The 57,671-nt window shown below is 31.7% G+C and carries 56 protein-coding genes (2 of these 56 running past the window's edge); 26 read left to right on the top strand and 30 right to left on the bottom strand.

Translation table 11 applies throughout. From position 1 onward, the window contains the following. Both BTO06_RS14315 and metG read right to left on the bottom strand, forming a co-directional pair. On the bottom strand, positions 1–102 hold the 5' end (the start) of the coding sequence (locus tag BTO06_RS14315) for a hypothetical protein (RefSeq protein ID WP_157811871.1). Its footprint begins 1,311 nt before the window's first position; only the first 102 of its 1,413 coding nucleotides appear in the window; the start codon lies at positions 100–102; the stop codon falls past the left edge of the window. Between the two features lie 14 nt (positions 103–116). Next, a complete protein-coding gene (gene metG, locus BTO06_RS14310) occupies positions 117–2,171 on the bottom strand; it encodes a methionine--tRNA ligase (protein ID WP_100926803.1) in 2,055 nt (684 codons plus the stop codon). 160 nt (positions 2,172–2,331) lie between these two features. Here metG and BTO06_RS14305 point away from each other — a divergent pair, with 160 nt between their 5' ends. Genes BTO06_RS14305 through BTO06_RS14285 form a run of 5 tightly spaced genes read left to right on the top strand, consistent with a single transcriptional unit; the run spans position 2,332 to position 7,930 of the window. Next, positions 2,332–3,825 carry an ankyrin repeat domain-containing protein gene (locus BTO06_RS14305; protein WP_100925961.1) on the top strand — a complete coding sequence of 498 codons (1,494 nt, stop codon included), beginning with the start codon at positions 2,332–2,334 and terminating at the stop codon, positions 3,823–3,825. 9 nt (positions 3,826–3,834) lie between these two features. Next, complete coding sequence (locus tag BTO06_RS14300; RefSeq protein ID WP_100925960.1) at positions 3,835–4,320, top strand: DUF2271 domain-containing protein; 486 nt, start codon at positions 3,835–3,837, stop codon at positions 4,318–4,320. Positions 4,321–4,345: 25 nt separating this feature from the next. Continuing rightward, positions 4,346–6,514, top strand: coding sequence for a PepSY domain-containing protein (locus BTO06_RS14295; RefSeq protein WP_100925959.1), 2,169 nt, complete (start codon positions 4,346–4,348; stop codon positions 6,512–6,514). 35 nt (positions 6,515–6,549) lie between these two features. Further along, entirely contained in the window at positions 6,550–7,527 is a 978-nt protein-coding gene (locus BTO06_RS14290; RefSeq protein WP_443081480.1) for a S66 peptidase family protein, read from the top strand. A gap of 10 nt (positions 7,528–7,537) precedes the next feature. Continuing rightward, on the top strand, positions 7,538–7,930 hold the full coding sequence (locus tag BTO06_RS14285) for a hypothetical protein (protein ID WP_100925958.1): 393 nt from the start codon (positions 7,538–7,540) through the stop codon (positions 7,928–7,930). A 14-nt stretch (positions 7,931–7,944) separates the two neighbouring features. Here BTO06_RS14285 and BTO06_RS14280 read toward each other — a convergent pair whose 3' ends face one another. After that, positions 7,945–8,301, bottom strand: a complete 357-nt coding sequence (locus BTO06_RS14280) for a hypothetical protein (RefSeq protein ID WP_100925957.1) — start codon at positions 8,299–8,301, stop codon at positions 7,945–7,947. Positions 8,302–8,337: 36 nt separating this feature from the next. Here BTO06_RS14280 and BTO06_RS14275 point away from each other — a divergent pair, with 36 nt between their 5' ends. Next, positions 8,338–8,694, top strand: coding sequence for a YraN family protein (locus BTO06_RS14275; protein ID WP_100925956.1), 357 nt, complete (start codon positions 8,338–8,340; stop codon positions 8,692–8,694). 580 nt (positions 8,695–9,274) lie between these two features. Here BTO06_RS14275 and BTO06_RS14270 read toward each other — a convergent pair. After that, the gene (locus BTO06_RS14270) at positions 9,275–10,663 is read right to left on the bottom strand and encodes a TlpA family protein disulfide reductase (RefSeq protein WP_100925955.1); all 1,389 of its coding nucleotides are present in this window, start codon (positions 10,661–10,663) and stop codon (positions 9,275–9,277) included. 119 nt (positions 10,664–10,782) lie between these two features. Between BTO06_RS14270 and BTO06_RS14265 the strand changes: the two genes are divergently transcribed. Continuing rightward, on the top strand, positions 10,783–11,577 hold the full coding sequence (locus BTO06_RS14265) for an SDR family oxidoreductase (protein ID WP_100925954.1): 795 nt from the start codon (positions 10,783–10,785) through the stop codon (positions 11,575–11,577). On the opposite strand, the gene BTO06_RS14260 is transcribed toward BTO06_RS14265, so the two are convergent. After that, a complete protein-coding gene (locus BTO06_RS14260) occupies positions 11,574–11,930 on the bottom strand; it encodes a hypothetical protein (protein WP_100925953.1) in 357 nt (118 codons plus the stop codon). The two genes, BTO06_RS14265 and BTO06_RS14260, sit on opposite strands and share 4 nt — an antisense overlap. A 63-nt stretch (positions 11,931–11,993) precedes the next feature. On the opposite strand from BTO06_RS14260, the gene BTO06_RS14255 reads away from it, so the two are divergent. Beyond that, positions 11,994–12,527: a CvpA family protein gene (locus tag BTO06_RS14255; RefSeq protein WP_100925952.1), complete on the top strand. Its 534-nt coding sequence runs from the start codon at positions 11,994–11,996 to the stop codon at positions 12,525–12,527. Between the two features lie 50 nt (positions 12,528–12,577). On the opposite strand, the gene BTO06_RS14250 is transcribed toward BTO06_RS14255, so the two are convergent. The 13 genes from BTO06_RS14250 to BTO06_RS14190 all read right to left on the bottom strand — a co-directional run bounded on the left by BTO06_RS14250 (position 12,578) and on the right by BTO06_RS14190 (position 25,474). Beyond that, positions 12,578–13,207, bottom strand: coding sequence for a carbonic anhydrase family protein (locus BTO06_RS14250; protein ID WP_100925951.1), 630 nt, complete (start codon positions 13,205–13,207; stop codon positions 12,578–12,580). A 103-nt stretch (positions 13,208–13,310) separates the two neighbouring features. Beyond that, positions 13,311–14,921, bottom strand: a complete 1,611-nt coding sequence (locus tag BTO06_RS14245) for a SulP family inorganic anion transporter (RefSeq protein WP_100925950.1) — start codon at positions 14,919–14,921, stop codon at positions 13,311–13,313. 83 nt (positions 14,922–15,004) lie between these two features. Further along, entirely contained in the window at positions 15,005–15,301 is a 297-nt protein-coding gene (locus BTO06_RS14240) for a hypothetical protein (RefSeq protein ID WP_100925949.1), read from the bottom strand. Positions 15,302–15,352: 51 nt separating this feature from the next. After that, the gene (locus BTO06_RS14235; RefSeq protein ID WP_100925948.1) at positions 15,353–16,114 is read right to left on the bottom strand and encodes an SH3 domain-containing protein; all 762 of its coding nucleotides are present in this window, start codon (positions 16,112–16,114) and stop codon (positions 15,353–15,355) included. Next, positions 16,114–17,874: a BatD family protein gene (locus BTO06_RS14230; protein WP_100925947.1), complete on the bottom strand. Its 1,761-nt coding sequence runs from the start codon at positions 17,872–17,874 to the stop codon at positions 16,114–16,116. The genes BTO06_RS14235 and BTO06_RS14230 overlap by 1 nt, the downstream gene beginning before the upstream one ends. Before the next feature lie 89 nt (positions 17,875–17,963). Beyond that, positions 17,964–18,773, bottom strand: coding sequence for a tetratricopeptide repeat protein (locus BTO06_RS14225; protein WP_100926801.1), 810 nt, complete (start codon positions 18,771–18,773; stop codon positions 17,964–17,966). A gap of 1 nt (position 18,774) precedes the next feature. Next, complete coding sequence (locus BTO06_RS14220; protein WP_100925946.1) at positions 18,775–19,818, bottom strand: VWA domain-containing protein; 1,044 nt, start codon at positions 19,816–19,818, stop codon at positions 18,775–18,777. Between the two features lie 3 nt (positions 19,819–19,821). Further along, a complete protein-coding gene (locus tag BTO06_RS14215; protein ID WP_100925945.1) occupies positions 19,822–20,826 on the bottom strand; it encodes a vWA domain-containing protein in 1,005 nt (334 codons plus the stop codon). Next, positions 20,816–21,892 carry a hypothetical protein gene (locus BTO06_RS14210; RefSeq protein ID WP_198517087.1) on the bottom strand — a complete coding sequence of 359 codons (1,077 nt, stop codon included), beginning with the start codon at positions 21,890–21,892 and terminating at the stop codon, positions 20,816–20,818. Before BTO06_RS14210 ends, BTO06_RS14215 begins: the two co-directional genes overlap by 11 nt. A gap of 1 nt (position 21,893) precedes the next feature. Then, a complete protein-coding gene (locus BTO06_RS14205) occupies positions 21,894–22,760 on the bottom strand; it encodes a DUF58 domain-containing protein (RefSeq protein ID WP_100925944.1) in 867 nt (288 codons plus the stop codon). A gap of 3 nt (positions 22,761–22,763) precedes the next feature. Next, positions 22,764–23,093, bottom strand: coding sequence for a hypothetical protein (locus BTO06_RS14200; RefSeq protein WP_100925943.1), 330 nt, complete (start codon positions 23,091–23,093; stop codon positions 22,764–22,766). Positions 23,094–23,173: 80 nt separating this feature from the next. Next, positions 23,174–24,163 carry an AAA family ATPase gene (locus BTO06_RS14195; RefSeq protein ID WP_100925942.1) on the bottom strand — a complete coding sequence of 330 codons (990 nt, stop codon included), beginning with the start codon at positions 24,161–24,163 and terminating at the stop codon, positions 23,174–23,176. Between the two features lie 546 nt (positions 24,164–24,709). After that, positions 24,710–25,474, bottom strand: coding sequence for a UDP-2,3-diacylglucosamine diphosphatase (locus BTO06_RS14190; protein WP_198517086.1), 765 nt, complete (start codon positions 25,472–25,474; stop codon positions 24,710–24,712). Positions 25,475–25,537: 63 nt separating this feature from the next. Here BTO06_RS14190 and BTO06_RS14185 point away from each other — a divergent pair, with 63 nt between their 5' ends. Then, a complete protein-coding gene (locus tag BTO06_RS14185; RefSeq protein ID WP_100925941.1) occupies positions 25,538–26,095 on the top strand; it encodes an MOSC domain-containing protein in 558 nt (185 codons plus the stop codon). Further along, positions 26,095–26,541, top strand: a complete 447-nt coding sequence (locus tag BTO06_RS14180; RefSeq protein ID WP_100925940.1) for a nucleoside deaminase — start codon at positions 26,095–26,097, stop codon at positions 26,539–26,541. Before BTO06_RS14185 ends, BTO06_RS14180 begins: the two co-directional genes overlap by 1 nt. On the opposite strand, the gene BTO06_RS14175 is transcribed toward BTO06_RS14180, so the two are convergent. Together BTO06_RS14175 and BTO06_RS14170 are read right to left on the bottom strand one after the other, a co-directional pair. Then, positions 26,538–27,023, bottom strand: coding sequence for a methylated-DNA--[protein]-cysteine S-methyltransferase (locus BTO06_RS14175; RefSeq protein WP_443081479.1), 486 nt, complete (start codon positions 27,021–27,023; stop codon positions 26,538–26,540). The genes BTO06_RS14180 and BTO06_RS14175 overlap by 4 nt on opposite strands. Further along, a complete protein-coding gene (locus tag BTO06_RS14170) occupies positions 27,016–27,780 on the bottom strand; it encodes a TatD family hydrolase (protein WP_100925939.1) in 765 nt (254 codons plus the stop codon). The genes BTO06_RS14175 and BTO06_RS14170 overlap by 8 nt, the downstream gene beginning before the upstream one ends. 40 nt (positions 27,781–27,820) lie before the next feature. Between BTO06_RS14170 and BTO06_RS14165 the strand changes: the two genes are divergently transcribed. Then, positions 27,821–28,300 (top strand): retropepsin-like aspartic protease, encoded by a 480-nt coding sequence (locus tag BTO06_RS14165; protein WP_100925938.1) that lies wholly within the window; start codon positions 27,821–27,823, stop codon positions 28,298–28,300. A 24-nt stretch (positions 28,301–28,324) separates the two neighbouring features. Here BTO06_RS14165 and BTO06_RS14160 read toward each other — a convergent pair whose 3' ends face one another. Beyond that, positions 28,325–29,512, bottom strand: a complete 1,188-nt coding sequence (locus BTO06_RS14160) for a pyridoxal phosphate-dependent aminotransferase (RefSeq protein WP_198517085.1) — start codon at positions 29,510–29,512, stop codon at positions 28,325–28,327. An 11-nt stretch (positions 29,513–29,523) separates the two neighbouring features. Continuing rightward, positions 29,524–30,615: a fatty acid desaturase family protein gene (locus BTO06_RS14155; protein ID WP_100925937.1), complete on the bottom strand. Its 1,092-nt coding sequence runs from the start codon at positions 30,613–30,615 to the stop codon at positions 29,524–29,526. Positions 30,616–30,756: 141 nt separating this feature from the next. Here BTO06_RS14155 and rsmG point away from each other — a divergent pair, with 141 nt between their 5' ends. Next, positions 30,757–31,392 carry a 16S rRNA (guanine(527)-N(7))-methyltransferase RsmG gene (rsmG, locus tag BTO06_RS14150; protein WP_100925936.1) on the top strand — a complete coding sequence of 212 codons (636 nt, stop codon included), beginning with the start codon at positions 30,757–30,759 and terminating at the stop codon, positions 31,390–31,392. A gap of 481 nt (positions 31,393–31,873) precedes the next feature. Here rsmG and pruA read toward each other — a convergent pair whose 3' ends face one another. Beyond that, the gene (gene pruA, locus BTO06_RS14145; RefSeq protein ID WP_100925935.1) at positions 31,874–33,499 is read right to left on the bottom strand and encodes an L-glutamate gamma-semialdehyde dehydrogenase; all 1,626 of its coding nucleotides are present in this window, start codon (positions 33,497–33,499) and stop codon (positions 31,874–31,876) included. 132 nt (positions 33,500–33,631) lie between these two features. On the opposite strand from pruA, the gene BTO06_RS14140 reads away from it, so the two are divergent. Further along, complete coding sequence (locus tag BTO06_RS14140) at positions 33,632–34,393, top strand: NRDE family protein (RefSeq protein ID WP_100925934.1); 762 nt, start codon at positions 33,632–33,634, stop codon at positions 34,391–34,393. Here the strand turns inward: BTO06_RS14140 and BTO06_RS14135 are convergent. Genes BTO06_RS14135 through BTO06_RS14125 form a run of 3 tightly spaced genes read right to left on the bottom strand, consistent with a single transcriptional unit; the run spans position 34,330 to position 37,067 of the window. Next, on the bottom strand, positions 34,330–35,418 hold the full coding sequence (locus tag BTO06_RS14135; RefSeq protein ID WP_100925933.1) for a DUF3667 domain-containing protein: 1,089 nt from the start codon (positions 35,416–35,418) through the stop codon (positions 34,330–34,332). The genes BTO06_RS14140 and BTO06_RS14135 overlap by 64 nt on opposite strands. Then, entirely contained in the window at positions 35,419–35,805 is a 387-nt protein-coding gene (gene apaG / locus BTO06_RS14130) for a Co2+/Mg2+ efflux protein ApaG (protein WP_100925932.1), read from the bottom strand. A 44-nt stretch (positions 35,806–35,849) separates the two neighbouring features. Further along, positions 35,850–37,067, bottom strand: coding sequence for a type IX secretion system plug protein (locus BTO06_RS14125; RefSeq protein ID WP_100925931.1), 1,218 nt, complete (start codon positions 37,065–37,067; stop codon positions 35,850–35,852). Between the two features lie 162 nt (positions 37,068–37,229). On the opposite strand from BTO06_RS14125, the gene BTO06_RS14120 reads away from it, so the two are divergent. From BTO06_RS14120 to dnaG, 9 genes are all read left to right on the top strand, one after another. Continuing rightward, positions 37,230–38,576: a Na(+)-translocating NADH-quinone reductase subunit A gene (locus tag BTO06_RS14120; protein ID WP_100925930.1), complete on the top strand. Its 1,347-nt coding sequence runs from the start codon at positions 37,230–37,232 to the stop codon at positions 38,574–38,576. A 3-nt stretch (positions 38,577–38,579) separates the two neighbouring features. Further along, entirely contained in the window at positions 38,580–39,788 is a 1,209-nt protein-coding gene (locus BTO06_RS14115; RefSeq protein ID WP_100925929.1) for an NADH:ubiquinone reductase (Na(+)-transporting) subunit B, read from the top strand. Between the two features lie 5 nt (positions 39,789–39,793). Further along, positions 39,794–40,534: a Na(+)-translocating NADH-quinone reductase subunit C gene (locus tag BTO06_RS14110; protein ID WP_100925928.1), complete on the top strand. Its 741-nt coding sequence runs from the start codon at positions 39,794–39,796 to the stop codon at positions 40,532–40,534. A gap of 2 nt (positions 40,535–40,536) precedes the next feature. Further along, on the top strand, positions 40,537–41,181 hold the full coding sequence (locus BTO06_RS14105) for an NADH:ubiquinone reductase (Na(+)-transporting) subunit D (RefSeq protein ID WP_100925927.1): 645 nt from the start codon (positions 40,537–40,539) through the stop codon (positions 41,179–41,181). Positions 41,182–41,209: 28 nt separating this feature from the next. Beyond that, complete coding sequence (gene nqrE, locus BTO06_RS14100) at positions 41,210–41,944, top strand: NADH:ubiquinone reductase (Na(+)-transporting) subunit E (RefSeq protein WP_100925926.1); 735 nt, start codon at positions 41,210–41,212, stop codon at positions 41,942–41,944. Positions 41,945–41,946: 2 nt separating this feature from the next. Beyond that, positions 41,947–43,260 carry an NADH:ubiquinone reductase (Na(+)-transporting) subunit F gene (nqrF, locus tag BTO06_RS14095; protein WP_100926797.1) on the top strand — a complete coding sequence of 438 codons (1,314 nt, stop codon included), beginning with the start codon at positions 41,947–41,949 and terminating at the stop codon, positions 43,258–43,260. Between the two features lie 1,638 nt (positions 43,261–44,898). Next, positions 44,899–45,573, top strand: a complete 675-nt coding sequence (clpP, locus tag BTO06_RS14085) for an ATP-dependent Clp endopeptidase proteolytic subunit ClpP (protein WP_100925924.1) — start codon at positions 44,899–44,901, stop codon at positions 45,571–45,573. 51 nt (positions 45,574–45,624) lie between these two features. Beyond that, positions 45,625–46,863: an ATP-dependent Clp protease ATP-binding subunit ClpX gene (gene clpX, locus BTO06_RS14080; RefSeq protein ID WP_100925923.1), complete on the top strand. Its 1,239-nt coding sequence runs from the start codon at positions 45,625–45,627 to the stop codon at positions 46,861–46,863. Between the two features lie 64 nt (positions 46,864–46,927). Then, positions 46,928–48,907 carry a DNA primase gene (dnaG, locus tag BTO06_RS14075; protein WP_100925922.1) on the top strand — a complete coding sequence of 660 codons (1,980 nt, stop codon included), beginning with the start codon at positions 46,928–46,930 and terminating at the stop codon, positions 48,905–48,907. Between the two features lie 367 nt (positions 48,908–49,274). On the opposite strand, the gene nadE is transcribed toward dnaG, so the two are convergent. Continuing rightward, positions 49,275–50,063: an NAD(+) synthase gene (nadE, locus tag BTO06_RS14070; protein WP_100925921.1), complete on the bottom strand. Its 789-nt coding sequence runs from the start codon at positions 50,061–50,063 to the stop codon at positions 49,275–49,277. A gap of 58 nt (positions 50,064–50,121) precedes the next feature. Here nadE and gldB point away from each other — a divergent pair, with 58 nt between their 5' ends. The 3 genes from gldB to BTO06_RS14055 all read left to right on the top strand — a co-directional run bounded on the left by gldB (position 50,122) and on the right by BTO06_RS14055 (position 51,900). Then, entirely contained in the window at positions 50,122–51,078 is a 957-nt protein-coding gene (gene gldB, locus BTO06_RS14065; RefSeq protein WP_100925920.1) for a gliding motility lipoprotein GldB, read from the top strand. Next, positions 51,078–51,416: a gliding motility protein GldC gene (gene gldC, locus BTO06_RS14060; protein WP_100925919.1), complete on the top strand. Its 339-nt coding sequence runs from the start codon at positions 51,078–51,080 to the stop codon at positions 51,414–51,416. Before gldB ends, gldC begins: the two co-directional genes overlap by 1 nt. A 166-nt stretch (positions 51,417–51,582) precedes the next feature. Beyond that, complete coding sequence (locus BTO06_RS14055) at positions 51,583–51,900, top strand: hypothetical protein (protein WP_157811870.1); 318 nt, start codon at positions 51,583–51,585, stop codon at positions 51,898–51,900. Between the two features lie 15 nt (positions 51,901–51,915). On the opposite strand, the gene folK is transcribed toward BTO06_RS14055, so the two are convergent. The 3 genes from folK to rpsO form a co-directional block, all read right to left on the bottom strand. Next, entirely contained in the window at positions 51,916–53,043 is a 1,128-nt protein-coding gene (gene folK, locus BTO06_RS14050) for a 2-amino-4-hydroxy-6-hydroxymethyldihydropteridine diphosphokinase (protein ID WP_100925917.1), read from the bottom strand. 1,184 nt (positions 53,044–54,227) lie between these two features. Further along, on the bottom strand, positions 54,228–56,408 hold the full coding sequence (locus BTO06_RS14045; protein WP_100925916.1) for a polyribonucleotide nucleotidyltransferase: 2,181 nt from the start codon (positions 56,406–56,408) through the stop codon (positions 54,228–54,230). Positions 56,409–56,555: 147 nt separating this feature from the next. Next, on the bottom strand, positions 56,556–56,825 hold the full coding sequence (rpsO, locus tag BTO06_RS14040) for a 30S ribosomal protein S15 (RefSeq protein WP_100925915.1): 270 nt from the start codon (positions 56,823–56,825) through the stop codon (positions 56,556–56,558). Between the two features lie 182 nt (positions 56,826–57,007). Here rpsO and BTO06_RS14035 point away from each other — a divergent pair, with 182 nt between their 5' ends. Next, positions 57,008–57,671, top strand: partial view of a hypothetical protein gene (locus tag BTO06_RS14035; RefSeq protein WP_100925914.1) — the 5' portion only. 179 nt of this gene lie beyond the right edge of the window; only the first 664 of its 843 coding nucleotides appear in the window; its start codon is at positions 57,008–57,010; its stop codon lies beyond the right edge, outside the window.

The following is a 57,671-nucleotide window of genomic DNA, read 5'->3' as shown; positions in this document are numbered from 1 at the left end:
AGTTTTTAAGTCATTTTTAAAAGAAGAAAGTGTTTCTTGTGTATTAGCTATTTGGGATGATATAAAGGCAATCATCCCAAATAGTATTCTTAATCTTAGCATATTTAATTAATTTATTAGCAGATCTGTCCGCCGTTTTGTACTTTTTGTTGTGGCTCTACAAACGCTAAAGATCCATCTTCAGCATCTGTCATTAAAATCATACCTTGACTTTCCACACCACGTATTTTTCTAGGAGCTAAATTACATAAAACAGTAACCTGTTGTCCAACTATATCTTCTGGTTTAAAACTCTCTGCGATTCCAGAAACAATGGTTCTAACATCAATTCCAACATCAACTTTCAGTTTCAATAATTTTTTAGTTTTCGCTACTTTTTCTGCTTCTAAAATAGTTCCAATTCGTATATCCATTTTAGTGAAATCATCGAATTCAATTGTGTCTTTTTGAGGTTCTACTTCTTTGTTGGCAGCTTCATTTGCCTTTTTAGTATCCTCTAATTTCTGAATTTGAGCTTGGATGGTTTTGTCTTCTATTTTTGAGAATAACAATTCCGCTTTACCAATTTGATGTTCTTCTGGTAATAAAGCTTCTTTTTCAGTTACATCATTCCAGCTTAGGTTTTCATCAACTTTTAAAATTGATTTTAATTTTGATGAAGTGAATGGCAAGAATGGTTCAGAAACTATAGAAAGTGCAGCAGCAATTTGTAAAGCAACATACATGATAGTTTTTACACGTTCTTCATCTTCCTTGATTACTTTCCAAGGCTCTTCATCTGCTAAATATTTGTTACCCAAACGTGCTAAGTTCATCAATTCTTGAGAAGCTTCTCTGAATCGATAACGTTCAATAGATTTTGCAATAACATCAGGAAATTGTTTTAATTGCTCTAAAACATCTTCATCTACTTCTGAATAATCTCCTGACACAGGAATTATTCCATTATAATATTTGTTTGTAAGTACGACAACACGGTTGATAAAATTTCCAAAAATGGCAACTAATTCGTTATTATTTTTCGCCTGGAAATCTTTCCAAGTAAAATCGTTGTCTTTATTTTCCGGAGCGTTTGCAGTTAATGTATAACGCAATATATCTTGCTGTCCTGGAAATTCCTCTAAATATTCATGTAACCAAACAGCCCAGTTTTTAGAAGTAGATAATTTATTTCCTTCTAAATTCAAAAACTCATTTGCCGGAACGTTTTCTGGTAAAATATAACCACCATGTGCTTTTAACATTGAAGGGAAAATAATACAGTGAAATACAATATTATCTTTTCCAATAAAGTGAACTAATTTGGTGTTTTCATCTTTCCAATAGTCTTCCCAGTTCTTACCTTCTCGAGCAGCCCATTCTTTCGTTGAAGAAATATAACCGATTGGTGCATCAAACCAAACGTATAATACTTTCCCATCAGCTCCTTCAACAGGTACAGGAATACCCCAATCTAAATCACGAGTTACCGCACGAGGACGTAAACCATCATCAATCCAAGATTTTACTTGTCCTAATACATTAGATTTCCAATCACTTTTATGACCTTCTAAAATCCATTCACGTAAGAATGCTTCATGCTTATCTAAAGGTAAAAACCAGTGTTTTGTTTGTTTTAAAACAGGAACATTACCTGTAATTGCCGATTTAGGATTAATTAAATCCGTAGCATTATGACTTGTACCACAGTTTTCACATTGGTCACCATAACTTTCTTCAAACCCACATTTAGGGCACGTACCAATAACAAAACGATCTGCTAAAAACTGATCCGCTTCAGCATCATATAATTGTTCAGAAACTTCCTCAACAAACTCACCATCTTCATACATTTTTTTGAAAAACTCAGAAGCAGTTTTATGATGAATGTCAGCAGAAGTACGTGAATAGTTATCAAATGAAATTCCAAAATCTTCAAAAGATTGCTTAATAATTCCGTGATATTTATCGATAATTTGTTGAGGTGTAACACCTTCTTTTTTCGCACGCATAGGAATAGCAACACCATGCTCATCTGATCCACAGATGTAAACCACATCATTTCCTTTTAAACGTAAAAAACGTGCATAAATATCACCAGGCACATAAACTCCAGCTAAATGACCAATATGGATAGGACCATTTGTATAGGGTAATGCAGCTGTAATTGTATATCTTTTTGAAGAACTCATTGTTAGTGTAAAATCTAAAATATTTTGGGTTACAAATGTAGTTAATAATTTGTTTGAGCGTCTTGTTTTTACGGTCATAATGTTAAATCATGCTAAACAACCTAGATTAATTTAGATTAATTATAAATAATATTATATTTGCACTTCTAAATTCAGTATTATGAGAGTAAAATCGCTACTATTTTTTGTGTTTGCTTCGATGCTACTTCAGGCGCAAAAAAGTAAAAATATATTCCTTGAAAGATCTTTTTGGAAATCAAAACCATCCTTAGCGTTAGTAAAGCAAAAAATTGAAGAAGGAAACGATCCAACAGCGTTAAACAAACATAGTTTCGATGCAATTGCTAATGGTTTATTGGAAAAGTCGGATGTTGTTGGTGATGAAGTAATAAAGTATTTACTAACCATTAAGGGTAATGGAGTAAATAAAATTACCCATGATGGAAGAACTTATATTTTCTGGGCAGCCTATACGAATCGTGTTGAATTAATGAAATATTTAGTTTCAAAAGGAGCTAAAACCGATATCATTGATAGTCATGGATATTCATTATTAAACTTTGCCGCAACTACTGGTCAACAAAATACTAAACTCTATGATTATCTTATTTCAATAGGAGCTGACATCAACAATGAAAAGAACAGAAATGGTGCCAATTCTTTGTTATTATTAATTCCATCATTAAAGGATTTAACTTTAGTTGACTATTTTGTTTCGAAAGGATTGAATTTACTCGATACAGATGATCATGGTAATGGTGCCGTTAACTATGCAGCAAAAAAAGGAAATAAAAAAATTATAAGAGAATTAATTGAAAAAGGGCTGCCATATAAAAATATAAATAAGAACGGTGGAAATGCTATGATAATGGCCACACAAGGCGGAAGAAGAGGATATAACTCATTAGAGTTTTTTAAATATTTAGAAGGATTAGGAGTTCAGGTAAATATTGCAAATAAGCAGGGTTTAACTCCGTTGCATAATTTGGCTTATTCAAATAAAGATATTGAGACTATTCAATATTTTATTCAAAATGGAATAAATGTGAATTCCAAAAACGAAGAGGGTAATACAGCTTTAATAAACGCAAGCACTAGAAACTCTTTAGCTGTAATTAAATTACTTAGAAAGCATACTGATGATATTAACGAGGTAAATGCTAAAGGACAATCTGCACTTACAAGAGCAATGAGAAACACACCAGAAGTTGTAAAATACTTGTTAGAGCAAAACGCAAATGTTTCTGTAAAGGATAAAAAAGGAAACAATTTGGGATACTATTTAGCACAAACGTATTCTTCAAAAAAGGAGAAAGAATTTACCTCAAAAATTCAATTACTTAAGGAAAAAGGTTTTGATATTACTACACCTCAAAAAGATGGAAATACATTATTACATCTTGCAGCTGATAAAGGTGATGTATCGTTATTACAATTTTTGAAAACATTTAATATTGATGTAAATGCCAAAAATAATGATGGTGTAACTGCCTTACAAATGGCAGTTATGGTAGCTAAAAATCCAAAAATAATTGAGTATTTATTAATTCAAGGAGCAGATAAATCGGTAACAACAAGTTTTGATGAAACCGTTTTAGATTTAGCTAAAGAAAATGAGCAATTATCAAAGTTTGATTTAAGTTTTTTAAAATAATTTGAATACATGGGAGTACTTAAAAAAATTACAGGAATACTATTATTATGCGCAATTACTTTTGCTTTCACAACTATTGAACGTAGTAAATACAAATGCATGATTCAGTTAAAGAATTATGATGGTGAAGGAGCATATGTTGTGGTTTCGCTTTTAGATAAAGAAGGCAAATATTTAGAAACACTTCAGGTATTAGGTGATGATGAGGAATGGTATCATGAAATTTATCAATGGTGGGATTTTTACGGAAAGAAACGCAACGATATTGATGCTGTTACAGGAGCAACAATTAGTGGAGGTCAACGTGCTATAAAAGTTTTAGAAATTGACGCTGATAAAATTGATGCAGGTTATAAAATTCGTTTTGAAACTGCAGTGGAGGATCAAGAATATTATGCGGATGATGTAGAGTTTGAATTAACATCAGAAAATGTGAAGAATAAGTTCGAAGGAAAAGGCTTTATTCGTTATGTAAGAATGATACCACAGAATTAATCAAAATAACTTTTTCGTTGTAAATATGTCAATGTCCATTTGGAGGTATAGTCATTTAACATTGGCTATATCTTCTTTTTTGTTTATCACATTAGCTTCAATTACAGGAATAATATTGGCCTTTGAACCGATTACCAATCAATTGAAGCCTTATGCTATTTCAGATTTATCAGATATTTCTGTGAGTGAAATGGTTATGGTATTACAAATGGAATATGAAGAAGTAATTGCTGTTGAACGAAACAATGAAAATTTTATTATTGCCTCTGTAATTACGAAAGAAGGAGAAAGTCAAACATTTTATATTCATCCTAAAACAGGAAATAAAATTGGAGAAGTCATTGAAAAAGAAGCGGTTTTTAAGTTTGCAACAAGTTTACATAGATCATTATTTTTAAAAAGTACGGGACGTTTTATTGTTGGTTTAGTTTCTTTTTTACTGTTTCTAATTACAATTTCAGGGTTGTTTTTAATTCTTAAAAGGCAAGGCGGATTTAAAAAGTTCTTTTCCAAAATTTCTAAAGAGAATTTTTATCAATTTTCACATGTCGCGTTCGGAAGAATATTTCTAATCCCTTTACTCATTATTACGTTTACTGGAGTATATCTTTCCTTAGAAAAGTTCAATCTATTACCTAAACATAAAACCAAACAGGTTATAGATTTCGATGGAGTAAACTCAGCTCCTAAAAAAACAATTACTGAATTTGAAATATTCAACAACACGAAACTGTCAGAATTCAAAAAAATTGAATTCCCATTTTCTTCTGATGTTGAGGATTATTTTCTTTTAGAATTAAAAAACAAAGAGATAACAGTAAACCAAATTACTGGAGAAATATTGAGTGAAATACATTACCCTTTTTCAAAACTAATCTTGCATTATAGCTTATTACTTCATACGGGTCAAGGTTCTATTTTTTGGTCTGTAGTTTTATTATTAGCAAGTATAGTTACGCTGTATTTCATTTACTCTGGATTCGCAATGACTTTTGAAAGAATAAAAGGAAAAATAAAGAACCGATACAATAAGGATGAGAGCGAGATTATACTATTAGTTGGATCAGAGAATGGAAGTACTCGAAGTTATGGTAAAATGCTTTATAAAGCTCTTTATAATGAAGGTAAAAGAGTTTTTATTACTGATTTAAATAAGTATACATCTTACGAGAAAATGAAATATTTAATTGTCCTGACTGCTACTTATGGTGAAGGTGATTCACCAGCAAATGGTTCTAATTTTTTAGAATTAATCAAGGAGAAAAATGATCGTCAATTTCAATTTTCAGTCGTTGCGTTTGGATCATTGTCCTATCCAAAATTTTGTCAGTTTGGAATTGATGTTCAATCTGCGTTGGAACAAAAAGAAAATGCAGCAGAATTACTTCCGTTATATAAGATCAATAATAAATCGTTTGAAGCTTTTTCGGAGTGGACTAAGGAATTAAATAATAGAATCTCTGTTAACTTAAAGTTAGATAAAAGAATTGTGAGTAAGCAACAAAAATCATTTAAACTTAAGTTGTCTTCTAAGTTCAAAATCACTAACGATGATACGTTCTTATTAACATTTGATGATTGTCATAAAAATTTCACCTCAGGAGATTTATTAGGGGTTTATGCAAACAAACAAACACACGAGCGATTATATTCAATTGCCAAAATAGATAATTCACTTTTATTAAGTGTACGAAAGCATGAATTAGGATTATGCTCTAACTATCTATATAATCTTCAACAAGGTGAATCTATAAAAGCTTTCATTAAAAGAAATTCATCTTTTCATTTTCCTAAGAAAGCCTCAAAAGTAATTATGATTGCTACGGGAACTGGAATTGCTCCTTTCTTAGGAATGATTTCTGAACAAAGAACTACATCTATTGACTTGTATTTTGGATTAAGAACAAAGAAATCTTTAGAATTGTATAAAGACATTCTAAGAGAAGATTTACTTGATAGTTTGTACTTGGTATATTCCAGAGAGAAAAATGAGAAAAGGTATGTACAAGATGTTATTAAAACACAAATAGATGCTATTATTTCTGATTTAGAAAACGACGCAGTAATTATGATTTGTGGATCAATTACCATGCAAAATGAGGTTTTTTCAATTTTAGAAGAAGCACTGTCAAAAAGAAATCAAGCACTAAGTTTTTATGAAAAAAGAAAGCAAATCTTGGTAGATTGCTACTAATTTTAGTAATTTTCATTCAAAACGTATTTTTACGAATGAAGAGATTTGGAATTCTTTTGTTATCGATGGTTCTGTTATCGATGAATGCTCAAACAAACATGAAATTAACAACACCTGCTTATTTACAAAAAGGAGATAAGATTGCTATCGTAGCTCCTGCCGGAATTTTGAAGAATAGAATACATGTAATCGATAAGGCTAAGCAATTAGCTGAAAGTTGGGGATTAAAAGTTGCTATAGGAAAGCATGTTTTTACACAGGCGAATCATTTTGCAGGAACTGACGAGCAACGTTGTCAAGATTTTCAAGAAGCTCTTGATAATCCTCAAATAAAAGCTATTTGGAGCGCTCGTGGCGGATATGGTTCCGTTAGAATTTTAGATCAATTAGACTTTTCGAAATTTAAGGAAAATCCAAAATGGATTATTGGGTATTCAGATATCACAGCTTTTCATAATCATGTTCATAATTTAGGAATTGAATCGTTGCATGCAATGATGGGGACGAGTATGCAAGATAATCCAGTGGATATTGCAGAAACCATTGAAACTTTTAGGAAAGCGTTATTCGGAGAAGAATTAAAGTATACGATAAAATCATCTAAAGAAAACAGAAAAGGAACTACTGAAGGAGTTTTAGTTGGAGGAAATATTGCAATTTTAGCATCAATGTTAGGTTCAGATAGCCAATTGAATACAGATGGAAAGATTCTATTTATAGAGGAAATTGGAGAATATAAATACGCCATTGATCGTATGCTACAAAGTTTAAAAAGAGCGGGATATTTCAACAAAATCAAAGGTGTTATTGTTGGCGACATGACAAAAATTAGAAAGAATACAACTCCTTGGGGAAGTTCTATTGAGCAGTTAATTTTAGATATTGTTCCGAATGATATTCCAGTATTATTTGATTTCCCTGCTGGACATGAACCTGATAATAGAGCTTTAATTATGGGGCGAACTGTAAAATTATCTGTTGCTGATCGATTATCTACTGTGAGTTTTAAATAAATTTATTCCTATGGGTAGATGGCTTGAAGTTGTTGATAAAGATTTCAATATTATCAAGGAATTAGCTCCTAACTTATTGATTCATCTTTCACAATATTGGCCAAAGGATGTGAAAATTAGATTTCCCATTTTGACCAATTTAAATTTAAATTCTTCTGACTGGATTGATGAAAATCAGAATTTTAAAGATAATGAGTTAATACAATTAAAAGATGAATTAGAATTGTACTTAAAAGTCTTGAATTTTGAAGCTTTTGTCCAGGGTTTTGATACCAATAGAATTATTGAAAACTTTAGAAATGAAGATTACACATTCAAGGATTATGAAGAAGATTTAAGAAGTTTCGTCTCTTTGTTTGAAGAATGCATTCAAAATAATTTTGAGGTTAAATTTTATCTTTAAATAAAGAATACTACTCACATCGCTTTTAATCTAAACTCAAGACTTTCTATATCATTCGATAGTTTTTGAAAACGATATTTTCTATTCTCTTGTTCCGAATGTTGTTTACCAAAATCACCACCAAATAGCCACAATAGAAATTTAGGTTGAGTTCTGTTATGTCTGGTTTCATGTAAATTAAAATCTACTTTATAAATTTCTTGCTTAAAGGAATCCGAGATGAATTCAGATTCTATCACGTAAGTTTTAAAACGACGTATTTCAATATTAAATTGGTTGATCTCATCTTCGTCGATGTGGCCATCATAGCTATGTCTAGCACATTCCGTTTTTAAAAAAGAAAGGTATTTAAATAATTTTTCTTCATTCATATTAATTCAAATATAGATATTTTTGTAAAAAAAGCTATGGCTCAACATAATGAACTAGGGAAGAGAGGAGAAGATGCTGCAATTAATTATCTTAAAAAAAAAGGATATCAAATACTACGTCGTAATTACAGATATCTCAAAGCCGAAGTTGATATTATTGCTAAAAAAGATGAAGTAATCATTGGTGTTGAAGTAAAAACAAGAACGTCAAATTACTTTGGGAATCCTCAAGACTTTATCAATCAAAAGAAAATTCAATTACTCACATCAGCTCTAGATCATTACATGCAGGAATCTAATATAGATTTAGAAGTTCGTTTCGATATTATTTCAGTTATCGGAAATTACACATTTGAGATAGAACATATTGAAGATGCGTTTTTGTTTTTTTGAAATAAAAAACGACATTACAATGTAAATACAGTTTAACTATTTTCTTAAAGTAAGATGTTTCACTTTCTATTTCTTTTAATACTCGTTCACTTTTTAATTTCTAGTTTTGAATTCTGTTCTATAACTTCGATTTTATTGGACGTAATAAAATCATCAGAGTTTGGTTTCTTTTATAATTTGTAAGCTTGAATGTAAACTCCTTTTTTATGCGTATCGTGGTACTATGTAATTTGTGAGTTATCTGTGCGGTACAATTTTTAAGTATGTTAAATCCAAAGTATAATAATAGAAATACTTTTGTGATGTAGATTATTTTTATACTCTAGAAAAACCATCTGGTATAAAATTACAAGAGATATTTTGAAATCTATTTTTATTTCATAATACTTGATGGTTAATTATTTATTCTGACTATTTTGATAAAAAGTCTAGAACTACTGTTATGTAACTAAGGATTTGAATTAAAGATTAGTATAGTACTAAATATTAAGCTCAATGACCGAATAAAAAAATCCAAAAACAGTAATCGTTGTTTAACGAAAAACTGTTTTTGGATAGTTTTTTAATAAGATAAACTTATTTATTCTTTATCTGCACTGCTGTTTACGAAATAGTCTTTTACATCTTCGAAAGAGTTTGGCATTGCTATAATTTTCTTGTCTTTATTTAAAATAAAGTAAGTAGGAGTACCTACTAGTTGGTACGTTCTTACAACTTCATTTTCCCACTTATTATCAGGATGAGTTCCAATAGCATTATGCCATCCATCTAATTTTTTGATATAAGCTGTCCATTCTGGTTCAGCTTGTTCAATACCAAAGGCAATTACTGAAGTTTTGTTATGAGTTTTCATAAAGCTGTGTAATTGAGGGATTTCCTTCAAACAATGCGAACACCCTGTACTCCAGAATACTAATAAATACTTTTCTCCGTCGTTTAAAGAAGATAACTTATATTCATTTTCTCCTTCTTTCCAAGAAAAATCTGGAGCAGTTCTTCCAACAGTAGCACGTAATAATGCTACTTTATCATCTCTAAACTTTTGGTCTTGAAAATTACTAGGTAATTTGTCGTAATAGTTAGTGAAAAGACCATCAACTATTTCAGAATTTCTTGCATTAGCAAATCGAGTAATTAAGTATTCGATAACTTCTTTACGAACTTTTTTATCTTTTACAAGTCCCATTACTTTTGCAATAGATTCGTTATACAATTTTTGCTGTGCTGATTGACTTTCAGCAATATTTAAGTAAAAAACATAATTAGTAATCTTATCTACAATAAAAGGAGAACTATATAGTTTTGAGTTAGAAAAATCAACATTCTTGAAGAAGTTACTAACTACATAATCTAGATATTCCTGCGTGTCATCAAATATAGAAGAGGAGTTAGTTGGTTTAGAAGCTTCAATGAAAGTATTTACTAACATCCCTTCAGATTTACCTTCATAAATCTCCTGAATTTCTCCTTGTTCTTTATAGGCTTTTTTATATGCTTTTTTGAATTTTTTATCTTCATTTTTCAAGTATTCAACCTGCAATGAATCAATACTTCTTTGCATGGTAGCAATAGCATCTAAATATTCCCTATATACCTTGTTTTCTCTCGATTTAGTAAAAACTATTGATTCTTCTGGATATACTGGATTGAATACGAATTCTATATTTTCCTTGTTAAAAAAGAAATCAACGAAACCAGCACCTGAGTTTCTGTAGGTAACTCTGTAAGCTCCTTCTTTTGCATCAGGAGGTAAGTTCAATTCAAATCTTCCAACCTTTTGAGTATTTCCACCAATGTTTACATCTTCGAAAACAATAGTAGAATTACTAATAAACTTTTGCTTTGCTCCTTCTATTTTATATAAGATAACCCAGTCACTTTCTTCAGGTGGAGTCATGGTTCCTTTTACTGAGTATTGGGCGTTTGCAACCGCTGTAACAAATATTAATAAAGCAAGTAATCTTTTCATCGTTAACAAGGGATTTTTTTATGTTTTATTTATTCTATGTTCCGCTATTTTATTAAGCGTACCAAAATTACTATTTCTTATTTAAATTGAGTACTTTAGATTAAACTTTATTTGGTAAAATGAGTCTAAAGAATAAAATAGTCTGGATTACCGGAGCTTCCTCGGGTATAGGAAAATCATTGGCAATTCATCTCTCGCAGCAAAATACAAAATTAATACTATCTTCTCGTAATGAATTGTCTTTAAATGAAGTAAGGAATTTGTGTCTCAATAAACAAGATGTTTATATTTTATCTTTGGATCTAGAGAATTATTCAAATTTTGAAGCTAAAGTAGAAGAAGCTATTTCATTCTTTGGAACAGTTGATATTCTAGTGAATAATGGGGGTATTAGTCAGAGATCGTTAGCAGCAGAAACTGATATTAGTGTAGATAAGCGGTTGATGAATATTAATTATTTGGGAACTATAGCTTTGACAAAAGCATTACTTCCATATTTTATTCGAAAAAAATCAGGACATTTTGTTGTTACAACAAGTATAGTAGGAAAAATAGGAACACCATTGCGTTCTACATATGCTGCGACAAAGCATGCTTTACATGGTTTTTTTGATAGTTTACGGGCAGAAATTCATCAATATAATATCAAAGTAACGCTTATTTGCCCCGGCTTTGTAACTACTAACGTTTCAAAAAATGCATTAACTGGCGATGGAACTCCACAAGAAAAAATGGATACTGCAACGGCAAATGGAATTGATCCTGATAGATTTGCGAAAATCATGAGTAAAGGAATTTCTCAACAAAAGGAAGAGATGTATATCGCAGGAGCAAAAGAAAAACTAGGTGTTTATGCGAAAAGGTTTTATCCTAAGTTACTCTCCAAAATGATTAGAAAATTGAGTGTGACCTAATTGAAAAATTGAATAGATTCAAAATATTGAACAATTGCTTCTTTCATTAAAACAGTTTGTTCTCCTGGTTTTAGATTAGGAAGTTCAGTGAGTGTTTTATAATGTGGCCAACCATCGTCATCGAAATAATCGAATTCATAGTAACCATAAGGTTCAAGAAGTTTGCATATCGCAATATGCATTAAATTCACTTTTTCATCTTTCTTAAATCGACGTTGTCCTTGTCCTAATTCTTGAACTCCAATAAGATATATTATACTATCTAGGTTCAGTTCATCACCTTCAGCAAATTGTTGTGATAATGAAGCAACTAAAAAGTCCCACTTTTCCTTTAAATTTCCAACTTTACTCATTATGCTTTAATTGAGATACAAAGATACGAATGAGTTATTTATATTTGTTCAAATTCCTGTACTATGAATGTATTCGATATTATTATTGCTTCATTATTACTTTTCGGTTTTGTTAGAGGCTTAATGAAAGGTCTATTTGTTGAGGTGGCTTCTTTAGTGGCACTAGTTGCCGGAGTTTATGGAGCTATTCATTTTTCATATTTTCTAGGCGATTGGTTAGAGAATAGTTTAGATTGGTCTGAACAATACGTTACTTTGGTTGCATTTGCAGGGACTTTTGTGATTATAATTGTTGTGATTGCGTTATTAGGTAAAATCTTGACGAAAATTGCGGATTTTGCTTCTTTGGGAATTTTGAATAAGATACTTGGTGGAGTTTTTGGAGCGTTAAAAATAGGACTTATTTTGAGTGTGATTTTTATCTTTTTTGGAAGAATGAATGATACTATTCCTTTTGTGAAAAAGGAAAGTTTGAATCAATCAATTTTATATAGACCCGTTAAGAAAATTGCTCCAATGATTTTTCCTTCGATTATAAAAGGAGATGATAATGAAACTGAGAGTTCAGATGCTACTGCAGAAATATTAGTAGAATGAAAAAAGCGATGAGTTAATCATCGCTTTTCTTTTTATTAGTTCTCATGTTTTTATAACATGCTTACTTTACCAGTGGCTAATGAATACACACCACCAACAATAGTGATTTCTCCATTATCTTCCATTTCTTGTAAAATTTTACTTTTTTCTCTAATTCTTTCAATGGTTAATTTTACATTATTCTCTACTGTTTTAGCAACGAATTCTTTATTGGAAGAATCTGCCACTCCATCTACTTGTTCTGAAGCCATTTTTACGGCTGGAGTAATATTACTTAGCATTGCTGTAATATTTCCCAGCTCCACACCATCACAAGCGGCTTTTACTGCACCACAACTTTCGTGGCCTAAAACTAGTACTAGTTTACTACCTGCAACTGCGCAAGAATATTCCATACTTCCTAGAATATCTGTGTTTTCAAAATTTCCTGCTACACGAGCAACAAAAATATCACCAATAGTTTGATCGAAAACTAATTCTACAGGAACTCTCGAATCAATACAGGATAAAATTACGGCTTTAGGAAACTGACCTCCAGTAGTTTGTTTTACTAGTTCGGTCACATTTGAACTTGTTAAGTTATTGGCAACATAACGTTTGTTGCCTTCTAATAAATCTTCTAAAACAGACTGAGGCGAATAATTCGCCTGTATGTCTTTAGTCAACGCTGTGTCTCTCATTTTTTTATTGTTGTTTAATGGTTTTCTTTTGTGTCTTTGTTAATAAAAAATTACCAAGTTTAATTTAGTAAAGCAAGGTCCCTTTATATTTTAACAAGAACTTCTAACCAGCCTTTGATCTAAGTTTGAAAAACTCAATGTAGCTAGCGGGATTTTCAACAATTCCTCTTTCAGATAGAAGTTTAATATTAATGTTTCGTTCTTTTGCCTTGAAAGCAAAGTCTTCAAGGATTTCTATGATATCATTATCTAAATATTTTGTTTTACGAACATCTAGTTCTAAGGAGCTGTTTTCCGGTAAGTTATCTAATTCTTTTAGAATAGCTCCTTTGTTAAAGAAGGTTACTTCTTCAGCTAAAGTCATTTTAATTTTTCCATCGTTAACATCCGCTCCCTCTTTGTGTAAGAAGTGAGAGTTTTGAAAACTTTTCAGTAAGATAACAAAAATTCCAACGGCCAAACCTAAACCAATTCCTAGTAATAAGTCTCCTGTTATTGCCATTGGTAAAACGGTAGCCATAAATGGTACAAATTGTTTCCAACCTAATGTATACATTTTTGTAAATGTAGATGGTTTAGCTAATTTAAAGCCAACAATGAAAAGTACAGCCGCTAACACCGATAATGGAATTTTATTTAATAAAGTTGGAATCATAATCACAGAAATTAATAAAAAGAATCCATGAATAATTGCAGACATTTTACTTTTACCTCCTGATTGAATGTTTGCAGAGCTTCTTACGATTACTTGAGTAATTGGTAACCCACCAATCATACCAGAAATAATATTTCCAGTTCCTTGAGCTATTAATTCTCTATTAGTTGGAGTGACATTTTTATCTGGGTCTAATTTATCTGTTGCTTCTACACATAATAATGTTTCTAAACTTGCAACAATAGCAATAGTAAATGCTATTACCCAAACATCTTTGTCCCCTATTACAGAGAAATTAGGAAAGCTAAATTGAGCTTTAAAACTGTCGAAACTATCAGGTACTGGAACAGAAACAAGTTGTTCTTTTAATAATCCCAAAGATCCTCCCTGAGTGACAAGGAAGAAAATTATACCGACAACAACTGCAACTAGTGGTCCTTGAATTAATTGGAAAATTTTAGCTTTTTTGGCTAATACATTTGACCATAATAGTAAGATACCTATAGCTATGATTCCAATAAGTGTTGCACCAATACTTATATTACCACTTAATAGAGCATTAATTGAGTTGAGTAAACCAGAAATTAAATTATCCCATTCCACTTGAAGGAAGGAATAATCACCTGTTGGATTCTTATCCATGCCAAAGAAATAAGGAATTTGTTTTAGAATGATAATAATTCCTATACCGGTAAGCATTCCTTTTATAACAGAAGAAGGAAAGAAGTATGCGATGATTCCTGCCCTCGCAATCCCGAGAAGTATCTGAATGATACCTCCTAGTACTACAGCTACTAAGAACTTTTCGAATCCACCATTCTCAAGACCTCCCAAAGTTACTATTGCAGCTAAAACAATTGCGGCTAACCCTGCTGCCGGTCCACTAACACCTATGCTCGAACCACTAATACTGGCAACTACAATACCACCAACAATACCAGCAATTAATCCTGAAAATAAAGGAGCACCACTCGCTAAAGCAATACCTAAACATAATGGTAAAGCGACAAAAAACACCACTATACTAGCGGGTAAATCATTTTTTATTGTTTTAAACATATTTTGAAATTTGTTTAACTTATTTTATTAAGTTATTTGTTTTTGATGTATTTATTTTAATATTTGTTATGCGAAAAAAAAATCTAACTAAATTCTGGTGGAGGGGAGTCAACTTTTAGTGCAAGTGCGGTGTACCTGCTTGATAAGTAAATGATTTTTTGTTTAATTTTGAAAAGATTTAAAATTAAATTTTCTTTGTTAAAATATATTATTTTAATGTCCGTGTCATGATTTGATTCACCTTGTTCGGAGTCATCTTCAAAGTCCGTAATTACCGAAGAATATTCATATCCTCTATCACTTATACTAAAGTAAGTAGGTAATGCGATAGAGGCAATTAAAGTAATTGCAAAAAAATATGTGAAAAAGGATGTTTTCATATTTCGTGACCCTTAAAATATGAAAACTTGTTGAGGTTGTTGTTAAAAAAACTAAAAAACGCTTAAAATATTAATATCTTCTTCTTTAAGCCATCCAATTTTTCCGTCTATCAATTTTATTTTTTTCCAATTATCAACTTCATCTAAAACATTAACTTTTGTTCCTTCATGGAGTATAAATGCCTCTTCTGCACTTTTTGTAGGTTCATTTTTAACTGAAACTTCAGTTGAATAGATAATCGCTTCTATTTTTCGATTATCAGTGCCATATTGATTCACAGTAATTAAAATAACAGTTGTTAATAACAGTGCACTTATAATAGCAGAAGTAAAAAATAATCTTTTTATTGAAGGGCTAGTAGAGAAGTAATATAGTAAAAAGAATAAGGCAGCAAGTAATGATAATACAACTGAAAAGGTAGCCCATTGATTGTAATGTAATTTGTTTAAATAATTTTCATTAAACTTTTGAAGAGCAGATTTTGGTAATTCTTCTATACGATCTAGTGAAAGTCTTTGAGCAAAGATTAAGTTGTTTGCTGCATCTTCGTTTAGTGGATCGAGCAATAATGCCTTCTCATAATTGTAAATAGAAGGACCAACTTTGTTTATTTTGTAATAACTATTTCCGAGGTTATAGAATAATTCAGTTGAAACATTTCCCGATGCTGTAATTTGTTCGTACAACTTAATTGCATTTTCATAATTACCATTTTTGTAATAATTGTTAGCTTCAGAAAATAATTTATCAAAGTCTTGAGAAAAAAGACCATTTAAAGTAAAAAACGCCAGTAACAAAAGTATCTTCTTCATTATAATTGCTTGTCTATTTGGGTTATTACTTGTTTTGCTTTTTCGTATTCTTGATTCATTTGCAAATTAGTTATTGGGGTGTAACGTGCAAAATCACAATCCTTTAAAACTCCAATGAATTCATCAATTGAATTAGAATTAACATTTTTATCTTCTAGCAATTGACTAATTTTCTCTCTGCTAATCTCGGAAGTTTCAACCTTAAGTTTGGCTTTTAAATAGTTATGAAGAGCTCTTTCCAGTGCTTCATAAAATGGTTCTTTATTTCCTAATTGAGATTTAGCTTCAGATAAATATTTACGAGCTAAACGGTCTGCTTTACGTTGTTTACTTCCAATAATATCAGCATTTCTTTCCTCCCTCTTTTTATTAATTAAGATAATTACCGGAACCAGAATAAAAGGTACAATTAATAGTATATAAAATAGTGTTGATTTATAGAAATCTGATTTTACGATTGGACCTAGGGTTGTTGAGGTTTGGATGTATCTAAAGTTCTTGCCTGTTGTAACTACGCTTTGTTTAATAACTTGATTACCTGTAGTACTCGGAGCTAATTCTTTTCCTTCTGTAACATCTACAAAAATATCATCTGTCGTAATTGTATGATATTTTTGATCTTTAGGGTTGAAGTATGAAAATTCAGTAGTAGGAATTTTGTATTTCCCTTTGTATTCAGGTACTACAGTATAGTTGTCAATAACTGAACCACTTAATCCAGAAGTGGTTATAGAAACTTTCTCTTTACGTTCAGGTTGATAAACTTCTAATTCTTTAGGAGTTTGAATTTTAGGTAGTTCAAAAAGTTTTAAGTTTCCTTTTCCCTTGACAACCACTTTTATTTGAGAAGATTCATTTGCTTTTAAAACATTTCGTGATGAAGTTAACTCATAATTAAAATAACCAACAGCTCCCGTGAAACTTTCTGGTTTTCCTTCAAGTGGTAAGTCTTTGACGTTAATGATTTTTTTAGCAGACGAATATTCTTTTCTCACTTGTTTTGTAATTGGATTTCCGAAAAAATCACCTCTACCTGTAGGCACGGCAACTACAATATCCATTTTCATCGGATCGATAGTTAACTTTCCAGATTTTGTCGGAATTAGCAAGGCTTTATTTAAGACTGCATAACGATATTGTTCACCGTTATACATAGCGGTTTTAACTTGGGAACCATCTCTTTTAATTTCTTGATTCCAGAACCCGTTGTATTGCGGAGCTTCGGTTACGGCATTATCATAAATACCTACATTGTTACTAAAGTAAAGGCGATATTCGACATAAATTCCTTCTCCTACATATGGACGTGCTTTAGAAATTTCAGCAACTAAATGAATATTTTGTTCAGCAATATAATCTGGGTCATTTGGATTTTTAGGAACTTTTACAGCTTCCGTTACTATAATCTTTACAGGTTTAGATTCTAGTTTTTCCCCATCAAGGATAATACTAGCGGAAGGTAGATTGAACTCACCTTTTTTAAGTGGCTTGATTATATACGAGTATTTTTGTGAGAAACTAGCTTTCCCATTAACCCAAGATTGACTAACCGAATGACTTGGACCTCCAACAATTTTGAAGTTTGTGAAATTTGGAGGCACAAAATTGTCTGCACCTTGCTTGTTAATCGAAAATTCAACACGCAAACGTTGATTAAGCCCAAGTTTATTTTTACTTACTTTAGCTACAAATTCAGTTTCTTGAGAGAAGGCTGATAGTGTAATCAGTGATACTATTAATGTAATAAACTTTAGTTTCATTTTTGAATTCAAATCGGACAAAAATACTTTTTTTTAAGTAGGTAAATTAATTGATTTTTAAGATTTTGGTCTTAAAATTTTCCTAATTCTTACCAATCTTTTTCTTGTTTAACCTTCCTGCCTTTTGATTTATTAACGTTCATTTTTTTCTGAGTTTTCTTCTCTTCGTTATTTAAGCTTTCTAAAAGCTGTTTCATTTGCTCAGGTGACATTTTACCTTGCTTAGGTTTTTGCTTTTGTTTATCCTTGTTGTTTTGATCCTTCTTAGGATCCTTTTTGTCGTCTTTATTTTTTTGATCCTGGTTTTTCTTTTGATCTTTATCGTCACCTTCCTTTTTGTCCTTATTTGGATCTTTATTTTTTTGATCTTGATCCTTTTTCTGGTCTTTATTCTGTTGGTTCTTTTTATCCTTATTTTTGTCGTTTTTATTTTTCTGTTTTTCCTTTTCTGCTTTTTGTTGAGCTACCGCAAGATTATAACGAGTCTCATCATCCCCTGGGTTATTTTTTAATGCATTTTTATAGGCATCAATTGCTTGTTGATATTGTTTTTGCTCCATCATAGCATTACCAATATTGTGATAGGCTTCTGCTTTTTCTACTTTCGTTTGAGCAGTTTTAGTTGCTAATTCATATTGAGAAACCGCATCTTTATATTTTTTACCTTGATACAAAGCATTTCCATAATTGTAGCTAGCTTTATCATATTTGGTATTTTTACTAATTGCTTTTCGATAAGAGAGTGAAGCTTTGTCAAACTGTTGTTTGTTATAGAGTTTATTACCTTCCCTTAAAAGAGATCGGGCTTCACGTTTTAACTGAAGTGTATCTTGCTGTGCACGAGTGTTATTGCAGAAAAAAGCAAGAATGATAGTTAATATTTCAATTGTTTTTTTCATACTATTTCTCTTCCTTTTCATTAAATAAATCTACTTTCTTCAACCATTTTGTTTTTCTTTCAAAAAAGAAAACATCAACGAGTAAAAACAGGAATCCAATTCCTAAAAACCATTGGAATTGATCTTTATAGTCTGAAAACTGTTTAGTTTCGAATTCACTTTTCTGAGCATTCGATATAATTTTCTCTATCGCTTTCACGGGTTGCTCCGTCTTGTTTCCATCGATGTAAGTTCCGTTTGAAGCTCTTGCAATACCTTCAAGTATTTCAGGTTTACGCTGAGTAATAACAGTTTCTCCTTGTCTATCCTTCTTATAACCAATATTTCCACCGTTTAATTTAATCGGTATTGGTCCACCTGATTCTGTACCTACTCCAATCGTGTAAACTTTTACACCTTCATTTGCAATATCCTGTGCTTTTTGCTTGGTTTCCTCCTGATGATCTTCACCATCAGATAGAATAAGTAAGAATTTGTTTGTTTGTTCGTCGTTGTTATAATAGGTTTTGGCTAAATCTAAAGCCTCTGTTATTGCTGTTCCTTGGCTTGAAACCATGTCTGGATTTGCATTTTGTAAGAACATTTTTGCAGCTGCATGGTCCGTTGTAATAGGTAATAAGGGATAGGCGTTACCCGCATATATGATAATCCCAACGCGATCGCTTCCTAATTTGTCAATTATTTTAGAGATAATTTGCTTGGCTTTTTCCAATCTATTTGGAGCAATATCTTGCGCTAGCATACTTTTTGAAACGTCTAAAGCAAAAATGATATCAACACCTTCTCGTTTTATAGTTTGTAGTTTAGTTCCCATTTTAGGATTTACTAAGGCAATAATCAAAAATGATAATCCAATCAGTAAAAAAGAAAGTTTTAAAATTGCTTTAAAATTAGACAGGTTGGGAGCAAGTTTTTCCAATAGTGCTAGATCCGCAAATTTCTTACGCGTATTTTTTTTCCACCACAAAACCAATAGAAATATTACAACTAGTACTGGCACTATTGCAAATAGATAAAAATATATTGGTTCTTCTAACTTATACATATTTTAAATAAAGCTTTTAAAGATTGTGTTTCGTAAAACAAATTCTAGTATTAAAAATATACCAGCTATGATTACCCAAAAACGATACTGTTCAGAATAATTATAGTATTTAAACTCCTCTATTTTCGTCTTTTCGAGCTTATCAATCTCATCGTAAATTTCTTTTAGTTTAGCATTTCCAGTAGCACGGAAGTATTGGCCTTCGGTTTCGTTTGCGATAAATTTTAGTAATTTTTCATCAATTTCAACTTGTTGGTTTCTAAATGACAATTTTCCGGTTCTTGGGTCTTTTGCCCAAGGGAAAGGAGCCATACCGTTTGTTCCGATACCAATTGTATAAACTTTAATATTTAATTCTTTAGCTAATTCAGTCGCTGTTTTAGGGTCTACAAATCCAGCATTGTTGACACCATCAGTAAGCAAAATGATAACTTTACTTTTAGCCTTACTTTCTTTTAATCTATTTACCGCAGATCCCAATCCCATTCCAATAGCAGTTCCCCCCTCTAATTGTCCCCATTTAATTTCAGAAATAGTTCTTTTCACAATTGATTTATCGCTTGTAATTGGAGTTTGTGTAAAACTTTCACCAGCATAAACAACAATACCTATTCTGTCATTGGGTCTTCTGTTTACAAAGTCAACAGCTACTCGTTTTAAAGCTTCTAATCTATTTGGTTTTAAATCTTTTGCGAGCATACTAGCAGAAACATCAATTGCCATAACAATATCAATTCCTCTATTTGTTTTTGTTTTTTTACTTACAGAAACATTTCTCGGTCTAGCTAGTCCCACGATTAAAGCAGAAAGTGCAAGTAACCTCATAAAATGAAGTAAAGGTTTTAGTTTAGCCAAAATAGAATTACTTCCTTCAAAACCTCTAATGCTCGGTACTGAAAGTAATGTGCTTTCTTTTTTTCTACTTGAGAAAAACCAAAGTGCAATAAGCGGAATTAGAGCAAATAGCCATAAAAACTCTGGACTATGAAACTCGAAATTATTCAACATTTGTTATAGGTGTTTTTAACGAGTTCAACTTTGGTGTTACTTTCGAAATAGAGTAAGCAATTGAAATAGATATTCCTATTGCTAATAGAAGAGCAATGATTTTAACTAAAGCCGACGGATTTTTAATAATTGGCTTTTCTACTATAATTACTAGATCTACTTCAGAACTTTCTTCAATTTCAATATTTGGTTTGATATTATCAACAATATGTTTTGCGATATTTCTGTCAGCTTCTATTTCATGAGCTAATGGTTTTGATTTAGCAAATTTTACTAAATCAGCTTGTTGTAGTAGTTTGTTTAAACTAGTAATAGTTTCTTTATCGGTTAAAATTGATTTGGTTTCAGTAAAGTCTGATAAAGTTTCAATTAAGCCCCTTGTAGTAGTCTCTAGGGCAGGTACATTGAGTTCACGTTCAATGAAGTTTCTAACGATATCGGTTAATTCACTGTAATATTGTTTTACTTTATTATTTTGCCATAACAATTTTTCCTCTAGGAGTTTTAAGTTACGAACTGCTTCTTGATATGGATTTAATAACTGTTCTCTAGTTTTAATTTCTTCATTATCACTTCTCTTAAGAGCGAAGTATAAAACTGTTGTCACAACAAATAGAATTCCTAAAATCCAATAAAGCGTATTTTTGTAATCATCAAATTGATAAGGTTCTCCCTTAATTCCTTTGATTTCAAACATTTTAATTTGAGTAGTGTCTACCTTTACAGTTGCAACATTGATTAATAAACTATCGGTGAAATGTGCCTGGTTACGAATAAATATTTGTTGTTTCGGAATGTAAAAAGCTCCACTGTCAAAACCAGTTAAAATATATTTTTGAATAAGTTTATTTTTCAAAGTATCTAAACGTAGACTATCAACAACTTCAAGTCCTTTTAGTTCAAGTTTGGGAATTATCACATTTTCAGTACCTTCTACGGATATTTTATATTCAAATTGTTCTCCGATACGAATGTTGGTTGTATCAACAATAGCCTCAACAGGTGAAGTTTGTGCCACCATCCAGCTTGAACAAAATAACGCTATGTAGAGTAAAATTTTCTTCAATTTATCCTTTGTTTTTAAAGTAACCCAGTAGTTTTTTAACGTAACTTTCGTCCACTCGTACATTAATGGTTCCTAAACCACTTTTCTTAAAAGATGTTTGGAATTCATCTTTCAATCGAACAGCGTTTGCTTTATATATGTTTCTAACTGATTTTGAACTGGTGTTGATAAGTCTTACTTCCTGCGTTTCATTATCAAGCATTGGCACCATTCCTAAATTCGGAATTTCTTCATCGAATTTGTCATAAATTCTGATACCAGTTAAATCATGTTTATTTCCAACAATTTTAAGGTTTCTCTCATATTTCTCATCAACAAAGTCTGAAAGCATAAAAACAATTGCTTTTTTCTTCATTACGCTTGACAAGAATTTTAAAGCTTCGTTGATATTCGTTTTCCTACTTTTTGGTGAGAATTCGATTAATTCACGAATGATGCGAAGCACATGACTCTTTCCTTTTTTAGGAGGAATGTATAATTCAATTTGATCGGAAAACAAAATAAGACCTACTTTGTCATTGTTCTGTATAGCAGAGAAAGCCAATGTAGCGGCAATCTCTGTTACAGTATCTTTTTTAAATTGAGTTGAAGTACCAAAAAGTTTAGAGCCAGAAACATCCACCATTAACATCATCGTGAGTTCTCTTTCTTCTTCAAAAACCTTAATATAAGGTTCATTATATCTCGCCGTAACGTTCCAATCAATGGCTCTAATATCATCACCATATTGATATTGACGAACTTCAGAAAAAGTCATACCACGACCTTTAAATGTTGAATGGTATTCACCTCCAAATATATGATTAGACAAACGTTTTGTCTTAATCTCAATTTTTCGAACTTTTTTAAGTAATTCTTTAGTGTTCATATATTAATCTACCCATTCTAGTGGAAGAGGGGGCAATTCTAAATCTTGATCTTCTGATGATTTTTTCAATGAAAACTTCGGAGCTTCTTTTACCGTTAAATTAACGTTGTTTTTTTCTCCGATCTCTTCAATTACATTTTTCATACTTCTTTGTTGGCAAAGAACTAAATAATTCATTTGTACGTTTGATTCTGTTTTTAAATCAAAACAGTCAACTAGATAGGCTGGCCGGTTGTTCTCATAAATAACAGCTTCTGTACTCTTTTGTGATTTGGTTTCTAAAATTTGTTTTTCACCTGTTAACGTTTTATACGTTGTTAGTTTAAAAGTCATTCTTAACAAAAATTTTAAGGGATTAAGTAATTTTTTGAATGGCTAGTTGATTTACTTTAAGTTGATTTGGTATGAAGTTTTTACGGAACTTGAACTTCGTTTATGATAGTGTTAATAATATCAATAGAACTCATGTTTTCAGCTTCAGCTTCATAGGTAATTCCGACTCTATGTCGCAATACATCATGTGCCATGGCTCTAACATCTTCAGGGATAACGTATCCTCTTCGTTTTATGAAAGCATAGCATTTAGCGGCTTTTGCTAGTGCAATACTACCACGAGGAGAAGACCCAAAGCTTATTAACGGTTTTAGTTTACTTAGGTTATAGTTTTCAGGGTAACGTGTTGCGAAAATAATATCAAGTATATATTTTTCAATTTTTTCGTCCATGTAAACTTCATTGACAGCTTCTCTAGCTTTTATGATTTTTTCCAAAGAGACTACAGGATTTACTTTTCCAAAGCTGTTATTTAAGCTTTGTCTCATTATTAATTGTTCGTCTTGTAATTTTGGATAATCAATAAGTGTTTTTAACATGAAACGATCCATTTGGGCTTCAGGTAATGGATACGTTCCTTCTTGTTCAACTGGATTTTGAGTAGCCATTACTAAAAAAGGTTCGTCTAATTTAAAAGTCTCGTCACCAATAGTGATTTGTTTTTCTTGCATTGCTTCAAGTAATGCAGACTGTACCTTTGCAGGTGCACGGTTAATCTCATCTGCTAGAACAAAATTGGCAAAGATTGGCCCTTTTTTAATGGAAAAGTCATTATCTTTTACATTGTAAATCATAGTACCAATAACATCAGCAGGTAAAAGGTCTGGAGTAAACTGAACTCTACTGAAACTTCCTTGAACTGCTTTTGATAAGGTATTAATTGCTAAAGTTTTTGCTAGTCCGGGAACTCCTTCAAGAAGAATATGTCCGTTTCCTAGTAAACCAATTAGTAGTCTTTCGATCATATATTTTTGACCAACAATAACTTTATTCATTTCATTTGTAAGTAAATCTACAAACGCACTTTCAACTTCGATTTTTTCATTAATAGCTCTTACATCTACATCCATATATAAAAAATGTTATTGGTTATAATATCAGTGAACAAAACTACAATATTAACAATTTTTTTCTTGTTAAAAGTAGGTTAAAGATTGTTGATTTTCTACTCATTTAAATTTGATTTTTGGAATAAAAAAAATAAACTATATGTTAAAATATTGTGATTTATAATATTAAATGTTGTTTTTGATACAGATAATTCTATTTTTGATTGTGGGTTTTTTAAAATATTTGGTCTATTTAGTAGTTGAAACGAATTATTTAAGAGACATTTCAAGCATAGTATTGTTTAGTTCTGTTAATATTTTAACTGAAAAGAAAATAATTGAAAATTCATTACTAGTGTATTTTCAATGAAAAAAATGAAATTAATACTTGATGTTTCCCTTTTAGTATTAATACCTTAGTAGTTTTGGAAACTTTAATATCCATAAGAAGAGAACCAATTTGGATTTAATTGTAGGATCTTTAGTAAAGGGCTTGCTTTTAAATTCTAATTGAATTAATCAAATTTTGTTTAACAAAAGAGGTGTCAATTTGTTTCGGCACCTTTTTTATTTATATTCTAATAAAGAAAACTCAGTTTGATTAAAAGATCCATAAGTGTAAAAGTTTATCCAGTCACCTAAATTGTAGTACTTACTGCCTTCTTTTAGTTGAATGTCTAGCGGAAGGTGTCTGTGTCCAAATATAAAGAAATCGTAGTGTTTGCTTTCTAATTTACGTTTGCAGTATTGTACCAACCATTCTTTCTCTTTTCCCAAGAATTTAAAATCTTCATCCCCAGAAATCATTTTGTTCTTGACAGACATATACTGCCCAAGCTTAACACCTAAATCGGGATGTAACCATCTGAACATCCATTTAAATAAAGGAAAAGTAAAAACTTTTTTCATTCTTTTATATCCATTGTCATTAGGCCCTAAACCGTCACCATGACCAATAAGAAATAATTTATTGTTTATTTTGAATTCTTGTGGAGAATGAAAAACAGGAATAGTAAGTTCTTTTTCAAAATAATCGCGCATCCATAAATCATGATTTCCAACAAAAAAGTAAATTGGAATCCCGCTATCTTTAATTTCTGCTAATTTTCCTAATACTCTAACAAAACCTTTCGGAACTACTGTTTTATATTCAAACCAAAAATCAAATAAATCTCCTAGTAGAAAAATAGCTTCTGCGTCCTTTTTAATTTCATTTAGCCACCGAACAAATTTTTGTTCTCTAGGAAAGCTTTGTTCTTGAGTTGGAGCTCCTAAATGTTGGTCAGAAGCAAAATATACTTTCTTGTTTTCAGAAATAGTAATAGACGTCAAATCGAATAATTTTGGGTAAAAATAACTAATTTATTTAGCTAACTTTGTATAAAACGCATTTCGATGAAAATAGTTGCTACAAATATAGGAGAGCGAAAAGAAATAAATTGGAAAGGCAAAATTGTTACTACAGGGATTTTTAAATTCCCAGTGGAAGAACCAATTTTCTTAGATGTGGAGGATGTAAAAGGAGATACAATTTGTAATCGTGAAAAACACGGTGGAGTTGATCAGGCTGTGTATGCATTTTCAGAAAAACACTATCATTATTTTAAAGAACTCTACCCAAATTTAGAATGGGAATTGGGAATGTTTGGAGAAAATTTGACATTATCGGATTGTGAAGAATCAGAACTTCATGTCGGCGACACTTTTAAAGTAGGCGAAACTATTGTTGAAGTTACTAAACCAAGACAACCTTGTATGAAATTAGGTGTTCGATTTAATGACATGAAAATCGTAAAGCAATTTTGGAATACAGATAAGAGTGGGGTTTATTTCAAAGTGTTACAAACAGGTTATGTGAAGAAAGGAGATGTTTTTGAATTGATAAAAACGGATAAAACAAAACCTACAATAGCTGATATCTACAATGAAAAAAGATTAAAAAAGAATATGTAATGAATCCTTTTGACGATACATATTTTATGAAAAAAGCGCTTTTGGAAGCAGAAGAGGCTTTTAAGAAAGGAGAAGTTCCGGTAGGAGCGATAATTGTATTTAAGAATCAAATTATTGCTAGAGCTCATAATTTAACCGAACGTTTAAACGATGTTACGGCGCATGCAGAAATGCAGGCTTTTACTTCAGCTGCAGATTATTTAGGAGGGAAATATTTAAGAGATTGTACATTGTATGTTACTGTTGAACCGTGTCAAATGTGTGCAGGAGCAAGTTATTGGACTCAAATTGGAAAAATAGTTTATGGAGCTAGTGAGCCAAGGTCTGGTTTTACTATTTTAGGAACTAAACTACATCCAAAAACCAAAGTAGTTTCAGGTGTTTTAGAAGAAGAATGTGGTCAATTAATGAGACGTTTTTTTGTTGAAAAAAGAAATTTGAATTAAAACAAACTCTGTTGTTTGTTGCCACTTTCATGCTCGAGTAACCATTTCTTTCTCCAAACTCCACCAGTATATCCAGCTAAAGATCCATCCGAACCAATAATTCTGTGGCAAGGAATAATGATAGATATTGGGTTTTTACCATTTGCTGAGGCAACAGCTCTTATTGCTTTTACATCACCTAATCTCTTAGATTGCTTCAAATAACTTCTCTTTTTACCAAAAGGGACTTTTAATAATTCCGTCCAAACTTTTCCTTGAAATTCTGTTCCTTTAGGACGTAAGGTTAAAGCAAATTCCTTTCTCATTCCGTTAAAATATTCATCTAATTGCTGAATGCATTTTTGTACTTCCTTAGCCTCAGTATTATTCAAATGAGCTATGTTTTCTTCAACAAAATGAATTGAGTGAATTTCTTTCTCGTTTCCTTTTATTTGAATAGTTCCGATTGGAGATTTATAATTTGCGATATTAATTTCAGACACCAAATACAGCTTTAGAGTTTTCAGTTGTAATTTCTGAAATTTCTTGGAATTTTTTTCCGTAGATATCAACAAGTTTCCCAACAACTTGCTCTATATAACTACTTTCGTTTCTTTTGCCTCTATACGGAGTTGGTGCTAAATAAGGCGAGTCAGTTTCAAGAACAATATGTTCTAAATCTACCTCATTTAAAAACTTATCAATTTTACCGTTTTTAAATGTTACAACTCCACCAATACCTAATTTCATATTGTACGAAATAGCCTTCTGTGCTTGTTCTAAAGTTCCAGTGAAACAATGAAAAATTCCGCGTAAATCATCCCCTTTTTCTAGTTCTAATACTTCAAAAATTTCATCAAAAGCATTTCTACAATGAATTACAATGGGAAGTTTTTTTTCTTTTGCCCATTGTATTTGTATTCTAAAAGATTCTTGTTGTTGTTTTAAAAATGTTTTATCCCAATATAAATCAATTCCAATTTCACCAATGGCGTAAAATTCTCGCTGATCAATCCAATCTTTTACATGAGCCAATTCCTCTTGATAATTTTCTTTCACAGAAGTTGGGTGTAAGCCCATCATTAAATACACATCATTTGGATAATTTTTCTCTAATTCGAACATTCTATCCGTGTAAGAGCTATCAATGGCTGGGATAAAAAATCTTGAAACTCCAATTTCTTTAGCTCTTGCAATCATTAAATCTCTATCTTCATCAAATTGCTCAGAATATAAGTGTGTATGTGAATCTGTAATCATATAAATTATGCTGTATCTTTGTGCAACAAAAGTACAAGAAATGGCAAGTTTGAAAAAAGTATTACGTAAAAAGAAATACGTTCGAATCAAATTAAAAAAGATGATAACAAATCACTTGGAGTTATCTGCAAAAATTAATGGGATTAAAGGAACGTTTATTTTAGATACTGGGGCTTCAAATTCTTGTGTTGGTTTAGATTTGCTGGATTATTTTAAGTTAACTTCTGAAGAAAGTGAAGTAAAAGCGGCTGGAGCAGGAGCTACAGATATGGAAACGTATAAATCGTCAGGCAATGATTTAAAAATTGGTGATTGGAAACTAAAAAGTTGTGATTTAGTATTGTTTGATATGACTCATGTAAATACTGCTTTAACTCAGCATAAGGCTGAAAAAGTACATGGAATTATTGGTGCTGATGTGTTAGAGAAGGGAAAGGCGTTTATCGATTACGATAAGAAAGTATTGTACTTGAAAAAAATGAAAAAGAAAAAGCAACGAACATTGTCGTTGCCTTTTTAATTTATCTTGAAATTAAGTTTACAATTAACTTAAGACTTCTTTAATTCTTTTAACAGCTTCTCTTAATTGTAATTCAGACGCGGCATAAGACATTCTAATGCAATTTGGAGCTCCGAAAGCTTCACCTGTTACCGTTGCTACATTTGCCTCTTCTAATAATAACATAGAAAAGTCGTTCGCATTTTCAATTTTTTTACCTCTAATTGTCTTTCCAAAGAAAGCAGAGATATCAGGAAAAATATAAAAAGCACCTTCTGGTACGTTTAATTTAAATCCTTCAATTTTTCCTAATAAACCTAATACAATATCTCTACGAGATTTGAATTCATTTACCATATATTGTACTTGATCTGGAGAAGCTGAAACTGCGGTAATTGCTGCACGTTGTGCAATACAGTTTGTTCCTGATGTAATTTGTCCTTGCATTTTAGTACAAGCTTTAGCTATCCAATCTGGAGCACCAATATATCCAATTCTCCATCCTGTCATAGCAAATGCTTTTGCTAATCCATTTACAGTAATTGTTCTATCATACATACTTTCAATTGCTGCAAAACTAAAAGGTTTTACACCATAGTTGATATGCTCGTAAATTTCATCAGAAAGAATATAAATCTGTGGATGTTTTTCTAAAACTTCTGCTAATGCTCTGTATTCAGCCTCACTATAAATACTTCCACTAGGATTGTTTGGTGAGTTAAAGAATACCATTTTTGTTTTTGGAGTAATAGCGTCTTCTAATTGTTTTGGTGCGATTTTAAAATCTGCATCAATAGAAGATGGAATCTCTACAAATTTAGCTTCACATAAAGTTGCAATTGCGGAGTAACTCACCCAATATGGAGCTGGCAATAATACTTCATCTCCTGGGTTTAATAAAACCTGTGCTACATTAGCAATAGATTGTTTAGCTCCTGTTGAAACCACAATCTGGTTTGGTTTGTAATCTAAATTATTATCACGCTTAAATTTGGTGCAGATTGCCTCTTTTAATTCAATATACCCATCCACTGGAGTATACGAGTTGAAATTTTGATCGATGGCTTCTACTGCCGCATCTTTAATAAAATCTGGAGTGTTAAAATCAGGCTCCCCTAAGCTTAAGCTAATAATATCTTTCCCTTGGCCTTTTAACTCTCTCGCTTTAGCCGCCATTGCTAAAGTTTGTGAAACAGGTAAACTGTTAATTCTGTTTGATAATGCTTCAGACATTTTGTGTTTGATTATGCTAGTTGTGGTTTTTTTCCTAGTTCAGCAATATGTCTTAAATGCTCTAATATTGCTTTACGTGTTGATTTGTATTCGTGATAAGGCAAGTTAAATTCCTTAGCTGTTTCTTTTACGATTTTCGCAATCTTCTTGTAATGGATATGCGAAATATGAGGGAAAATATGGTGCTCAACTTGGTGGTTTAATCCGCCTGTATAAAAGTTGATGAACCAGTTTTTTGGAGCGAAATTCGCTGTAGTGTATAACTGGTGAATTGCCCAAGTGTTTTTCATGTTTCCTCCGTCGTCTGGTAATGGAGTTTCAGTTTTAGGAACAATGTGTGCTAATTGGAAAACAAAACTTAAAATGATTCCTGCAGTATAATGCATAACAAAAAAACCGATTAATACTTTCCACCAAGCAATATTTAAAACTAGTAATGGCAAAACTAACCACATGGCATAATAAGCAATCTTAGTTATAATTAGTTTTGTCCACTCTACCTTTGGATTTGGGAATTTTCCGTAAGAAAGTTTTCTTTTTAAATAACGGTGCATTTGTTTGAAATCTGTTGTAATTGCCCAGTTTATTGTCAACAAACCATATAATACAGGTGAATAATACTTTTGATACCTATGGAATGGCCTCCATTGTGTATGTTTTGAAAAGCGTATAATTCTACCCGCATCCATATCTTCATCGTGATCTTGTATATTTGTGTATGTGTGATGTAAAACGTTGTGTTGAACCTTCCAGTTGTACACATTTCCTGCTAAAATATACATGCTACTTCCCATTAAATCGTTTACCCACTTTTTACTAGAGAATGATTCGTGATTACTGTCATGCATTACATTCATTCCAACGCCAGCCATACCGAAGCCAATTACTACAGTAAGCAATAATTGTAACCAACCTGGCATGTTTACAGTAAGTATAATCGCAAAAGGAGCTAAGAACAAGGTGAACATAATAATAGCCTTGAAATAAAGCTTCCAGTTCCCAGTTCTTTTTATTTTATTTTCTTTAAAATATTCGTTTACGCGTTTATTTAAAGTTCTAAAGAACTTTGTTTTATCTATTCTGGAAAATTTAATTGTATTCATCATCTATTTTAAAGGAGTAAAAATAAGTGTTTTTGTAACATCTTTTTCTGTTAACGTAAGTTTTTAACGATAATTATTAAATTGTATTAATCTTTAACTATCAGTAATTGTTCCTATTTTTGTCGTCGCAAAAAGAATAATATGGATATCATTTTGAAATACTTTCCAAATCTTACAGAAAAACAAATAGAACACTTCGAAAAGTTACAGTCGTTATACGAGGATTGGAACCTTAAAATCAATGTTGTATCGAGGAAAGATATTGATGAATTGTATTTACGTCATGTTTTACATTCACTAGGGATAGCAAAAGTGATGGAGTTTCAACCTGGATCAAATGTTATGGATGTTGGAACAGGAGGTGGTTTTCCTGGAATTCCTTTAGCTATATTATTTCCGGGGACTAATTTTCATTTAGTTGATTCTATTGGGAAAAAGATTAAAGTGGTGAATGAAGTAGTAGAGGGTTTAGGTTTAGAAAATGTAAAAACTACTCATGGTAGAGTAGAGGAAGTTAAGGAAACCTACGATTTTATTGTGAGTAGAGCTGTCGCTCAGATGGAAACGTTCCATAGATGGGTGAAGGATAAGGTTCATAAAAAGCAAAATCATGAGTTGAAAAATGGAATTCTTTATTTAAAGGGAGGGGATTTATCTGAAGAGTTAACCAAGTTTCCAAAAGCTACTATTTATGATTTAACAAGTTTTTTTGAAGAAGAATTTTTTGAAACAAAAAAAGTAGTTCATTTACCAATAAAATACAAAGGAGTAAAATAGGGAATCGATTGTTGCCAATTCGATTCCCGCTTTTGGTGTCATCTGAAGGGGATAACAGCCAGTTGAAAGTTAACTATAATTTTTTATAATTTAAAAAAAAATTGACTTCCCGTTGTTCTCGTAATTTCAATTGGCAAAAAGTGTAGACCAATACTTGTATTTCCTTAAAATTTTAATCTAATTGTTTTTTCAAGTCATTTTTGTCAATTCTTTTGGACAAGTTAAGAAAGATCTTTTTACAACTGACTTCTTATTTTAGTTGGTTATAGCCTAACAGATGTTTTATTATGATTTTATATAACCACGAATTTCAATGGAGTATTGTTTTTTGTGACAGTATAGTTTTGAATATATGATGAGTCTTTACTGAAGGTAAATTCAAATATTTAATCCTTAGCGATGGAAAGGTTTTTTGAGCTAAAACAACAAAAAAAGGCTGAAAATATTTTCAGCCTTTCCAATATATGAATGTCATCTATTTTTATCCTAAAAATGGATAGCGATAATCAGATGGAGAAACAAAAGTTTCCTTGATTAATCTTGGAGATACCCATCTTAATAAGTTTTGGGCAGATCCTGCTTTATCATTTGTTCCTGAAGCTCTTGCTCCACCAAATGGCTGTTGACCAACAACTGCTCCAGTTGGCTTGTCATTAATATAAAAGTTTCCAGCGCAGTTTTCTAATGCTTTTGTAGCTTCAGCAATTGCGTATCTATTTGTTGAGAAAACAGCTCCAGTTAAAGCATATTCAGAGGTTCCGTCAACTAATTTTAGTGTTTCAGCCCAGTTTTCATCTTCGTATACATAAATAGTAACTACAGGTCCGAATAATTCAGTACTCATTGTAGTGTATTTAGGATCTTTGGCTAATATAACCGTTGGTTCAATAAAATAACCTTTTGATTTGTCATATTCACCTCCAGCAAAAATTTCAGCATCAGGATCTTCTTTAGCTTGATCTATATACATAGCTAATTTATCAAATGATCCTTCGTGGATAACAGCCGTGATAAAGTTACTCATGTCTTCAGGAGATCCCATTTTAAATGAAGCGATATCTTCTTTTACGTATTCTAGAACTTCATTAGCTATAGATTTTGGTAAATAAACTCTAGAAGCAGCGGAACATTTTTGTCCTTGGAATTCAAAAGCCCCACGAGAAATACCAGTTGCTACTTGCTTTGGGTTGGCAGATGGGTGAGCAACGATAAAGTCTTTACCGCCAGTTTCACCTACAATTCTCGGGTATGTTTTATATGTGTGAATATTTTCACCGATTTTTTTCCAAAGTTCTTTAAATACAAATGTAGAACCTGTGAAATGTAATCCTGCGAAATCTGGAGAAGATAAAACAACTTCTGTAATTTCTACTGGATCTCCATAGATTACATTAATAACACCGCCTGGTAAACCAGCTTCTTTGAATACATCTACAATAACTTTTGCAGAAAATATTTGGCTGTCAGATGGTTTCCAAACTACAGTATTACCCATCATAGCTGCTGAAGCAGGCAAGTTTGCTGCAATAGCAGTAAAGTTAAATGGAGTAATTGCATATACAAATCCTTCTAATGGTCTGTATTCAACTCTGTTCCAAATTCCATCATCAGAGTTTGGTTGTTCAGCATAAATTTCAGACATATATTCTACGTTGAATCGCAAAAAATCAATTAACTCACAAGCGGCATCAATTTCTGCTTGGTGTACTGTTTTTGATTGAGCGATCATTGTAGAAGCATTCATTTTTGCTCTATACGGTCCAGCAATTAATTCAGCTGCACGTAAAAATATCGCAGCTCTTTGTTCCCATGGCATTTGTGCCCATTGTTCTCTAGCTTCTAAAGCACTGGTAATTGCTTTTTGAGCATGACTTTTATCTCCGATATGATATTGTCCAACAACATGTTGATGATCGTGTGGCGGAGTCATATTTCTCGTATTGCCAGTTCTAACTTCTTCGTTCCCGATATACATTGGTACATCTATAGAACCGTTAAAGTAAGCTGTGTATTGTTTTGAAACACTTTCTCTTTCTGGAGATCCAGGAGCGTATCCTTTTACAGGTTCGTTAACCGCAACTGGAACGTTAAAAAATCCTTTTCCCATGGTTGTTTGTTTAATGAATTTATATATGATAATTTTGGTTTAGCAAATGTACAATTTTTAGTATGGTTTTTGTAAAGTTTATTAATTACGAGCTATGAAAAATTTGTATTTAATTTTTTTAAACAAAACTATATGTGTACCGTAACATATTTACCTTTAGGAGGAGGAGATTTTATTTTTACTTCTAATAGAGACGAAAGTCCTAGTAGAAATACCATTGGGCCAAAAGAGTATATAGAAAATGACGTCAAGTTGGTGTACCCGAAAGATGAATTGGCTGGAGGAACTTGGATTGGATTAAGTGAAAACCAAAGATTAGTTTGTCTTCTAAATGGAGGATATGAAATTCATGAAAGAGAATTTTCTTACAGAATAAGTAGAGGTATTATAGTTAAGCAAATTTTAGTTTCTGATGACGCAGTTAATTTTATAAATGAATTAGAACTAGATGGAGTTGAGCCTTTTACTCTTGTAATGATTGATTGGATGAGGAGTTTAGAAGCATATGAGTTAGTTTGGACAGGTAAGCAAAAAGATTTTAGAAAATTGGATAACAAACCGAGTATTTGGTCAAGTTCAACATTGTATACCCAAGAAATGAACAACTTAAGGAAGGATTGGTTTCGAGATTGGTTAGAGCAAAATGAAGAAATGAATCAATCGAGTATCTTGAATTTTCATTTAGATGCATCACACGGGGATGAAATTTCGCTTAAAATGAAAAGGCCATACGTTGAAACTGTGAGTATTACTTCGGTAAAAAAGAAAGATAAAGTTTTAGAAATGCAGTATTTTGATGTTCTTAAAAATGAAACAAGCCTTTTGTCCTATCAAAATAAAGCAAAGGATAGCAAGCCAACAAATGTAATTCCGATTATTGCTAAAAACATATAAACAAAGTTTACCATTATAAACTTTATAAGGGTCTTAAAATACCCTTGATTATAAAACTTTTTCATGGCAATAAATAAATAAATCAAAAAGAGACCTATAAAAATCTCAGTACCCACGTTTTCGGTAAAAAGATTTACAGATATCAAGATTGTTAAGAGTAAGAAGAAGACAGTTTGTGTATGAAAAACAAAAATCAAATGCTCTACATAGGTGTATTTTTTTCTTACATAAAAGAATTTTAGAAACAACGTAAAAATAGGCAGTAAAACGAATAATGAAATGGATCCATAGGATAGCATTTTACTAGCAAATTCTTTCCTTTTATCTTGTTCTTTAAAAAATGAGTTTGCTAAAATTGCTCTGTTATATAAAAATCGATTCAAAAGTGTGTTTTCCTGTTTTAAACTATCTAGAGCTGTATATGCATTGATGTCAGGGTATTTCCTATTGAATTTTATGTAGTCATCCAAACGAGTGCTTCCACCAAATGAAATTGTCGGTTTGTTTTTTAAAGCAAGTGAGTCATTTAAAGGGATGTTGAGTTGTTTTGCGAGTTCGAGTTGGGTCGAATCTAGCGGTTTTTGGGCTTTAGCAATTTCATTGTTAATAATGTTGTTGATTGAATCTAATTCAATATTATCTTTTTTCTTTGTAGAGAAAGAGCTTTTACTATTAAGTTGTTGAAAATTGTTTAAAGTTTCATTAATACCATAAACTAGAAAGAATAAAATAGAGGCAGTGATGTAAAACCTAAAAGGATTTGCGTAACGTACTCTTTTTCCTTCAACATAATCTGATGATATTTTACCAGGTCTAGCTATCAAGGTGATTAATGTTCTCCAGAATTTAGTGTCCCAAGAGAAAAATCCTGCAAATACTTCTTTTATGAAATTTCCAAAAGTGATTCTGCTTCCTTTATTTTTTTGTCCGCAACTTGGACAAAAAATTTCATGTCCAGAAAAAGGATATCCACAATTTAAACAGTTAGAATCTTTAATTACAGCTAGTTTATTATTTTTAGCCATTTAATTTAGCGTAGATGTAGTGATTAGTTGGAAAGTTGGGATTTCTACTAGAAAATTATTATTGTTCTTCGTGTTGATCATTTTATAGCTTCCGCCCATCGCACCAATCGATGAAATGATGAAACAATTTGAGCGGTAATTGTATTCTTCATTGGGTTTAATAATAGGTGTTTGTCCAACAACACCCTCCCCCTCAATATGTTCAGTCTCATTTAATGAATCGTAAATAGTCCAGAATCTCTGTAGTAGTTGTACCGTGTCTTTTGAGTTGTTTTTAATAGTAATAAAATAACTAAACGCGTGATGCTGAACGTATCCGCGATAAATAATTCCGTTGTAAACTGTTTTTACTGAAATTTTAATTCCTTTAGTTATTTGCTGAAACATAAATTAAAAGTAACCTTTTTTCTTCAATGCTACAACTTTGGTCTTTATCTGTTTTGATCAAAAAATCCATTGCCTACTCCGATTACTCTGTAAAATAAGGCGCCGAAAGGTTTGTAATATGCCAGTAGAGTATATTCATTTTCAGTTTGAAAAAAGGAACCATTTATCTCTGTTAAATCAATGCTGTTGTCCGGTTCAACTGTCACATAAGTATAATTATAAAATCCTTGTTTTAGTAAAATTTCTCCCTGGTAAACTCGTTCATTTTCGTTGTATTGTAACTTATTGTCATTGGTAAGTTCAAAGTTGTTGTATGCTCCATAAACATAAACATCTTTATTTTTAAATGGTTGATTGACTTCTAATGAAAAGTGCATCATCGCATAGTCAGCTTCTGTATCTGTGTCCTCAGCATCTAGCGTTCTGATAATGAAATTTCCGTTTATATCTGGGTTGTAAGTGTAAGGTTTAAATGCCCTTTCGATGTCTGTGTATAGATAGTTGTGAAAGATATCGTCCCGCACCGTTTTGGCAATATTCAAATTTGTGTTTCGTATATATTTGTTATCGAAGAATAAGAATTCGTTTCCACCAAAGAAATTAGTTTCTTCCGTGTAGTTATAGATTAATTGATTAGGTCTTATAAAGAGAGGATCGATATCCGTAATGGAAGTGTTCCAGTTGTTGTTTTGTAATAACTGAATTTTAATTTCTTGTGTAGGATTGTTAATATTCAATCCTTTATGATTTATGATGAACTGAACAGTTTGTTTAGAGTTGTTTGAGCTGGTATTTCGTCCTCTTAGCACATTTACTCCTATGGTTGTTAGGTTTTCGTAGAACACACATTTTCTGGAAAATACTACTTCGTCGTCATCATTTAATATAGAAATTAAATAATTCCCGCTTTCAGTTATAGTGGTATTCTGGTTAGGGATTTTAATTTTGTAATGAGTATAACTTTGTAAGGTGTTAAACGAATTGGTCACATCAATAATGTAATTTTGTTCAAAACCATTGATGTATTGATTCGCCTGTAAATTGCTTGGTTTCCAATCATAAGTCATGTGTTCAATTTTATATTGATAATCTTTGTTATCTGCGTCAAGATCATCAAAAGATAATTCTAATACATTGCCAAGAGGAACAATTGGTATGGGAGATTTTTTATTTACAGGAAGTAGTTGAACTGTTTTAATGTTTTGGCTTCTTGAGTTTAAGCCGACTAATAGGAGTATAATGAAACCAAGTTTTTTTAACATTGTACATAAAATTATCTGATGCAAAACGAAATTACAACTAATTATTTAGAACAAATATAAATAACTGTTTTGTTCGTAAGATATAGCGACATTTGATTACAAGTCATTTTTTAAATAATTAAATTTGCATGTTTTTTAAGAAAATCAAATACATTCGTTACTATGTCAAAAGACATCCGTATTAAAAAAGGGCTGGATATTAAGCTCGTTGGTGAAGCAAAAAAAGAAACTGCCAAACTTTCGTTAGGTAGCGTTTTTGCTGTAAAGCCAGATGATTTTCACGGCATAATTCCTAAAATTTTAGCAAAAGAAGGTACAGAGGTAAAAGCAGGAGAAGCTCTCTTTTATAATAAAAGCGATGAGCGTATTTTATTTCCAAGTCCAGTAAGTGGTAAAGTAACAGAAATTGTTCGTGGAGCTCGTAGAAAAGTTTTAGAAATTAAAATAACAACAAACGGAACACAGGAGTACAAAGATTTTGGAAAGGTAGATGTGAATTCTATGTCAGGTGAAGAAGTGAAAACGCATTTATTTAATTCTGGTTGTTGGCCGTTTATCAAACAGCGTCCTTACGATGTTGTTGCAAATCCTAACCAAGCTCCGAAAGCAATCTTTGTTTCGGGTTATAATAGTGCTCCATTAGCTGCTGATTATGATTACGTTTTAAAAGGTAAAGAATCAGAATTGCAGGCTGCATTAACAGGCTTAACCAAATTAACAGAAGGTAAAGTCCATGTTTCGGTTGGGACTTCTAGTTCTCCATTAAAATCTATTTCAGGTGTTGAATTACATGCTTTATCTGGACCACATCCAGTGGGTAACGTCAGTACACAAATCTCTCAAGTTAATCCACTTAACAAAGGAGAAGTTGTTTGGGTAGTTTCGCCTCAAGATTTAATCGTGATTGGAGAATTGTTATTAACTGGAAAATTAAATGTTACAAGAATAGTTGCTTTAACTGGATCGAAAATTAACGATCCAAAATATGTAAACGTAATAGCAGGAGCTCAAATCTCTGATGTTGTAAAAGATAATATTGTTAATGACAATACGCGAATCATTAGTGGTAATGTGTTGTCGGGTTTACAGGTTGATGAAAATGGTTTCTTAGGGTATTATGACAATCAAATTACAGCAATCCCAGAAGGAGATGATTACGAATTTTTCGGTTGGAATAAACCAGTGTTTAATAAAATATCAACATCAAGAGCTTTAACTTTTTCTTGGTTAAATCCAAAAAAGAAGTATGATTTAAATACAAATACAAATGGAGAACATAGAGCATTCGTTGTAACTGGTTCTTATGAAGAGGTATTTCCTTTAGATATTTATCCAATGCAATTGTTAAAAGCTTGTATGTATAAAGATCTCGATGAAATGGAAGGTTTAGGAGCTTATGAAGTAGCTCCTGAAGATTTTGCATTAACAGAATTTATTTGTGTATCTAAACAACCACATCAGAAAATTATTCGTGAAGGTTTAGATTTAATGATGAAAGAACTAGGATAAGATATGGGTTTAAAACAAAATTTACATAATTTAAAAGAGAAATATAAAGGCACAAAAATGGCTCCTGCGTTTAACGCAATCCATACCTTTTTATATTTACCGAACGAAACCACTCACAGTGGAACGCATATTAAAGCGGCAGATGATTTAAAACGTACAATGAATACGGTAATTATGGCATTAATTCCATGTTTAATTTTTGGAATGTTTAATGCAGGTTACCAACATCATTTAGCTTCAGGAGAAATTGAAAGTATCGCTGGAAATTTCTTTTCTTCAAATTTCTGGAATTTCAATAACCTATGGATTGGTATTATAAAAATACTTCCTTTAGTAATTGTTTCTTATGGAGTTGGATTGATTATCGAGTTTATTTTTGCAGTTATTAAAGGACATGAAGTGGAGGAAGGTTACTTGGTAACTGGAATGTTAGTTCCATTAATCGTGCCAGTAGATTTACCATTATGGATGTTAGCAGTTGCTGTTGCATTTGGAGTTATAATCGGTAAAGAAGTATTTGGAGGTACAGGAATGAATATCTTAAATCCCGCTTTAACGATTCGTGCATTTTTATTCTTTGCATATCCAACTTGGATGTCAGGAGACAAAGTTTGGGTGCATGATGCAGTAGCGAAAGCTGGTACTCCTGATGCCATTTCTGGAGAAACTATTTTAGGTAGTTATGCACAAAATCAAGAAGTAGCATATTCAATGTTCGATAAGTTCTTTGGATTTATTCCAGGTTCCGTAGGAGAAACTTCAGCATTTTTAATTTTAGTAGGAGCAGCTTTCCTTATTTTTACAAAAATTGGAAGCTGGAGAATTATTGTATCTACCTTCTTTGGAGCAGCAGTAATGGGTATTATTTTCAATCTTATAGCTTCTAATGGAATTATTGCGGATACAAGTAAGTTCTATGGGTTAATGAGCGCAGATTGGTATGAGCATTTAATTATTGGAGGTTTAGCATTTGGAGCCGTTTACATGGCAACAGATCCTGTAACTGCTTCTCAAACAAATAAAGGTAAATTGATCTACGGATTCTTAATCGGATTTATTTCGATAATGATTCGTGTATTTAATCCAGCTTATCCGGAAGGAGTATTTTTAGCAATCTTATTAATGAATGTTTTTGCTCCGACTATTGATCACTATGTGGTTCAAGGAAATGTAAAAAGAAGATTAAAACGTTTAAAAGCTAAAACCGCCTAATTATTATGAGTAACAAGACAGACAGTAATGGGTACACGGTATTATTCGCAGTAGGAATGGTTGTGGTTGTAGGTGCATTATTAGCTTCTATATTTTCACTAACAAAACCGTTAATTACAATCAACGAAAAAGTTGAGAAGCAACAGAATATTTTATACGCTATGGGAGTTAATGAGAATGATGAAACTAGCGTTAATTTTGTAGCCGCTGATAAAGCAGAAGAAATTTTTGGAAAGTATATTACAAAGCAAGTTGTTATTGAGAATAATGTTCCAAGAGAAGATGATAAAGCATATTTAATCGATGTAAAAAAGGAACAAGCCATAGCAAAACAAGGTAAGGCTAGAAAATTACCTCTATTTGTTGGAGAAAAAGATAACCAAACATTCTATATTGCTCCTATTAGAGGAAAAGGATTGTGGGATGCTATTTGGGGATATGTTGCAATGGATAAAAAAATGGTAGTTCAGGGAGTATTTTTCGATCACAAAGGAGAAACACCTGGTTTAGGAGCGAATATTAAGCAACGTTTCTTTATGGATGATTTTACTGGAGAGGATTTGATGAGCAATGGTGAGTTCAAAGGAATCGCTGTCTCTAAGTCTAATGCAGATCCTAAAAACGATGATAAAAATGACAACGCGGTAGATGCAATTGCAGGAGCTACTATTACTGGTGACGGAGTAGCTGCTATGATTAAGTCAGAGTTAAAATTATACGTACCTTACTTTAAAACTTTAAAATAAATATGGGACTTTTATCAAAGAAAGACACAAAGTTAATCACTGACCCGTTAGCGGATAACAATCCAATTACGATTCAGGTATTAGGTATTTGTTCTGCTTTAGCAATTACAGCAGAATTACAAGCCTCAATAGTAATGTCTATTTCTGTATTATTTGTATTAGGAGTAGGTAACGTAGTAATCTCATTAATGAGAAATATAATTCCATCTAAAATTAGGATTATAGTACAGTTAATTGTAGTTGCTACCTTAGTAATTATCGTTGATTTAGTATTAAAGGCTTTTGCTTACGAATTGAGTAAGACACTATCCGTTTTCGTCGGATTAATTATTACTAACTGTATTATTATGGGACGTTTTGAAGCGTTTGCCTTAGGGAATGGACCTTGGAGATCATTCTTAGATGGTATTGGAAATGCTTTAGGATATGCTGCAATCTTAATTATTGTAGGATTTTTTAGAGAGTTGTTAGGTTCTGGTACTTTATTAGGTGTAAAAGTATTGGGAGATCCAATTGAAAAGACAGGTTTATATGCTTTAGGATATGAAAATAATGGATTCATGTTATTATCTCCAATGGCGTTAATCGTTGTTGGTATTATCATTTGGGTACAACGTAGTAGAAACAAAGCATTAATTGAAGACTAAACGCTTCGCGTTAGAATAAAATAAGAGTATGGAACATATAGAATTATTTTTCAAGTCAATTTTTATAGATAACATGGTATTTGCAACCTTCTTAGGAATGTGTTCATACCTAGCAGTATCTAAAAAGGTATCTACAGCGGTAGGTTTAGGAGCAGCAGTCATTTTCGTATTAGCTGTAACAGTACCAGTAAACTGGTTACTAGATCAATATTTATTACAACCAGGGGCTTTATCTTGGTTAGGTGAAGAATATGCAGGTTACGATTTAAGTTTCTTATCGTTTATTATGTTTATCGCAACAATCGCAACCATGGTACAATTAGTTGAGATTATCGTTGAGAAATTTGCACCGGCATTATATAACTCTTTAGGTATTTTCTTACCATTAATCGCTGTAAACTGTGCGATTTTAGGAGGTTCTTTATTTATGCAATCAAGAGAAATTCCAACTTTAGGTTTATCATTAGTTTATGGAGTGGGCTCAGGAATTGGATGGTTCTTAGCAATATTAGCAATTGCAGCTATTCGAGAGAAAATCAGATATTCGCAAGTGCCAGGTCCATTAAGAGGTCTAGGTATTACTTTTATTATTACGGGTTTAATGGCTATCGGATTTATGAGTTTCGGTGGAATGTTAACAGGTGGTGATGATGCAGGTAAGAAGAAAGAAGTAACTCAAGCTGAAGTTCAAATTGAAAAGAAAGAAAAGGCTAAGGAGGATGTAGAGAAATTAGCAACTAACACTAAAGAAATTACAGAATAATGATGTTTTTAGAAGTAAGTACAGGAGGAACAGTTGCAATAACGGTAATCGCGTTTTTAACAATTACATTGTTATTAGTTGCGTTATTATTATTTGTAAAGCAAAAACTGGCTCCATCCGGACCAGTTAAGATTACTATAAATGGAGAGAAAACAATTGAAGTTGCTTCAGGAGGAACTTTATTATCTACATTAGGTAATGAGAAAATATTTTTACCGTCAGCTTGTGGTGGAGGTGGTTCTTGTGTTCAATGTGAGTGTCACGTAAATTCCGGTGGAGGTGAAGCTTTACCAACGGAAACACCTCACTTTACGCGTAAAGAATTACAGCATGGTATTCGTTTAGCATGTCAGGTAAAAGTAAAACAAGATATGGATATTTCGATTCCAGAAGAGATTTTTGGAATTAAGAAATGGGAAGCTGTTGTCGTAAGAAATTACAACGTTGCAACTTTTATTAAAGAATTTGTAGTTGAAATTCCAGAAGAAATGGACTACAAAGCGGGCGGATATATTCAGATAGAAATACCGCAATGTGAGATTAAATATTCTGATATGGATATTACAGCTCACCCAGATGATCATCCAGGAGAGCCAAATAAATTCCAAGCAGATTGGGACAAATTTGGATTATGGCCATTAGTCATGAAAAATGACGATATAGTCGAAAGAGCTTACTCTATGGCTTCTTATCCAGCCGAAGGAAGAGAAATCATGTTAAATGTACGTATTGCTACTCCGCCATGGGACAGATCTAAAAATGCATGGATGGATGTCAATCCAGGTGTAGCATCATCTTACATATTTAACCAAAAACAAGGTGACAAAGTAACGATTTCAGGACCTTATGGAGAATTCTTTATTAATGAATCTGATGCTGAAATGTTATATGTAGGTGGTGGGGCAGGTATGGCACCAATGCGTTCACATATTTATCACCTATTTAGAACATTAAAAACTGGTAGAAAAGTAACATACTGGTATGGAGGTCGTTCTAAAGCAGAATTATTCTACATTCACTACTTTAGAGCCTTAGAAAAAGATTTTCCAAACTTCAAATTTTATTTAGCTTTATCAGAGCCATTAGAGCAAGATAACTGGAAAGTTAAAAAAGATATAAATGATGAATCAGGAGATGGTTTCGTTGGTTTTATTCACCAAGTTGTAATAGACCAATATTTATCTAAACACGAAAGTCCTGAAGATTTAGAACTTTATTTCTGTGGTCCACCATTAATGAATAAAGCAGTTCAAAAAATGGGTGAGGATTTTGGTCTTGATGATGAAAATATCAGATTTGATGACTTTGGAGGTTAAGAAAAATACTTCATAAATAAATAAAAAACCAGCAATTTTGCTGGTTTTTTATTTATTCAAATTATTGTGGGAACTCTTGTATTAATTCTTTTATTATGAAGCTTATTCGCCAATACAAGATAATGATGTTCCAGATGATAAAGTACATATTCTGCATCAAATGGAATTTTTATTGAAGAGCATGGTAATTATAGATAACGCTTCAGATTTTTACCTTGTCTTGGTAATCTACTAAAAGCGAATAATGATATTGTTGGTCCTGTATGAGTAGATATTGTATTTTATGTTGATTTTTGAATGACTTGCAAAAGGCCGTTACTATCATCAATAGAGCAATTACTAATGAACATAACTACGCTAAAATTCAGGAAATCGTTATAACATGTTTAGTTATGTTGATAAAACTTAATGAAGTTTAAAATGACATGATTTTTTATTGCTGTCAAGAAAAATATGAAAAAATGATAAAAAATCAATCTGTAGTCTTCTAACTTCTCTCAAAAAAATGATGAGTGTAATAATATTTTAATTGGCTTCCTTAAGTCTTATTTTTAATAGAAAATGTTTAAGAATTATGTATTTCTTTTTAAATATATAGATTTTACCTTTTTATTTAGAAAATACTTATACGAGGCATATTACAAAGGTTTGTTTTGTAAAAGCTTAGATTATTCATAACAGTGAAATGTAAATGGAGCTTTTAAAATCACTCTTTGATATATACTTTTCCAGTTTTATATTAGTGTTTAATAAATAGAAGCATCTAAAAATCATCGAGCTTGTAAATGGATTAGAAAATGAAATGTTCAAGTAAGAAATCTTAAGTGAAAAATATTCTATCTATTAAATTGAAAAAAAATATGATAGTATAATGCTTTTAATTTAGTTTACTAAATGTTTTAAGGAGTACAACAAAGATGACTAAAAGCTATGGAAAAATAACAAGGTGAAACGCTACGTAAAACAATTATGAATTAAACTCTCGCAAGAAAATAATAATTGATGATATTTTATCACTAATAAAGAATGTGGTTAAGGGAGATTTTAAAAGTATTGAACAAAATAGATCAAAAAAGAATCCGAACCCAAGGACAAAACTATCATGAGAATTTGTTCTTGACTTCATTCGATTTTTTAAGTTAATTAAAAAACTGACGTCATTTTTTGAGTTATACAACAAATCAATAATAGGTAATCTAGGAATTTGTTTTTTATTTACTGGGCTGTTAGTTTTTGTTATCACGTTTTTTACATATTCAATATTGTGCATTTCAGAAGGCAAAAACTAACATTCGTATATTTTTTTATTTGGCTTATTAATTTTTGTATTATTTGAAGTTTTAAATCCAAAAGTAGTTCAATAATGAATTGTCCAAGATGTAACTCAGGGGCTGTAACGAGAAAACGAAGAAAGTTATTAGAAAGAATGTGGTTTTTTAATAAGAAGAAATTTAAGTGCTATGATTGTAAGATATTATTTTTTTCAAGATAAATAAATTATAATATGGATGGCGAATCAATGTATGTATTCGTTTGAATTTACATATTACCTTAATTACTGCTGATTACCGTTGGTTTGTCAACGAATAAAAACTTCCGTATCTTTAGCCTTTGTAAATTTTAAACAAAATCTAAATAATGGATTACGGAAAAGAATTCGAAAAGTACGCTACTAAGCACCATGGGATTAGTAGTACGTATTATAATAAAATAGTAAGCGCGATGTCTCCAACTGGGCTTACTCCAAATATTATGGAAGAGCGTCAATTGAATATCACTCAAATGGACGTATTTTCTCGTTTAATGATGGATAGAATTATCTTTCTAGGAACAGGTATTAATGATCAGGTTGCTAATATCATACAAGCTCAATTATTATTTTTGGAAAGCGCTGATGCCAACAAAGATATTTCCATATATATCAATTCACCAGGAGGAGGAGTTTATGCAGGATTAGGGATTTATGATACAATGCAATTCATTAAACCAGATGTAGCAACTATTTGCACAGGTATAGCAGCATCAATGGGAGCTGTTTTAATGTGTGCAGGAGAGAAAGGAAAAAGATCAGCATTACCTCATTCAAGAATTATGATTCACCAACCTCTAGGTGGAGCGCAAGGTCAAGCTTCTGATATGGAAATTACTGTTAAGGAAATAGGAAAGCTAAAGAAAGAATTATACGATATTATTTCTAAGCATTCTGGGCAGCCTTACGATAAAGTACATGAAGATTCTGATCGTGACTATTGGATGAAAGCTAATGAGGCTAAAGAATACGGAATGATTGATGAGATTCTAAGCAGAAAGTAGTTTTTTGTATAGAGGTGAAGTAAGAATTAAAAGTAGTTATAGAATAATAAAATGTCACAAGATCAAAATTTAGAATGTTCGTTTTGTGGGCGAAAAAAAGCGGAAACAGATTTACTAATTGCGGGTATGGATGCCCACATCTGCGATAAATGTATTGAGCAAGCTTACGGAATTGTACAAGAGGAGATAGCAGAGGCGAAAACAACAAGTCTTTCAAATGATTTAATTCTTAAAAAACCAATTGAGATAAAATCATTTTTAGATGAATATATCGTGGGACAAGAGCAAACTAAGAAAGCTATGTCTGTGGCAGTTTATAATCACTATAAAAGATTATTACAAGCAAAAGCACCTTCAGATGGTGTAGAGATTGAAAAATCAAATATTGTATTAGTAGGAGAAACAGGAACGGGTAAAACATTAGTTGCAAGAACAATTGCGAGAATGTTAAACGTACCATTTTCTATTGTAGATGCGACTGTTTTAACACAAGCTGGTTATGTTGGTGAAGATGTGGAAAGTATTTTAAGCAGATTATTACAAGCTGCCGATTATGACGTTGAAAAAGCAGAACGTGGTATTGTTTTTATCGATGAAATTGATAAAATAGCTCGTAAAGGTGATAATCCATCGATAACTAGAGATGTTTCTGGAGAAGGTGTGCAACAAGCGTTATTAAAATTGCTTGAAGGTGCCGTAGTAAATGTAGCTCCAAAAGGAGGAAGAAAGCATCCAGAACAAAAGTTTATTCAAGTGAATACAAAAGATATTCTTTTTGTTGCTGGTGGAGCATTTTCAGGAATCGATAGAATCATAAGTAAGCGTTTAAATATGCAAGCTGTTGGCTACAGTGCTTCAATTGATGAGGATAAAATCGATGAGGAAAATTTATTACAATATATTATTCCGGCAGATTTAAAATCTTTTGGTCTAATTCCAGAGATAATAGGTCGCTTACCAGTATTAAGTTATATGAATCCACTTGATGCTAAAACATTAAGAGCAATTTTAACCGAGCCAAAGAATTCTATTATTAAGCAATACACAAAATTGTTTAAAATGGATGATGTAGATTTTTCAATGACCGAAGATGCATTGCAATATATAGTTGATATGGCTGTTGAATATCGTTTAGGAGCGCGTGGTTTACGTTCTTTATGTGAAGCAATTTTAACAGATGCAATGTTTGAGTTACCTGGTTCTGATATTAAAGATTTTGAAGTAACTAAAGACTATGCTGAAGAGAAGCTTACTAAAAAAGCACTTCAAAAACTAAAAGCGGCGTCTTAAAACATAAAAAATATTGAATAAACCTCGCAAATCTTATATTTGCGAGGTTTTTTATCTTTAAAGTATGATATCCAAACAAACCATAGATCAAGTTTTTGAGACTGCTCGTTTAGAGGAGGTAATAGGGGAGTTTGTCCAATTGAAAAAATCAGGAAGTAACTTTAAGGGACTAAGTCCGTTTACTGACGAAAAAACTCCGTCTTTTATGGTTTCTCCTGTCAAACAAATTTGGAAAGATTTTAGTACCGGAAAAGGAGGAAATGTTATTACTTTTTTAATGGAACACGAACACTTTTCGTATCCAGAGGCTATTAAATGGCTCGCTAAAAAGTATAATGTTGAAATTGAAGAAACGGAACAAAGCGAAGAACAAAAGAAGCAAGTAAATGAACGAGAAAGTATGTTCTTAGTTTCTAAGTTCGCTAAAGATTATTTCCATGATGTGTTAATGAATACACAAAAAGGAAGAGCAATTGGGTTATCATACTTCAAAGAAAGAGGTTTTAGAGAAGATACTATTGAAAAGTTTGATCTTGGATATTGTAAAGATGAATGGAGTAACTTCACAAATGCAGCTTTAGAGAAAGGTTACGACATTAAATACTTAAAATCTACCGGACTCACAATTGTAAAAGAAGGTGGTGAAAAAGATAGAATGTTCGACCGTTTTAAGGGTAGAGTTATGTTTCCAATTCACAGTATGTCTGGTAGGATTCTTGGGTTTGGAGGAAGAATATTAACTAACGACAAAAAAGCTGCTAAGTATTTAAATTCTCCTGAAAGTGATATTTACCACAAGAGTAAAATCTTATACGGTTTGTATCAAGCAAAAAAGGAAATTGCCAAACAAGACAATTGTTTTTTAGTAGAAGGCTATACAGATGTAATTTCATTTCATCAGTCCGGAATTGAGAATGTTGTAGCTTCTTCGGGAACGGCTTTAACCCCTGAACAAATTCGCTTAATTAACCGATTAACAAATAATATTACGGTTCTTTTTGATGGTGATGCCGCCGGAATTAGAGCATCTTTAAGAGGTATTGACTTGATTCTTGAACAAGGAATGAATGTTCGAGTTGTGACTTTTCCAGATGGTGAAGATCCCGATAGTTTTGCAAAAGCGAATTCAGATGCTGAATTAAAGAAATATTTAGAAGAAAAAGCTCAAGATTTTATCGAGTTTAAAGTGTCTTTATTAATGAGAGAGGCACAAAATGATCCTGTTAAAAAAGCAGGTTTGATTAGAGATATTGTAACGAGTATTTCTAAAATTCCAGATGGAATTCAAAGGGAAGTATACGTTCAAGAATGTGCACGTATAATGGATATTTCTGAAAGGGTAATTTTTAGCGAACTCGCTCAATTAATTCATAAAGGACAAAAAGATCGATCAAAGGGAGATCGATATTCGAATACTACTACAACGCAATTAAAACCAGTTCGAGAAGAACCAAAAAAACCAAAAATAAATAGTTTATTTCTTTTAGAACAGGAGATTATTAGAATTTTATTGCTTTTTGGTAACGAAGAGATTGAATTGGTAAATTGGGTACATTCACAAGACAAATATGGACGTCCAACAATTGAAAAAGAAGAATATACAAATACAGTTTCAAACGAGTTATATCTGAATCTACAAGAAGATGAAATTGAGTTTACTAATGGAACTTTCCGAGATGTTTATTATGAAATTATTCATCAACTAAATCAAGATGAGCAAATTTCAATTGATAAGCTAATAGCTAGTGAAAATGGTTTAGTTTCTAGTCTGGTTACCAACATTTTGATGGACGAAGAAAAGTATGAGTTAAGTGATTGGGAAAGGAAGGAAGTGTTTGTAACTGCCACTCAGAAGATTCTTCCAAAATTAGTAACTGATGCAATTTTGAATCTAAGAAGAGTGTTGATTGAAATTAAAATTAATGCTATAATTAGGGAGGCTCAAGAAAGTAAAGATGAAGATAAATCGCTTGATTTTGAGGAGGTAGCAAATTATATAGAGCTTAAAAAATTACTTTACGAGAAGCTAAATCGTGTAGTTTAACGTCTTTTTCCTCAGTAAAAAGGGGGGATTCTCTTGTTTTTAACTATTTTCTTATTGAATATCTTTGTAAGGTAGTTTGTATTATTCTTCTAAAATTAACAAGAAGAATGATTTATATTCAAAATTTTGATTTTAAAATCAAAAAACAATAAAAAATAGATAATAATTTCACAATACCAATTATTTTTTAGTACCTTGACATCCCCTAAAGAAAAGAGACAGAAATAAAACTAAATCAAAAACTATGAGAAAATTGCTTCAAATAGGCAAGTTAATTCTATTGTTAATAGAATTACCATTTCAAATTTCTAACGGGCACAAAAAGAGGGCTTACAAAAAAATCAAGCAGGTAATGGTATCTGCAAATTTACTTTAGCACCTTAGGAATTTCACAGACAGGTATAGCTACCATTTTATGTTGGTTAATAGTATTTAGGTGAGTATAAATTTTATATACCTCTTTTTCACGACCAGTAAAGTCCTCCACTTTTTTACCTGCATTTTGTATTTGCATAGCCCATTCCAGTTCATTGTAAGAAGCACCTATCTGATCTTCATCAGTGCGGCTATCACCGAATAAACCGTCAGTTGGCTGCGCTTTTTGAATTGATTCAGGAACTTCTAGGTGTTCACCCAGTGTAAATACTTCAGATTTCACTAAATCGGCAATCGGACTTAAATCTACACCTCCATCTCCATATTTAGTATAAAATCCTACACCAAAGTCTTCTACTTTGTTACCAGTTCCTGCAACTAATAAACCATGTAAACCCGCCAAATAATATAAAGTCGTCATTCTCAAACGAGCTCTTGTATTAGCTAAAGTCAAATCCAATTTTTGTGAAGCATCAACAACAGGAACAACAGTTTTAAAATCTTCGAACGTAGAAGTCAAATTTACCCTTGCATCACTTACATTAGAGAAACGTTCCTTTAATTGGGCTATATGTTCTTGAGCTCTATTTACTTGACTTTGTGCTTGGTGAATTGGCATTTCAACACACAAGGTAGCTAAACCTGTTTTCGCACATAATGTTGAAGTAACAGCAGAATCAATTCCTCCTGAAACTCCTACCACAAAACCATTCACTTTAGCATTAACGGCGTAATCTTTTAACCAATTTGTTATGTATTCAGCAACTTTCGGAGTATTCATGTTATACGATTTTATTAAATTCGGAGTTTATTATTTGTAACGTAAAGATAGCTATTTAATGCGAAAAATATTCTACTTTTCATTGATGACATTGTTCGCTATGTCCTGTAAAAACGAAAACAAATTAGAAGTCGATGTTTCTAATATTAATATTGATTTAAAGTTGGCTCGCTTTGATGTAGATTTTTATAATTCTTCACCCGAAACTTTATCAAAAATTAAAGAAATATACCCTATGTTCTTTCCACATGATATTGATTCTGTTTGGTTGAATAAAATTCAGAATAAGGATGAGCAAGAATTATTTGCTGAAACTCAAAAGATATATCCGAATTTAACCTCTTTGGAGAAGCAACTCGAACAACTCTTTCAATATGTAAAATATTATGATGAAAATTTTCAGGAGCCAGTTGTTATTTCAATGCTAACAAATGTCGATTATGAAAATCGTGTTCTTTTTGATTCAGAGTTATTATTAATTTCTCTTGATTGTTATTTAGGAGCAACACATAAATTTTACATTGATTTTCCTGAATATATAAGACAAAATAATAGGGAAGAACATATTATAGTAGATGTGGCTAACGCAATCATCAATAAACAAATGAATCCTAATAGCGAGCGCAGTTTTATTAATAAAATGATATATGAGGGTAAAAAAATGGCCGTACTAGACTCATATTTACCTAATGTTTCAGATCGTGAAAAAATTGGGTATACACAGAAAAAGTTTGATTGGGCGATGTCATCGGAAGAAGATATTTGGAAGTATTTTATTGAAAGAGAATTGTTGTACGATACGAATGCCAAGTTGAATAAACGTTTTTTGGATATAGCCCCATTTTCAAAGTTTTATTTAGGGGAAGATCATTTGTCTCCAGGTAGAATTGGAGTTTGGATTGGTTGGCAAATTGTTAGGTCTTACATGGAGAATAATGACGTATCTTTGTCAGAACTTTTAAGAACAGAAGAGGATATTATTTTTAAAAAATCAAAATACAAACCGAAACGATAATGGCAATAGTACATACATCAGAAATAAAATTTAATGTTGGATTAGACGAGAATAGAGTTCCAGAAGAGATTTCGTGGAACGCGCAAGATGGTGGGATTTCTAATGAAGCTTCAAAAGCAATCATGTTGTCTGTTTGGGATCATAAACAAAAAGATACATTGCGTATGGACTTATGGACCAAAGATATGCCAGTAGATGAAATGAAGCAGTTTTTTCATCAAACATTAGTATCAATGGCAGATACTTTTGAACGTGCTACAAATGATGAAAAAATGAGTGCTACTATGCGAGATTTTTGTGATTATTTTGCTGAGAAATTAGAGTTGATTAATAAGTAAACAATATATAATAAGTTCATAAGTACGGTTTTTCCTTACCAAAAGTATGGAGAAACCGTACTTTTTTTTAGAATTAAATTATAATTTTGTAAAAAAGTTCAATTCTGGCGTAACATTTGCACTCGTTTTAGAGTCTAAACAGTACAGTTACACAAAAACATATAATATGTCATTTTTTAATTTTTTATTGGGGCGAAAAAAATCAAATGAAACATATGAGAGTGTTGCTATTGATAATGATTTACTCCAAAAAAAGCAACGTTTAATTAAATTCAATCAGGTTTTAACAGATTATGCCGACAAGGTTTATCAAAGATGGTCTTACTCTAAAACGGAAGAGGAAAGAGGTAAGTTGATAAAAGTTTCCTTTGGTTTAAATCGGTTTTTACATGAATTGAATGATGAACTTCGAAATAGAAACTATAGCGAAGGTACCATTAAGGAATGTGAGGATATTGAAAAACAATTACAAGCCTTGTTCTAGACGATTTTAAGGAGGTTATGAGTGACTTTTAATTTGTTGTAATATTCTCTTATAATCTTCCTTATTGGTTACAAAATCTAGTTCAGAAACGTCTATAACTAAAATATTTAAATTTTGCTGTGTTCTTATAAAGTTGGTATATCCGTCGTGGATTTTTTCCAAATATGCAGCTTCAATATTTTGTTCATAAGCGCGACCTCTTTTTTGAATGTTTTGAAGTAGTCTTTCTGTATTTTGGTACAAATAAACATACAAGTCAGGTTTAACAATTTCCTTGTACATTAAATCAAACATTTTACGATATAATTTATACTCGTCATTTTGAAGGGTAACTTGAGCAAAAATCAATGATTTAAAAATATAATAGTCAGAAACGATAAAATTTTTGAATAAATCGAACTGCGCTAAATCATCAGAAAGTTGTTGGTATCGATCGGCTAAAAAACTCATTTCCAATGGAAAAGCATAACGCTCTTCGTCTTTATAGAATTTAGGTAAAAATGGATTATCAGCGAATCTTTCCAGTACAATTTTTGCATTAAATTCATCTGACATCATATTAGCCAATGTCGTTTTTCCGGCTCCAATATTTCCTTCAATAGCGATATAATTGTATTTCTCAGCAATCGAAATGGGTCTTTTTAACTTTGTATGAATTATTGATATTTTTGAAGTATCTGAACAGTTTTTTAAACAAATTCCTATTTGTTTTTTTTCAATAGGATGGATTAAAGTATTTGCGATCTCTGCGAGTGGTGCTAAAGCAAACTTACGTTCCAACATTCTTGGGTGAGGAACGATTAAATTTTTAGAAAATATAATTTCATCATCAAATAAAAGAATATCAAGATCAATTAAACGATCGGAATATTCGTTACCTTCTTTTCGAATTCGTCCTAATTCCTTTTCTATTTTCAATAATCGCAGGATGAGTTCCTCTGGAGGTAAATAAGTTGAAACTTTGATACAAGTATTGTAAAAATTATCACTAACAAAACCCCATGAAGTAGTTTCATAAATAGATGCGATGTCTACAACATTTCCAATTTCTTCAGCAATCAAATTAATTGCATCTTGTAAATTATTGAATTTATCTCCTCGATTCGTTCCTAAAGATAAGTATGTAATACGTTGTATTTTCAAAGTAGCTTTTTAGTGAAGCAAAGAAACAAAACCTTATACTATTTATGTTGATTTTGATCTGTTTTTTATTAACTAATATTATAATGTAGAGTCTTTGTATTCTTTCAAAAATTACCTATTTAAGAATATATGTTTCCAGCTGTACAATTTTATTGGTTAAGTGATTGCTCATTTGAAAAACTAACAATTATCAATTATTTCACTACATGATTTCATACTATATTCGATATTTTTAATAACTCTTGAGATGTCTTTAGTATTTATTCTTTCATTTATCGCCTATGATTCAGGTTAAAATATTGCGTCGGCAGGAATAATATCTAATGGAGGATTTGTAATCGTATTCATAATTGTATTTATATCAATGACAGAATAATTAAGGGTAGAGTTTGAGAGATACTGGTAAATCTAATAAAAAAGGAACTTGACAGTAAAAAGTAAAAATGAAAAAGAGAAGATAGAGATTAGTTCAACGTTTTTCATGTAATGTTTTTTCTGGATTAATGTTAAATAAAGAAGACTTTAATTTTTACGTCTATATAGGAATCCTTAAAAAGATGGAAGGGTTACGTAAGGAAAAATGGATTAACAAGTTTTAAGATTACTTAAGAATAGAGTGATCTGTAAAAAAGAGCTTTGAAAATATAAATTTAAAGGTAAAACCACCTTAAAAGTTTATATTTTCTGTGCTAAAATTTGTTCAGGTAGAATTATCAAAACCTAAGTATTGTTTGTAACAACCCTTTCAAGTTACAATAAAAGTTTTTGCTTAGTTGAATATTGTTTGCCGCACCATTGTTTACAGAATATCATTTTCTTTGATATCAAATAATTTAGCAGGTTCAAACTAATTATCACTATTCGAGTTAAGATACTCATCACTATTTAAAAGATGTAAATAACTCTAAGCTTCTATCAAAGTAATGTTTTCAGTTTTTGGCAGTTTAAACTTTATTTCAAGAGGAAATTCAAGGTAATAGTTGATTGCGCCAATAGGTACGTTTGGGTTAGTGTTTGCTTTGTTAGAGGTGTAAAATTTGAATGACAGTTTCTGAAAACGGAAACGCAGGGAAATTTATCGTTTAATTAATAATTAAAAGGAGTTCTATAAGGCTATGCAATAAATAAAAAAAATCGTCAAGTAAAATTGACGATTTTTTTAACATTTATGAAAATAATAAATTCTAGTTTTCTTTTTTATCTTCTCTAGGCTTTCTGTCTTCTCTAGGTTTTTTATCTTGTCTAGGAGGTCTTGGTAATAAAGCTTTTCTAGAAACTTTTTCCTTACGGGTCTTAGGATCTACACCGAAGTATTTTACATCAACAATATCACCGATATTTACAACATCAGTAACGTTGTTAGTTCGTTCCCAAGCTAATTCAGAAATGTGCAATAAAACCTCGTTTCCTGGAGCCTCAGTATACTCAACTACTGCACCAAAATCAAGAATCTTTACAACTTTAGTTTCGTAAACGCTTCCTTTTTCAGGTTTAAAAGTGATTGCTTGAAGTCTAGCTAATACTTTATCAATACCTTCTTGACTAGTTCCCAAAATTTCAACGATTCCTTCTTCAGTAACTTCATCTTCGTTAATAACTATTGTAGTCTCGGTTTCTTTTTGTAACTCTTGAATGTGTTTTCCTCCAGGTCCAATAACCGCACCAATATAGTCTCCCGCGATACGAACTGTAACCATTTTAGGAGCATGAGCTTTTACTGATTCGTTTGGAGTTGCGATTGTATCTGTCAATTTCTCTAAGATATGTAAACGACCATCACGAGCTTGTTTTAGAGCCTTTACTAAAATTTCATAGGAAAGACCTTTAATTTTAATATCCATCTGACAAGCTGTAATTCCATCTGCAGTTCCAGTTACTTTAAAATCCATATCTCCTAAGTGATCTTCATCACCTAAAATATCAGATAAAACAGCATAACGATCACCATCAGAAATTAAACCCATAGCAATTCCTGAAACAGGCTTTTTTAATTTTACACCAGCATCCATCAATGCCATTGTACCAGAACAAACAGTTGCCATAGAAGAAGAACCGTTACTTTCTAATACTTCAGAAACAACACGAACAGTATAAGGACAGTCTTCTGGAACCATTCCTTGTAATGCACGTTGTGCTAAATTTCCATGACCTATTTCGCGACGAGAAGTTCCTCTTATTGGTCTCGCTTCTCCTGTTGAAAATGGAGGGAAGTTATAGTGTAAGTAAAAACGCTCCTCGTCTTGTAATGTAGGTGAATCAATCATATTCGCATCTCTAGAAGTTCCTAATGTAACTGTAGCTAATGCTTGAGTTTCTCCTCTTGTAAAAATTGATGAACCATGTGTTCTTGGTAAATAATCTACCTCACACCAAATTGGTCTAATATCTGTAGTAGTTCGACCATCTAAACGTAATCCTTCGTTTAATGTCAAATCACGTACAGCAGCCTTATGTGCTTTACTAAAGTATTTAGAAACTAAATCTCCGATTTCTTCTAATTCTTCTTCAGTAAACATAGCTAAAACTTCTTCTTTTACTTCCGAAAAAGCCAATCCTCTTTCTTGTTTAGAAGTTCCTTTTTTAGCAATATCGTAACATTTTTGGTAAGTCGCTTCATGAATTTTAGCTGCTAATTCTTCATCCTCTGCTTCACCTTCGTATTCACGAGTTTCTTTTTTACCAAATGCTTCTGCTAATTTAGTTTGCGCCTCACACTGAACTTTAATAGCTTCGTGTGCAACTCTAATAGCTTCTGCCATTTCCTCTTCAGAAACTTCATCCATTTCTCCTTCTACCATTGCTACGAATTCACTAGAAGCACCAACCATTAAATCGATGTCCGCTTCTTGTAATTGAGCTCTACTTGGATTAACGATGAATTCTCCATTTACACGTACTACACGCACTTCTGAAATAGGAGCTTCAAAAGGAATGTCTGATAATTGAATAGCTGTAGAAGCTGCTAATCCAGCTAATGCGTCTGGCATTACTTCAGGATCATGAGACATTAATTGAATCATTACCTGAGTTTCTGCATGATAATCTTTCGGGAATAATGGACGTAAAACACGATCCACTAAACGCATAGTTAAAATTTCTTCGTTACTTGGCCTTGCCTCACGCTTCATAAATCCACCTGGATATCTACCAGCAGCTGCAAATTTTTCTCTATAATCTACAGTTAAAGGTAAAAAGTCAATACCTGGATTTGCTGTTCTTGCCGATACGACAGTCGCCAGTAACATTGTGTCTCCCATTCTTACAACAACAGAACCATCTGCTTGTTTTGCTAACTTTCCAGTTTCTAATGTGATAGTTCTTCCGTCTCCAAGTTCAATTACTTGGCTAAATACTTTTGGAATCATAAAATGTTTTCTAATAAAAAATTAATTTTTTAGGTTGTGTGTTGTGTTGTGTGTGTTGTTGTTTCAATGGAAGTTGAAATAAGTTACAACTTTTGCTAAAGATAACAAAAAAGAGGCTGAAAATTCCAGCCTCTTTTTATTTAGGTATTATTTTCTAATTCCTAATTCTTTAATGATTGCACGATATCTGCTGATATCTTTTTTCTTAAGGTAGTCTAACAAGCTTCTACGCTTACCTACCATTTTCACTAGAGAGCGCTCAGTATTAAAATCTTTACGATTCTTTTTTAAGTGCTCAGTTAAGTGATTAATTCTGTGAGTAAATAACGCGATTTGTCCCTCTGTAGAACCTGTATCTTGTGCGCCTTTACCGTGCTTTGCAAAAATGTCTTCCTTTACTTCTTTAGTTAAATACATACCAATATTGTTTAAATAATTTTAATGTACCAATGAATTTCATTGAAGTGGCAAATGTACAATTAATTTTTGAAATTTTATATTAGGGATATTCTTAAATTGAATAATCTTTTTTATTTCAAATTAAACCTTTTTAGAATCTTCAAGTCAAAGAATCAGATTAACTTTTAATACTTATAATTATGATACTTAAGGTTTTTAATTTACGACTATTAGCAATAATTGGAATGGTAGTGTTGGCTTCATGCTCTGATGGTGAAGGAATAGATACGACAGAAACAGATTTAACTACAGACGATGTTGAAGCTGTTGTTTTAGCAGATGACATTACTGCCGATATTGACAATATTTTAGAAGATGATGATAACGATTTCAATTTATTAGGGAAAGGTGTTGATCAGAGTAAAAGTAGTGTTTCTGATTGTGTGGTTCGCACTGTAGAAGAGAATCCAAATGAAAATACTGTGACAATTACTTTAGATTTTGGCGAAGGATGTGTTGGTAAAAGAGGTAGAGAATTTGCAGGCAAAATAATTATTGTTTATGAAAAAACAGATTCAGGATATTCAAAGTCTGTAACCTTTGAAGAGTTATCAATAGACGGAAATCAGTTGGAAGGATCGAAATCTATTGTGAAAGTTAAAGAGAATGGTAATGGAAATAAGGAAGCTACCCATACAGTAGATTTAAGTTTGACTTTATCATCAGGTGAAACTGTAGTATTGGAAGGAACAAGAATTCGCGAGAAAATTGAAGGTGATAATACGTTTTTAAGGGGAGATGATGTTTATTCTATTTCTGGTAGTTGGAAGTTTGTCAATAAATATGGTATTGAGTTTACTGGAA

Origin of the sequence: Tenacibaculum sp. SZ-18 (assembly GCF_002813915.1) — a bacterium.
In the GTDB taxonomy this organism is placed as follows: domain Bacteria; phylum Bacteroidota; class Bacteroidia; order Flavobacteriales; family Flavobacteriaceae; genus Polaribacter.
This window is presented reverse-complemented; position numbering and strand designations above follow the sequence as displayed.

Coding starts and splice junctions, on each gene's coding strand:
- metG (WP_100926803.1), bottom strand. CDS start 2,171: ATGAGTTCTTCAAAAAGATATACAATTACAGCTGCATTACCCTATACA.
- BTO06_RS14305 (WP_100925961.1), top strand. CDS start 2,332: ATGAGAGTAAAATCGCTACTATTTTTTGTGTTTGCTTCGATGCTACTT.
- BTO06_RS14300 (WP_100925960.1), top strand. CDS start 3,835: ATGGGAGTACTTAAAAAAATTACAGGAATACTATTATTATGCGCAATT.
- BTO06_RS14295 (WP_100925959.1), top strand. CDS start 4,346: ATGTCAATGTCCATTTGGAGGTATAGTCATTTAACATTGGCTATATCT.
- BTO06_RS14290 (WP_443081480.1), top strand. CDS start 6,550: ATGAAGAGATTTGGAATTCTTTTGTTATCGATGGTTCTGTTATCGATG.
- BTO06_RS14285 (WP_100925958.1), top strand. CDS start 7,538: ATGGGTAGATGGCTTGAAGTTGTTGATAAAGATTTCAATATTATCAAG.
- BTO06_RS14280 (WP_100925957.1), bottom strand. CDS start 8,301: ATGAATGAAGAAAAATTATTTAAATACCTTTCTTTTTTAAAAACGGAA.
- BTO06_RS14275 (WP_100925956.1), top strand. CDS start 8,338: ATGGCTCAACATAATGAACTAGGGAAGAGAGGAGAAGATGCTGCAATT.
- BTO06_RS14270 (WP_100925955.1), bottom strand. CDS start 10,663: ATGAAAAGATTACTTGCTTTATTAATATTTGTTACAGCGGTTGCAAAC.
- BTO06_RS14265 (WP_100925954.1), top strand. CDS start 10,783: ATGAGTCTAAAGAATAAAATAGTCTGGATTACCGGAGCTTCCTCGGGT.
- BTO06_RS14260 (WP_100925953.1), bottom strand. CDS start 11,930: ATGAGTAAAGTTGGAAATTTAAAGGAAAAGTGGGACTTTTTAGTTGCT.
- BTO06_RS14255 (WP_100925952.1), top strand. CDS start 11,994: ATGAATGTATTCGATATTATTATTGCTTCATTATTACTTTTCGGTTTT.
- BTO06_RS14250 (WP_100925951.1), bottom strand. CDS start 13,207: ATGAGAGACACAGCGTTGACTAAAGACATACAGGCGAATTATTCGCCT.
- BTO06_RS14245 (WP_100925950.1), bottom strand. CDS start 14,921: ATGTTTAAAACAATAAAAAATGATTTACCCGCTAGTATAGTGGTGTTT.
- BTO06_RS14240 (WP_100925949.1), bottom strand. CDS start 15,301: ATGAAAACATCCTTTTTCACATATTTTTTTGCAATTACTTTAATTGCC.
- BTO06_RS14235 (WP_100925948.1), bottom strand. CDS start 16,114: ATGAAGAAGATACTTTTGTTACTGGCGTTTTTTACTTTAAATGGTCTT.
- BTO06_RS14230 (WP_100925947.1), bottom strand. CDS start 17,874: ATGAAACTAAAGTTTATTACATTAATAGTATCACTGATTACACTATCA.
- BTO06_RS14225 (WP_100926801.1), bottom strand. CDS start 18,773: ATGAAAAAAACAATTGAAATATTAACTATCATTCTTGCTTTTTTCTGC.
- BTO06_RS14220 (WP_100925946.1), bottom strand. CDS start 19,818: ATGTATAAGTTAGAAGAACCAATATATTTTTATCTATTTGCAATAGTG.
- BTO06_RS14215 (WP_100925945.1), bottom strand. CDS start 20,826: ATGTTGAATAATTTCGAGTTTCATAGTCCAGAGTTTTTATGGCTATTT.
- BTO06_RS14205 (WP_100925944.1), bottom strand. CDS start 22,760: ATGAACACTAAAGAATTACTTAAAAAAGTTCGAAAAATTGAGATTAAG.
- BTO06_RS14200 (WP_100925943.1), bottom strand. CDS start 23,093: ATGACTTTTAAACTAACAACGTATAAAACGTTAACAGGTGAAAAACAA.
- BTO06_RS14195 (WP_100925942.1), bottom strand. CDS start 24,163: ATGGATGTAGATGTAAGAGCTATTAATGAAAAAATCGAAGTTGAAAGT.
- BTO06_RS14185 (WP_100925941.1), top strand. CDS start 25,538: ATGAAAATAGTTGCTACAAATATAGGAGAGCGAAAAGAAATAAATTGG.
- BTO06_RS14180 (WP_100925940.1), top strand. CDS start 26,095: ATGAATCCTTTTGACGATACATATTTTATGAAAAAAGCGCTTTTGGAA.
- BTO06_RS14170 (WP_100925939.1), bottom strand. CDS start 27,780: ATGATTACAGATTCACATACACACTTATATTCTGAGCAATTTGATGAA.
- BTO06_RS14165 (WP_100925938.1), top strand. CDS start 27,821: ATGGCAAGTTTGAAAAAAGTATTACGTAAAAAGAAATACGTTCGAATC.
- BTO06_RS14160 (WP_198517085.1), bottom strand. CDS start 29,512: ATGTCTGAAGCATTATCAAACAGAATTAACAGTTTACCTGTTTCACAA.
- BTO06_RS14155 (WP_100925937.1), bottom strand. CDS start 30,615: ATGAATACAATTAAATTTTCCAGAATAGATAAAACAAAGTTCTTTAGA.
- rsmG (WP_100925936.1), top strand. CDS start 30,757: ATGGATATCATTTTGAAATACTTTCCAAATCTTACAGAAAAACAAATA.
- pruA (WP_100925935.1), bottom strand. CDS start 33,499: ATGGGAAAAGGATTTTTTAACGTTCCAGTTGCGGTTAACGAACCTGTA.
- BTO06_RS14140 (WP_100925934.1), top strand. CDS start 33,632: ATGTGTACCGTAACATATTTACCTTTAGGAGGAGGAGATTTTATTTTT.
- BTO06_RS14135 (WP_100925933.1), bottom strand. CDS start 35,418: ATGGCTAAAAATAATAAACTAGCTGTAATTAAAGATTCTAACTGTTTA.
- apaG (WP_100925932.1), bottom strand. CDS start 35,805: ATGTTTCAGCAAATAACTAAAGGAATTAAAATTTCAGTAAAAACAGTT.
- BTO06_RS14125 (WP_100925931.1), bottom strand. CDS start 37,067: ATGTTAAAAAAACTTGGTTTCATTATACTCCTATTAGTCGGCTTAAAC.
- BTO06_RS14120 (WP_100925930.1), top strand. CDS start 37,230: ATGTCAAAAGACATCCGTATTAAAAAAGGGCTGGATATTAAGCTCGTT.
- BTO06_RS14115 (WP_100925929.1), top strand. CDS start 38,580: ATGGGTTTAAAACAAAATTTACATAATTTAAAAGAGAAATATAAAGGC.
- BTO06_RS14110 (WP_100925928.1), top strand. CDS start 39,794: ATGAGTAACAAGACAGACAGTAATGGGTACACGGTATTATTCGCAGTA.
- BTO06_RS14105 (WP_100925927.1), top strand. CDS start 40,537: ATGGGACTTTTATCAAAGAAAGACACAAAGTTAATCACTGACCCGTTA.
- nqrE (WP_100925926.1), top strand. CDS start 41,210: ATGGAACATATAGAATTATTTTTCAAGTCAATTTTTATAGATAACATG.
- nqrF (WP_100926797.1), top strand. CDS start 41,947: ATGTTTTTAGAAGTAAGTACAGGAGGAACAGTTGCAATAACGGTAATC.
- clpP (WP_100925924.1), top strand. CDS start 44,899: ATGGATTACGGAAAAGAATTCGAAAAGTACGCTACTAAGCACCATGGG.
- clpX (WP_100925923.1), top strand. CDS start 45,625: ATGTCACAAGATCAAAATTTAGAATGTTCGTTTTGTGGGCGAAAAAAA.
- dnaG (WP_100925922.1), top strand. CDS start 46,928: ATGATATCCAAACAAACCATAGATCAAGTTTTTGAGACTGCTCGTTTA.
- nadE (WP_100925921.1), bottom strand. CDS start 50,063: ATGAATACTCCGAAAGTTGCTGAATACATAACAAATTGGTTAAAAGAT.
- gldB (WP_100925920.1), top strand. CDS start 50,122: ATGCGAAAAATATTCTACTTTTCATTGATGACATTGTTCGCTATGTCC.
- gldC (WP_100925919.1), top strand. CDS start 51,078: ATGGCAATAGTACATACATCAGAAATAAAATTTAATGTTGGATTAGAC.
- BTO06_RS14055 (WP_157811870.1), top strand. CDS start 51,583: ATGTCATTTTTTAATTTTTTATTGGGGCGAAAAAAATCAAATGAAACA.
- BTO06_RS14045 (WP_100925916.1), bottom strand. CDS start 56,408: ATGATTCCAAAAGTATTTAGCCAAGTAATTGAACTTGGAGACGGAAGA.
- rpsO (WP_100925915.1), bottom strand. CDS start 56,825: ATGTATTTAACTAAAGAAGTAAAGGAAGACATTTTTGCAAAGCACGGT.